Raw genomic sequence first — 57671 nt, forward strand, 5'->3', positions numbered from 1 at the left:
GACCGCGGCCCCCCGCCGTATCCCGCCCCACCGTTGACCTTGGGGGCGGGGCGTCCGCTCGCCGCGCCTGCGCGGGGCGCCCGCGCCGAAGTTGGCCTCGTTGTCCACGGCCAGCGGGATGCCGGTGGACAGCAGGGCGCCGAGGTCCAGGTCGTTCCAGTCGAGGTTCGGGGCGCGTACGACCGTCCGCGCGTCGCGCGCCACCAGGCCGGGTACGGCGACCGCCAGCCCGGCCGGCCACAGGCCCTCCCGTTCCGCCTCGGCGACGACCCGGCGGACCAGGGCGGTGAGTTCCCGGATCACCGGTCCGGGAGCACGGCCGCGGTTCGCGCCGTGCCGCACGGCCCGCGCGCGGACCGCGCCGCGCAGATCCACCGCGCACACCGCGAGATGGTCGACGCCGACCTCCGCCCCGATGCCGGCCGGACCGTGCCCGCTGACGGTGAGCGCCGATCCCGGTCGGCCCACCCTGCCGGGCCGTTCGGGGCCCAGCTCCTCCAGCAGCCCGGTGCGGATCAGCTCGTCCACGAGGGTCGACACCGCGGCACGCGTCAGACCGATGCGTGAGGCGACGGCGGCACGCGAGAGCGAGCCCTCGGCGCTGACCGCGTGCATCACGCGGGCGAGATTGCGACGGCGGATGCCCTGCTGGGTGTCGGGCAGAGCGCGGCCGGTCCCGGCCGGCCGGGCCTCGTACAGCGGTGCGGTCATGCCTCCGTCAGTCCTCGGTCCGTGTCCCCGGCAGACGTCCTCTGCCGGCTCCGTCGATGGGCGTCATTCAGTGGGCGTCGGTCATTGGGCGTCCGTCCCCCGCTCCAGCAGCGGGGCCGCGTCGGAGAGTACCCCGGAGATCCGGGCCAGTGTCTCCTCGTCCCGCTCCACGGCATCCAGCACCGGTCCGGCGGCGGTGTTCCAGCGGCGGGCGACGGAGGTCGGGTCCTCGCCGGTCAGCAGTCCGGCCGCCTGTGCCGCGGCACCGAGCGCGACCAGTTCCTTGGCCTCGGGCACCTGTACCGGCCGGCCCGACAGCCGCCGTACGGTCTGCTGCCAGGCCGTGCCGCGGGCTCCGCCGCCGATCAGCAGCAGCGGTGCGCTGCGGTCCGCGTCCTCGTCGAGCACCAGGTCGAGGGCGCCGAGCAGCGAGTGGACGGCGCCGTCGTACGCCGCCTGCAGGAGTTGCCCGCCCGTCGTGTCGTGGCGCAGCCCGTGCAGCAGACCGGCGGCGTTCGGCAGGTTCGGGGTGCGCTCGCCGTCCAGGTACGGCAGGAGGGTGACCGAGCCGCCGGTCTCCACGGCCTCGCGGTCCAGGCCCAGCAGCGCCGCGATGCGATCGACGGCGAGGGTGCAGTTCAGGGTGCAGGCCAGCGGCAGCCAGTCGCCGTGCGCGTCGGCGAAACCCGCGACGGTGCCGGTCGGGTCGGTGGGGCGGTGCTTCGACACGGCGTACACGGTGCCCGACGTGCCGAGGCTCAGTACCGGGGTGCCGGGGCGCAGCCCGAGGCCCAGCGCGGCCGCCGCGTTGTCGCCGGTGCCCGGCGCGACCAGGGTGCCCTTGGAGAACGGCAGGTCATGGCTGTCGCGCACCGTTCCTGCCACCTCGCCCGGCCGCACGACCCGGGGCAGCAGCGCCGGGTCGAGTCCCACGTGCCGCAGGGTCTCCTCGTCGTACGACTCGGTCCCGGACGCCCACCAGCCGGTGCCGGAGGCATCGCCCCGGTCCGTCGTGCCCTGGCCGGTGAGGCGCTCGGTGAGGTAGTCGTGCGGGAGGCGCACCGCCTTGGTGGCGCGGACGGCGTCCGGCTCGTTCTCGGCGAGCCAGGCCCACTTCGTGACCGTGAAGGAGGCGCCGGGCACACTCCCGGTGCGCTCCGCCCAGCCCTTGGGGCCGCCCAGCTCCTCGACCAGACGGTGCGCCTGGGGAGCCGAGCGCACGTCGTTCCAGAGCAGGGCGGGGCGTACCGGCTCACCCCGGGCGTCCAGGGTGACCAGACCGTGCTGCTGGCCGCCGATCGACACCGCGGCCGCCTCGTGGGCCGCGTCACCGCACTGGCGCAGTGCCTCGCACAGCGCGTCCCACCACTGGCGCGGGTCGCTCTCCCGGCCGGCGCCGGAGGAGACGGTGTGGGGAGCCTGGCCGCTCGCCACGACCTCCCCGGTGGACGCGTCGACGACCAGCGCCTTGGTGGACTGGGTGGACGTGTCCACGCCGACGACGAGCGGACCCTCGGCTGCTGACATCGGGCTCTCCCTTTTCCCCGGCTCGCGGGATCTGGCCTGGTGTTTTCCGATGTGTCCAGGGAGTGGCGAGTGGTACGTCACCCCTTTGAGGACATCTTGTCTCTTCCCAGAGACGCGAGCGCATACTAATTTGTAAACGGCCATGACGAAATAGTCGGAGCAAGCAAGGAGTCGCGGCATGAGCTACCAGCCCACCCCCGAGGACAGGTTCACCTTCGGCCTGTGGACCGTCGGCTGGCAGGGACGGGACCCGTTCGGCGACGCCACCCGCCGCGCCCTCGACCCGGTCGAGACGGTGCAGCGCCTGGCAGAGCTGGGCGCCTACGGTGTGACCTTCCACGACGACGACCTGATCCCCTTCGGGTCCTCGGACGCCGAGCGCGAGTCGCACATCAAGCGCTTCCGCCAGGCCCTGGACGCGACCGGCCTGACCGTGCCGATGGCCACGACCAACCTCTTCACCCACCCGGTCTTCAAGGACGGCGCGTTCACCGCCAACGACCGCGACGTGCGCCGCTACGCGCTGCGCAAGACCGTCCGCAACATCGACCTGGCGGTCGAGCTGGGCGCGAAGACGTACGTCGCCTGGGGCGGCCGGGAGGGGGCCGAGTCCGGTGCCGCCAAGGACGTGCGCGTCGCCCTCGACCGCATGAAGGAGGCCTTCGACCTCCTGGGCGAGTACGTCACCTCCCAGGGCTACGACCTGCGCTTCGCCATCGAACCCAAGCCGAACGAGCCGCGCGGCGACATCCTGCTGCCCACCGTCGGCCACGCGCTCGCGTTCATCGAGCGCCTGGAGCGCCCGGAGCTCTACGGCGTCAACCCCGAGGTCGGCCACGAGCAGATGGCCGGGCTGAACTTCCCGCACGGCATCGCGCAGGCCCTGTGGGCGGGCAAGCTCTTCCACATCGACCTCAACGGCCAGTCCGGCATCAAGTACGACCAGGACCTGCGCTTCGGCGCCGGTGACCTGCGGTCCGCCTTCTGGCTGGTCGACCTCCTGGAGACCGCCGGCTACGACGGTCCCCGGCACTTCGACTTCAAGCCGCCGCGGACGGAGGACTTCGACGGCGTGTGGGCGTCGGCGGCCGGCTGTATGCGCAACTACCTCATCCTCAAGGAGCGCTCGGCGGCCTTCCGCGCCGACCCGGAGGTCCAGGAGGCCCTGCGTGCCTCGCGGCTCGACCAGCTGGCGCAGCCCACCGCGGCAGACGGTCTGCAGGCGCTGCTCGCCGACCGCACGGCGTTCGAGGACTTCGACGCGGAGGCGGCCGCCGCGCGCGGGATGGCCTTCGAGCAGCTCGACCAGCTGGCCATGGACCACCTGCTGGGCGCACGGGGCTGAACCGCACGCGCGTGGGGCGGCCGTTTCATGGCTGCCCCACGCGCGCGTGCCGTTGTCCGTCCCTGCCGAGCGGCCCCTGGACGGAATGCTCCGAAACCGCGCGGTCCCTGCACGAGTGCGTATCAACTTCCGTGCGGGGGTCGCGCGTTGCCCGATGCGAGGCGACCCTTGACGGTATGGCCATGCCGCCCGTGCCACCCCGGCCGCCCGGACCCCCGAGCGACACCCCGCCTCCGGGCGGCGGCTTCGGACCGCCGCCCGGAGGCTACGACCCGCCGACGACCCCCTTCGGCGCTCCTGAGGCCCCGAGCAGGCGCCGGACCCCGCTGTTCGCCGTGCTGGCCGTCCTCGTGACCGCGGCGGCCGTCGCGGCCGTGGTCCTGATGGCCTCGGGCGGCGACGGCTCACCGGAGAAGAAGCCACCCGCGCAGAACAGCGCGAGCACGGGCGGCTCTCCCAGGCCTTCCTTCAGCATCCCCACCGCACTGCCCAGCAGACTTCCGTCGAAGCTGCCGAGCGGGCTGCCGTCGGGGTTCCCCACCGAGGTGCCGAGTAGCCTCGAATCGATCCTGCCGTCCCTCGTGGGGGAACTTCCCTGACGGGGCGTTCTAGATGCCCTTGGGCAGCCGGACGTAGGTCACCGTCGTCTCGATGCCGCTGTCGACCAGACGGCCCTGCGCGTCGAAGGCGCCGGGGCCGTCCGTCATCCCGAGGTCGTTGTCGTTGATGAGGGCGAGCGTGTCGCGGTCCACGCGCGCGATGCCCTCGATCTTCCCGGGCACACCGCTCACCGTGCCCAGGTCCACGACGAGCCGCTTGGCGAGCACCGGGACGCCCGCGGCCGCCGGGTCCTCCAGCTGCTCCAGCGACGGGGACGTCGTGTCGTCGTCCCAGGGGCCGCCGAGGACGTCCGCCTTGTGCCCCAGCCTCACCAGCTGCAGCCGGGCCGTCTTGTCGGTGCGCTCCTCGACCAGCAGCCGGTCACCGCCCACGGCGACCACCGAGGAGATCTTGAGCTCGGAAGGGTCGTCCTCGCTCGGGTCGACCACGTTCACCGGGTCGAAACGGTAGGCGTACTCGGCGGTGACCGCCTTCTTCTTCGGCGAGAACCGCAGCAGACGCGTCGTGCGCGAGGCGTCACCGGCGTTCGCGTCCGGCAGGGAGAGCGGGCTCTGCACGGCCATCACCAGGTCTCCGCAAGGCAGTTGGGCCAGCCCCTCGAACCCGCGGTTGATCTTCCGGTGCAGCAGCACGGACGGCAGCGCCTCGACCACCGGGTAGTCGGTGCCCGTGAGGTTCAGCCCCTTGGGCACGTAGCGTGTGAGCACCGTGCCGCGCGCGGAGACATGGATCAGCGACGGGCCGTACTCGTCGACGAGCCAGAAGGTCCCGTCCTCGGCCCGCACGATGCCCTCGGTGTCCACACCGTTCGGGTTGTACGACAGGGGGGTCTTCGCGTCATAGCTGTACGGCGCCTCGTCCCGGCCCTGCTGGTTGGACAGCCCGGTGACGGCCTTGCCCGACCGGGTGGTGAGCGGAATCGCGTCGATCACCTCCACCTCGTCCCCGGTCACCCGGATCTTCACGATCGCCGGGTCGAAGCCCGGTACCGGGAACGTACGGCGCTTCTTGCCGTCCACCTTGATCTGGCCGTTGGGGCCGCGGTCGGTGACCGTCCAGTACTCGCCCTTGCGGCCCGCCGGGTAGATGTCGCTGCCGATGCCGCCGAGGTCCACACCCCGGTCGTCGTCCACGCTGCCGGGAAGCAGGGCGTTGCTGAACGCGCCGAGCGGGATGTCGCCGAGCGTCGCCGTACGGACGACGTGCGCGGCGTCCCCGGACGGCGCCGCCGCGGCCGTACCGGCGGCCACGAGCGCGGCCGCGAGGGCCAGGGGCAGACCCGTCGTGACGGAACGGTTGACGAAGCGGCGCCGGCCGGTGGCGTGCGGGGACATCGGGCCTCCTGGGAGCAAGTTCATTGACAGCGGCCAGATTTGGGTCCTCGACGGAACGTCGTACGACCGTCGGATGAACGGAAGGCGTCTTCCACTCGTCGGTCGTGATGGTCTCGTGAGGGGCTGGGGATCGCATGAGTGGCGGATCGTCAGGAACCCGAGAAGGCACCGGCCTTCCTCAGGACCCTCCGGACGGTTCGTCATCGAGCGACAGCCGGGCCGCCGCAAGTGCCGTCGCCGGATCCCGTTCCGGGCCTCCCGCGGGCAGCCAGAGGCCGCGCTCCTCGATGTACGGCCACCAGCGGCAGTCCCGGCCCAGGCGCAGCTGAATCCCGGCCCCCGGGACCGTCCACCGGTTGCCCGACGCCTGCAGCTGCGGCCGATCGTCGTCCTCGCCCCGAGCCGCTTCGAGCGCGGCACGCGTGCGTGCGAGCGCTTCGCCCGTCACCTGCCACTCCTCGTCCAGCACGGACAGCGCTGCCGCACCACCGTGGCGCCAGGCGCGCACGGCCGCCGAAAGCCCTTTCCGGTCACGCCCCGCTCCCTCGGCGAGCCGGTCCGCGACGGCCCCCTCAGGGGCGCCGACGGCCAGGCGCACGGCATCCTGCTCCACCGTCAACTCGGCTTGGAAGGGCCCTGGTTCCGGCACGGCGCCGAGTGCTTCCGCCAGCAACCGGTGTGCCTCCGCGGCGGTCCGCGCGGCCAGGTGGGCCAGCGCCGCTGGATCGACCCCGGGGGCGGGCGGCGCCTCGGCGTCCAGGGAGGCAGGCGCGCCGGGCACGTCCGGGAGGCCGGGCAACGCGGGCAGCGGAGGGAGGATGTCTCCGGCCGCCCAGGCCTCCGCGGCATCCACCCCCACAGGCTCGGCAGCCTGCTCCTCGGAAGAGGTGCCGCGCGACTGCAGAGCGTCGAAGAACGCGCCCTTTCCGATGCCGCGCATCAGCAACAGGACGAACGGATCCTCGTCCAGCAGCCGCGCCACCTGGTGGCAGAGCGCTGCCGTGTGCCCGCAGTGGTCCCAGGCGCCACAGCCGCACTCGGCTTCCAGATCGCCCAGGCCCGGCAGGAGTTCGATCCCCACGGCCGCAGAGTCCTCGACCAGGTGCGGGGGGAGCTCCCGGTCGAGCAGCGCCGCCACGTGCCCCGCACGCTCGACGGCCAGGTCCAGGAAACGGTCCCACTGCTCGTCGGCCAGCCGCGGCAGCAGGACGTCGGCCCGGTGTGCCGCGCGCCCCGGCTCGCGCACCATCGCCGTCACACGACCCGGGCGCACGGACACGGCACCCACCGCACCCGCGCGGGCGAGCCTGCGTCCCGCCTTGACCTGCGTCGCGTCCAGCGCCGTGTCCTCCAGGGACCGCAGCCAGGCCCGGCCCCACCACGTCCGAGCGAAGCCCCGTCCGCGCGCGGGCGCCGAGGCGGGGAACGTGCGCTCCGTGTCGTCGTCGTACCGGCTCATCGCGCCTCCCCGCGCAGTGCCACCAGATCGGCCAGTTCCGCGTCCGTCAGCTCGGTGAGAGCCGCCTCGCCGGATCCGAGCACCGCCTCGGCCAGCTCGCGTTTGCGGCTCAGCAGCTCCGCGATGCGGTCCTCGACCGTGCCCTCGGCGATCAGCCGGTGCACCTGTACCGGCCGGGTCTGGCCGATGCGGTACGCGCGGTCCGTGGCCTGCGCCTCCACAGCAGGGTTCCACCAGCGGTCGTAGTGCACCACGTGCTCGGCCCGGGTGAGGTTCAGGCCCGTGCCGGCGGCCTTCAACGACAGCAGGAAGACGGGCACCTCACCGTCCTGGAACCGTCGCACCATCGCCTCACGACCGGCGACGGGCGTGCCGCCGTGGAGAAGCTGCGACGCCACCCCACGGGCCGACAGATGGCGTTCCAGGAGGCGCGCCATGCGGACGTACTGGGTGAAGACCAGAACACCCGCCCCCTCGGAGAGGATCGTGTCGAGCAGTTCGTCCAGAAGCTCCAGCTTCCCCGAGCGCCCCGCGATCGTCGGGCGGTCCTCCTTGAGGAACTGCGCCGGGTGATTGCAGATCTGCTTCAGGCCGGTGAGCAGCTTCACGATCAGGCCCCTCCGCTCCATGCCGCCGGCCGCCCGGATCCGATCCAGCGTCTCGCGCACCAAGGCCTCGTACAGGCCCGTCTGTTCCTCGGTCAGCGGCACCGGGTGATCGGTCTCGGTCTTGGGCGGCAGTTCGGGCGCGATGCCGGGGTCCGACTTGCGGCGCCGCAGCAGGAAAGGCCCCACGAGCCGGGAGAGCCGCTCCGCGGAGAGCGGGTCCCGGCCGCTCTCGACAGCCTGCGCGTACCGCGCGCGGAAAGTGCCGAGGCGGCCCAGCAGCCCAGGGGTCGTCCAGTCGAGGATCGCCCACAGCTCGGAGAGGGTGTTCTCCACCGGGGTTCCGGTGAGCGCCACGCGTGCGCGTGCGCCGATGGAGCGCAGCGCCTTGGCGGTCGCCGAGTAGGGGTTCTTCACGTGCTGGGCCTCGTCGGCGACGGCCATGCCCCAGGGCACCTCGCCGAGCCGGGCGGCGTCCATGCGCATCGTGCCGTACGTCGTGAGGACGAACTCCCCGTCGGCCACCGCGTCGAGACCGCGCCGGGCCCCGTGGAACCGGCGCACCGGTGTGCCGGGCGCGAACCGCTCGATCTCGCGCTGCCAGTTGCCGAGCAGGGACGCCGGGCAGACGACGAGCGTGGGACCGGCGGCCGACGCGTCGGTCTGCCGGTGCAGATGCAGGGCGATCAGCGTGATCGTCTTGCCGAGGCCCATGTCGTCCGCCAGGCAGCAGCCCAGGCCCAGAGAGGTCATGCGGGCCAGCCAGCCGAGGCCCCGCAGCTGGTAGTCGCGCAGGGTCGCGTCGAGGGCGGCCGGTGGGACAACCTCTTCCCGCGCCTCCGGGTCGGCGAGCCGGTCCCGCAGTTCCGCCAGCCGACCCGTCGCCCGTACGTCGACGTGGGTGCCGTCGATCTCCACCGAGCCGGTCAGTGCGGCGCCGAGTGCCTCGACCGCGCTGACTTTGCGGTTCTGCCGTGCGCGGGCGTGGCGCGCCTCCTCGGGGTCGATCAGGACCCAGCGGTCGCGCAGCCGCACCAGCGGACGCTTGGCCTCGGCAAGGCGGTCCAGCTCCTCGCGCGTGAGTTCCCGGCCGCCCAGCGCGAACCACCAGCTGAAGCTGAGCAGGGCGTCGGTGGAGGACAGGAGCGAGCGCATGTCCGCCGGATTCCCGTCCCGTCCCGGCTCGCCGTCCGGCGGACCGACGGCCGCATGGACGGACAGTTCGCGCGACAGCTCCCGCGGCCAGTGCACGTCGACACCCGCCGCGGCGAGGGCGCGGCCGCCCTCCCCGAGAAGCTCGGCGACCTCGTCGTCCGCGAGTTCGACGGCGTCGGGTACGCCCGCCGAGAGCAGGGGCGTCAGCGGCGGCCAGGCGCGCGCAGCGCGGCGCAGCGCCAGCAGGGCGTCCATCCGCGCGCGCGGGCCGAAGGCACCGCCTGAAGGGTCGGATCCCGCCCACACCTCGGCCGCGTCCGCGACGACGGCGGGTCCGCTCACCCGGTGCACCTGGAGCACGGCACGGAACCGCACGGGCGTGTCGTCGCCCACCTGGTCGTCGGCGTCGTCGTGCGCGGCGTCCTCGAGTCCGGGCACTTCGATGCGCAGCGAGAGCCGTACGCCCGCGTCGTGGCCCGCGGCGATGTCGTCGGCCCAGGCCCGTTGCGCGGGCAGGTGCTGCGGCTCGGGCGCCGCGTAGGCCGGGCCACCCGTCACCAGCCGCGCGGCGGGGGAGCGGGGGAGCGCGTCGGCCACCGCGTCCAGGAAGGCGCGCAGCAGCCGCTCGGGGTCCGGCATCAGGGGCGCCTCGGCGGAGCCGGCCGACGGCACCGCGTGGGCCTCGGGCGGCATGGCGGCGGCGAGTTCGCGGACGAGTGCCGTGTCCCGGGCGGACAGGGGCCCCATCCGCCAGGCGTCGTGATCGGCGGGGGACAGACCGGGCAGCAGCAGACGGCGCGCCAGGAAGTGCAGGGCGAGCACACCCGCCGTGCCCCAGAACGCGGTCGCCCGGTGCGCGTGCGGGAACACACGCGCGCGTGTGAGGAGCGGGAGCGCGGTGCGCACCGGCATCAGCACCGCGGGCACCCGTACCCGCTCGACGCTGCCCCCGCGGGGCAGCAGGACGGTCAGGTCCGCGACCGCTTCCGGCGCGCCGGCCGGGGGAGCCTCGCCGTCGGGTCGCCAGAAGGCGACGGTTCCGGTGCGAGCGGGATCCGCCGGTACGAACACGGTGCCGCATCCGGCCAGTTGGGACAGGTCGGAGAGTGGTGCCGGGGGGATTCTCTGCACAGCTCTGCCGTACTCCTCAAATTTGACTACTGAGCTCCGGGTCGCCGAGGGTACAGCACATGGACGGGCGACCTGGAATGGCTAGGCTGTGACCCGAGCCACTTCACCACGTGTTCGATTCGTAGTGCCGGCGCGGACGCTCAGGGACGCGTCGGGGTTGCGTCTCAGGGACGTCTCAGGGTTGCGGTCCGGAACCGCGGGAGGCGCGGGCCCGTTTTCAGATCAGAGAGCGGCAGTGGCCGCGAAGGAGGCGACGCACATGTCGAATAGCGCGAAGATCGCCGCAGGGGGTGTGGCGGTCGGGCTCATTCTGTTGATCTGGGTGCCCTGGTGGGTGTCGTTCCTGATCGTGCTGGGAGTCCCGGCGGCCGCATACCTCATGCTGGACCCCTCGCAGCGGCGCAGGCTGCGCCGTGTCGCGCGCAAGGAGATCGGCCGCTGAGGTGCCGTCGCCCCGGCGTGTCCCCGCCCCTGGCGCCCGGACATCGCCCCGGGCCTCCTCGGCGCCCCTGACGGACGCTGCTGACACGAGTCCCGGCCCGTTGGCCGGGACTCGTCCCGCGCCGGCTCAACTGGGCCGTACGGCCAGCTTGTCGAGTGCCTCCAGGAGGCCGGGGAGCTCCGGGCCGCGGCCCACCGGCAGGACCTCGCCCGGCTCGTCGTCCAGCAGCACGAACGCGATGTCGTCCGTACGGGCCACCATCGACCAGCCGGGGCCGTCGGCGCGCAGGGTCCGGGCATCGCCGGGCGCGAACGAGGAGCGGACCCGGCCGAGAGGCGGTGGCGAGTCCACGTACGCGCGTGCTTCCGCCAGGACCCGCCGGACCCCGCCGTGGCCCTTCGGCGCGTCCTCCGTGCCCTTCGGAGCGTCTTCTCCCGCCTCCTGCGGCGCGTTGCCCGGCGCCGGGAAGTCGGCGTCGTCGATCTGCTCCCGCCACACCGCCCACTGGAGCGCGATCTCGTCCGCACCCAGGCGCCGCTGGGCCGGGCCCCAGGAGCTTGTGTCCGGCGGGGTCAGCGGGCTGCCGTCCGCCATGTCGGGGCCGGGATCGTGCGGCGCCGGCACGCCCGGAGCCGCAACGGCGACCGCGAGGGGCCAGCCCGGCAGCGCGGCGACGACCGTGCGCTCGTCCGGCGACAGTTCGTACTCCATGCCGCAGTCCCAGGACGCGATCGCGACCGCGACCAGCGAGACGTCGTCGATGACGACCGTCCAGCGGGCCCCGTCGCCGTCCTGGCCCAGCACCAGCCCGTATCCGTCGGCACGCGGCGCGAGGCCCAGCGCCGTACAGGCCTCCGGATAGTCGTCACCCAGCACGCTCGGAAACTGCGCAGGCGTAAGCAGCACCGCCGTGAGCACGTACAGCGCATCGTCCGCGGCGGCGACGGCCTCGTCTTCTGTCTCGGCCATCCCAGCCTCCCCAGTGGTTCGTCCAACGGCGCGCACCCTAGTGCGAGCGGAAGGCGGTTGTCACGACTCCCCATCAGACCCGGAGCTGCAGTTTTCCACCTGGAGCGGGCGAAACGACCGGATCCGCGGCCGGTAGGTCAGGACACCGGCAGCCCGAGAAGGTCGCGAGCCACCGTCCGGGGCGACTCGTCGCGCTCCCGGGCCAGCACGATCACGGCCCGGCACGCCAGCTCGCTCACCCCGAACGACAGTGCCTCCGGGGACACCCAGCCCGCCGCTTCGTCGATCCGGTCCTCGTCGTCCTCCGCGCGGGCCGACACATAGGCGGCCGCGGCCTCGAACAAGTTGTGTGCGCGCTTCTCCCCGCCGACGGCCTCCTTCGTGCTCGCGGAGGACCGGAATCCGGTGACGTACTTACGGATCGTGTCGAACATGCGGACCGCCTTCCGTCTGTGTGGCTTCGACTCTGATCGCTCATCTGCTCCTGTTCAACGTAGAGTTGGAGCTTCGGCGACAGAAGAGGGTCGAATCGGTGAAGTGGTTCGAGCGGCCCGAACACGGACGTCTCAGCGGCCGGCCTCGTCGAGTGAGGCGATGGTGTCGCGCAGCCAGCTGAGTTCGGCCTGGCTCGTGGCACGCGCGATGGTGAGGATGCCGCTCCGGAAGGGGTCGTCCAGCTCTTCGGCGCGCAGCGGCCGGTCACCTTCGTAGAAGAAGCTCGCCGGCTCCTCCAGGAAGGCCAGCCTGCGCCGCAGGACCGTCGCCTGGGCGGCGGGGTCGTCGAGGCGTCCGAGGAAGGCGAGCACCGTGAACCAGCGGTTCTCGTCGGTGATGTCGCGCTGCGCCGGGTCGGCGAGCCGGCGACGCAGTTCGCTCCGGCCCTCCTCGGTGAGCGTGAGCACATGGCGCGGCGCGGCCACGGACCCCGGCTCGGTGGCCCGGGCCAGGAGGCCGGCCTTCTCCAGCCGCTTGATCGCGGGATAGAGCGTGCTCTCGGCCACGGGGCGGACATGTCCGGTCAGCGCGGCGATGTGCTTGCGCAGGACATAGCCGTGCAGCGGGGCGTCGTAGAGGAAACCGAGGATCGCGAGCTCCAGCATGCCCGCATTCTCTCGTAAGCGCGCTGTACATCGAAACCTCAATACTTCGACTTACGGATACCTCGGTTCCGATGTATCTTGGCGGCGTGCCGAACGCGGCATTCGAGCGACTCAGGGGGACCCCGTGAAGCAGACCGAGTTCGACGGCAAGGGCAGCTGCATCCGCTGGACGGAGACGCCCGGCGAGGAGCCCGCGCGGGTGTACGTGCACGGACTGGGGTCGGTCTCGTCCGTGTACCACGCGCACATCGCGGCCCGCCCGGAACTTGCCGGCAGGCGGAGCCTGTTCGTCGATCTGCCCGGACACGGCATCAGTGACCGGCCCGAACACTTCGGGTACACGCTGGAGGACAACGCCGACGCCCTGGCCGCGGCCCTGGACGCGGCCGGTCTCGCCGGGACCGAGCTGATCGCGCACAGCATGGGCGGGGCGGTCGCCATCGTGCTCGCCCGTCGGCGGCCCGATCTCGTCTCCCGACTGGTCCTCGCCGAGGCCAACCTCGACGCTTTCCCGCCGGCGACGGCGGGGAGCAGCGGCATCGCCTCTTACGAGGAGGACGAGTTCGTCGACGGGGGGCACGCGCGCGTGCTGCGGAAGGTCGGCCCCCTCTGGGCGGCGACCATGCGGCTCGCCGACCCGCGGGCCCTGCACCGCACCGCCGTCGGGCTCCGGCGCGGTTCGGAACCCGTCATGCGCACCATCCTGGAAGGACTGGAGATCGACCGTGTGTACCTTCAGGGCGAGCTGAGCGGTGAACTCCCCGGCAGGGAGGCCCTGGAAGCCGTCGGTGTTCGCGTGGTGACCGTGCCCGGCGCCGGGCACAACGTCATGTTCGACAACCCGGACGCCTTCGTGGCGGCGGTCGCGGGGCGGGTGTGAGGCGGGTGTGAGGAGCGGGTGCGAGGGCCGTTCCGGCACACGACCGGCGGCGCCCCGCGCGCCGCGCTCAGCGCTCCCGGACCGCCAGCGCGAGGAAGCGGGTGTCCTCGTCGACGTACGACGTCATACGCCACCCGGAGCCTGCCAGCAGGGGACCGAGGTTGGCCTCCGCGCGCAGGTCGTCCGGGGTGATCTGCCGCCCCTGGCGCGCGGCCAGGGCCGCCCGGCCGATCGGGTGGAACAGTGCCAGCGTGCCGCCGGGCCGTACCACACGCGCCAACTCCCGCAGATTCTCGGCCGGATGGGGCAGGTGCGCGATGAGGCCCGCCCCGAACACGGCGTCGAGGGACTTAGACCGAAGCGGCAGCGCGGCGACATCGGCGAGCACCAGCCGGCCGTCGCGGTCCCTCCCGGCCCGTACGGCCGCCTCCAGCATCTCCGGAGTCAGATCGACCCCCACGACCACGCCCGAGGCTCCCACGGCCGCGCGCAGCGGCGGCAGGGCGCGTCCCGTGCCGCAGCCCGCGTCGAGCACCCGGTCACCCGTGCGCAGCCCCAGGTCGGCCACGGCGGACGCGTAGGCGGGGCCGTCGTCGGGGAACTTGCTGTCCCAGTCGGCAGCACGGGCCCCGAAGAACTCCTGGACGTGTGTGTGGTCGTCGCTCATGCTCCGCATGATCCCTCACCGGCACGCTTTCGTACGTCCGCTGGTGCCTCTACGCCCATGACGCAGAGCGCCTTCTACGCGCATGTTCGAGCGGGACGCGATCGTTCCAGCGCGTCTCCATGTCATATTCCGGCACCTTTCGAAATGCGCCCCCTCGGTGCACCCGTGCACCCCTAGCGTCCCGGGGCCATGGGACACCTCGACCACGCCACCTTCGGCTGGCTGACCCCTGTGCTGTCGTATGCGATGGCCTGCGTCGGCGCCGCACTGGGACTGCGCTGCACCGTCCGCGCGCTCGGCACCGTGGGTCGCTCACGCCGCAACTGGCTCGTCACCGCGGCCTCCGCGATCGGTACCGGCATCTGGACCATGCACTTCGTGGCCATGCTCGGCTTCGGCGTCAGTGGCACGGGCATCCGCTACGACGTGCCGCTGACCATCCTCAGCCTGCTGGTCGCCATGGCCGTCGTCTGCGCCGGTGTCTTCGCCGTGGGCTACAGCCGGGACCGCACCCGGGCGCTGTTCCTCGGCGGCCTCACCACCGGGCTGGGCGTCGCGAGCATGCACTACCTGGGCATGGCGGCGGTACGGCTGCACGGCGACGTCACCTACGACCCGGTGCTCGTCGCGCTCTCCGTCGTGATCGCCGTGGTCGCGGCCACCGCGGCCCTGTGGGCGGGGCTGAACATCAAGTCACCCGTCGCGGTCACGGTCGCTTCCCTCGTCATGGGAGCAGCCGTCAGCAGCATGCACTACACGGCCATGTTCGCGGTGAGCGTGCGCGTCACGCCCTCCGCCTCGGTCCTGCCCGGGGCCACGGCGATGCAGTTCATCTTCCCCCTCGCCGTCGGCCTCGGGTCCTATCTGTTCCTCACCTCGGCGTTCGTCGCCCTCTCGCCTGCGGCGGGCGAGCGCGAAGCGTCCGCTGCCGCCCGGCGGACGGTCGAGAGCGCCGCCGCCCGCTAGTGGGCTCCGGCAGGGCGCGCCCCGCACCACTACCGAGCGAGGAGGCCATGCGTACACCCCGTAGGACCCCCACAGCAGGAGCGGAGACGCAGGCCGCGCCACCGTTGCGCGGCCGCCGTGCGCACGCTGGACCGCCCGCCGACGAAGGCACGGACGAGCCCGCGGGCGCGACGTCTGACCACTCGCCCACGCGCGCGGTGCGATGGCGGATACGGCCGCGGACCGTCCGGGCCAAGGTCGTCTGTCTGCTGATGGTGCCCGTCGTCTCGCTGCTCGCCCTGTGGGCGTACGCCACCGTCAGCACGGTCCAGGACGTGGCCCGGCTGCGGCAGTCCCAGCGCGTCGACTCCGAGTTGCGGTCCCCGGTCGCCGCCGCCGTCACCGCCCTGCAGGCCGAGCGCGCCGCGGCGGTGCTCTGCGCGAGCGACCCGGCCGCCGGACGGAGCGACAACCTCCGCACACTCGCCGCGCGCACCGACCGGGCCGTCGCCAGACTGCGGCTCGGGCGCGACACCACCGTCGCCGACAGCGAGGAACTGCCCCGCGGTGTCGCCCGGCGGCTGGCCGACTTCGTCACCGGAGCCGAGCACCTGCCCGCGTTGCGGACGGCGGTGCTCGACCGCCGGGCCGGCTGGGACGACGCGTACGCGCAGTACACGAAGACCATCGCAAAGGCCTTCACCGTGGACGGAGCCCTCACCGGCGTCCAGGCGGACGACCTCGGCTCCGACGCGCGCGTGCTGCTCGAATTCTCCCGCGCGAGGGAGGCGTTGGCCCAGGAGGACGCGGTGCTGGCGAGCGCCCGCCCCACCGGCGGTCTCCAGGGCGAGCGGCTGCGGCTGTTCACCGGCGCCGCCGCCGCACGCCGTACGCTCACCGAATCCGCCGCGGCGGACCTGCCCGAGGCCCAGCGCGCCGCCTGGCTGGACCTCGCCGACAGCAGTGCCTACACCGCGGTCGGCGCCCTTGAGGACAAGGTCCTCGCCGGTACTCCCGGTTCCCGGGCGCTCGCTGCGGCCCCCGTGGGAGCCTGGAGCGCGGCCCACGCGCGCGTGCGCGACGGGATGCGGTCCATCGAGACGGACGCCGCTCGCACCGTCGCGGGCCGGGCCGATCCGTTCGCACGCGGTCTGCTCACCCCGGCAGGCGCCGCGGTCCTCTTCGGCCTGGTCGCCGTTGCCGCCTCGCTCGTCATCTCCGTCCGCATCGGGCGCGCCCTCGTCGTGGAACTGGTGAGCCTGCGCAACAGCGCCCTGGATCTCGCCCGCCGCAAACTTCCCGAGGCGATGCGGAAGCTGCGCGCGGGCGAGGAGATCGACATCCGGGCCGAGGCGCCGTCCGGACCACCCGCGGAGGACGAGACCGGCCAGGTCGCCGAGGCACTCGGCACCGTGCACCGCGCCGCGCTGCGCGCCGCCGTGGAACGCGCCGAACTCGCCGACGGGATCTCGGGCGTGTTCGTCAACCTCGCTCGCCGCAGTCAGATCCTGGTCCATCGCCAGCTCAGCCTCCTGGACAGCATGGAGCGCCGCTCCGAGGACCCCGACGAGCTCAGCGACCTCTTCCGCCTCGATCACCTCACCACCCGTATGCGGCGCCACGCGGAGAGCCTGATCATCCTCTCCGGAGCGGCACCCGGACGGGCCTGGCGCATGCCGGTGTCCCTGACCGACGTGGTGCGCGCGGCCGTATCCGAAGTCGAGGACTACGCGCGTGTGGAGGTACGCCGGCTCTCCGAGGCCTCCGTCATCGGCGCGGCCGTCGCCGACCTCACCCATCTGCTCGCAGAGATCGTGGAGAACGCCGCCCAGTTCTCGCCGCCCCACACGCGCGTGCGCATCACCGGCGAACCCGTCGGCAACGGCTACGCCGTGGAGGTCGAGGACCGGGGCCTGGGCATGGGGCAGGAGACGCTCGCCGAGGCGAACCGGCGTATCGAGCAGTCCGAGGCACTCGACCTGTTCGACAGTGACCGCCTCGGGCTCTTCGTGGTCAGCAGACTCGCCGCGCGCCACGGCATCAAGGTCCATCTGAAGACCTCGCCCTACGGCGGCACGACCGCCGTGGTCCTGCTGCCCACCGCCCTGCTGCACAGCGGCGCGGCGGAACGTTCCCCCCACTCGACGGGGGACGCGGAACGGGCGGCGGAACGCGAGTACGCGCGCGTGCCCGGCGCGGCCTCGCTCCCGGAGGCCGTCGCCTCGTCGGTCGACCGACCCGCCCTGGCGGCCACCGTCCCGGCACCGACGGACACCCCGAGCGGCTCCCCGCCACCGCCTGGAGTCACCACCTTGCGACCGCACCGCCCACCCCACGACCCCGGGGGCTCCGACGACCTCCCGCGCCGGGTACGACAGGCGAACCTCGTCCCCCAACTGCGCGATCGGTGCACCGGGGAGCCGGCCCGGACACCGGCCTCGCGGGAGGACGACCGGCGCACCCCCGAACTCGTGCGGGACCGCATGGCGGCCTACCGCGACGGCTGGGCGCGCGGCGGCGGCAGGCACCCGGGCCGCGGTGCCGCCCCGGACCCCGAACCGGGCACAGACAGCAGCGAAGGAGACCCTGCATGATCCAGGACCCGAGCATGAGGGCCGCCCAGCGATCCGGTGAACTCGACTGGCTGCTGGACGACCTGGTGGTACGCGTGGGCGAGGTGCGGCACGCCGTGGTGCTCTCCAACGACGGCCTGGCCGTCGGCGCCTCGAACGGCCTCAAGCGCGAGGACGCCGAGCACCTGGCCGCCGTCGCCTCCGGCTTCCACAGCCTCGCCAAGGGCACGGGCCGGCACTTCGGAACGGGTGGGGTACGCCAGACCATGGTGGAGATGGACGACGCGTTCCTGTTCGTGGCCGCGGCAGGCGACGGCTCCTGCCTCGCCGTGCTCACCGCCGTGACCGCCGACATCGGACTGGTCGCGTACGAGATGGCCCGGCTGGTCAAACGTGTCGGCGAGCACCTGTGCGCGCCGCCGCGCGTCGCCGTGCGCCCGCCCGCCGGCCGCTGAGCCGAGAGGGCGGTCGGCACCGATGACCCAGGACATGAGGGGCAGCCCGCGGGAGCCGGACAGCCGGTGGTACGACGGCGAGGCCGGGCCCCTGGTCCGCCCGTACGCTTTGACCGGCGGACGTACCAGATCCGGGCCCACCGGAGTGCGGTTCGACCTGATCGCGCTCGTGACGCTCGACTCCGCCGCGCCCGCCGCCCACGACGACCCCGGGCTCGGGCCTGAGCACCGGGCGCTCCTCGACCTGTGCCGCACGGAATCCCAGTCCGTCGCCGAACTCGCCGCGGGCGCCGACCTTCCCGTGGGCGTGGTCAGAGTGCTCCTCGGTGACCTCCTGGAACTGGGCTGTGTCACCGTCAGCCGCCCGGTGCCGCCGGCGCAACTGCCCGATGAACGCATTCTCCGCGAGGTCATCGAGGGGCTGCGGGCGCTGTAGATGAAGGTTCAGAACCAGCCGCGGTACGGCACAGGGTTGCACTCCCTTCCGCCGACAACCGGCGCGATCCGGTCGGATGGTGACGATATCGGTGCAATCCCTCGGAAATAAACGTCAGTTGTCATGATGCTGACTTCGCACACAGACGTCGAACACAGCCGGCACTCCCGAGAGAAGTGATCATGGTCTCCGAGCATTCCGATGCCACGCATGGCGAGACGTCCGCCCTGGCGCTGAAGATACTGGTCGCCGGCGGTTTCGGCGTCGGCAAGACCACCCTGGTGGGAGCGGTCAGTGAGATCAAGCCGCTGCGCACCGAGGAACTGCTCAGCGAGGCAGGCCAGCTGGTGGACGACACGGACGGCGTGGACAAGAAGGTCACCACGACCGTCGCCATGGACTTCGGGCGCATCACCATCCGCGACGGTCTCTCCCTGTACCTCTTCGGCACACCCGGCCAGGACCGGTTCTGGTTCCTCTGGGACGAGTTGTCGCAGGGAGCTCTCGGTGCCGTGGTGCTCGCGGACACCCGGCGGCTGGAGGACTGTTTCCCGGCGGTGGACTATTTCGAGCACCGGCGCATTCCGTTCGTCGTGGCCGTCAACTGCTTCGCCGGCGCCCGCACCTACGGTCCCGACGACGTCTCCCACGCCCTCGATCTCGACCGGGGAACGCCCGTGGTCCTCTGCGACGCCCGTGACCGGGACTCGGGCAAGGAAGTACTGATCCGCCTCGTCGAATACGCCGGGCGGATGCACACCGCCCGGCTCCTCGACTCCGTGAGCTGAGCGGGCGCCTCAGGCCGACAGGTCCTTCACCGCCACGACGTTGTCGACGGCGACGCGGACCACGAGCTCACCCGGAACGCCGTTGCGGGCGCCGAACTCCTCGGCGCGCTCCTCACCCATGTACCGGGCCGCGATCCGGGTCGCCCAGGCCCGTACCTCGTCGAGATCCTCCGACACCCGGGCACGACCGTTCAGGACCACGAAGTGGAACGGCGGCCGGTCGTCGTCCACGCACAGGGCGATCCGTCCGTCACGGGCGAGATTGCGCCCTTTCACGGTCTCCTTGCCGGTGTTGAAGACCACGTCGTCCCCGTCCAGCAGGAACCAGATGGGGGCCACATGCGGGCTCCCGTCTGCCCGTACGGTCGCCAGCTTGCCGGTACGGGTGCCGTGCGAGACGAACGCCCGCCATTCCTCGTCGGTCATCTTCTGTGCCATGCCCCCATCCTCCTTGCCCGGACGGCGGTCGTGGGGAAGGCTGGCGGACAGACCCTCCGGCCAGGGGGAGACATCACACGGGGAGACGGAGCATGGCGCAGAACCAGGGACTCGGCTGGCTGCTCGACGACCTGACGGAGCGCGTGGAACACGTACGTCACGCGCTGGTCCTGTCGAACGACGGCCTGGTGACCGGGGCGAGCACCGGCCTTCGCCGCGAGGACGCCGAGCACCTCGCCGCCGTCGCTTCCGGACTGCACAGCCTGGCCAAGGGTTCGGGACGCCACTTCGGCGCGGGCACGGTGCGCCAGACCATGATCGAGTACGACGACGCCGTCCTGTTCGTGACCGCGGCCGGTACCGGCAGCTGTCTGTGCGTGCTCAGCGGCGCGGAGGCCGACATCGGTCAGATCGCCTACGAGATGACCCTGCTCGTCAACCGGGTCGGCGAACATCTCGGCGTGGACGCCCGACGCCCCGAGCGAACCTCCCCAGCAGACCTCTGACCTGCGCATTTTTGCTTCCCCTCGGAGTTATCCACAGGCTTGCCACGCGATTCGCCAAACCGGCTACGGTTTTTTCACGGCGAGCGCACACGGCGTGAGCCACCGACTCCACGGGGGAGTACGACCATGTCAGGCAACACCGTCGCTCAGCCGCGTTCCCTCACCTGCGCGCCGAGCCGCGCCGCACGCGAACTGAATCTGAAACGAGGTGAGTTCGACCTCGCCGTGCACCTCGGCCGGATCAGGACCGTGCCGGACGAGGGAGGAGGCGGAGGCCGCCGGGTCGAGCACGCCGAGATCGACCGGCTGCGCTCGGGGGAGGGGTTCCCCGAAGTGCTCCGCGACAGCGTCAAGGCCGTGGGCACCACGGAGGGCGCGGAGATCATGAACGTGTCGGCCACCAGGTTCACCCGCTTTGCGCGCCTGGGGCTGGTGGTTCCGGTGAAATTTTATTTGAACCGCTATCGAGCCGTGGTCTGGCTCTATCTGGCCGAGGAACTGCGGGAGTTCGCGGCCGACGAGAAGAACGCGTCCCTGCTGACCGGCCGTACGCCCGAGGTGCTGCGTTCGCAACTGGACACCGGCCTGGATCTGCGCGCCCGGAACTGGCGCGGACGTCACCTCGGCTTCCTGCTCCGCCAGGCCGGCGATCCCTGGGAGCGCGCCGGAGCCTTCGCCGCGTTCCTCGACCCCGCCCATATCGCGGACGTGGTCAAGGACCCGTACGAGCGCTCCCATCTGAACCGGTTCCGCCCGGCGCCACCTGCCCACGGGGCACCGGGATCGCCCTCGGCGCATCTCGCCGAGAAGATCATGACGGCGGACGACCTGGACGAGATCGGCTGGCTCAGGAGCGACCTGGCCCGAGGACTGGAGCAGGCCCGCGCCTACCGACCCGCTCCGCGTCCCGCACCGCGACACGACCCGACGGCACCCACACCCACATCCGCAGCCGTGCCCGAAGCGCCCGAGCGGCCGCGCGGGTTGCTGGGTCGGCTGCGCCGCAGAAGCCTCCGGCCCGCGGAACTGTGAAGCCCCGGCCTACAGGGTCCTGAACAGACCCTCCTGGACGACCGAAACGAGCAGGCGCCCCTCCAGGTCGTAGATGCGCCCGCGAGCCAGACCGCGGCCGCCCGTCGCGATCGGCGACTCCTGGTCGTACAGGAACCACTCGTCCGCGCGGAACGGCCGGTGGAACCACATGGCGTGGTCCAGTGAGGCCATGTCGAAGTTCCGCGCGCCCCACAGGGGTTCGACGGGTATGCGGACCGCGTCCAGGAGAGTCATGTCGCTGGCGTAGGTGAGCGCGCAGGTGTGCACCAGCGGGTCGTCGCCCAGAGGTCCGACCGCTCGCATCCACACCGCGCTGCGCGGCTCCGCGCCCTTGACCTCGTCGGGATTCCACCGCAGCCGGTCGACGTAACGGATGTCGAAGGGCTGACGGCGTGCCATCCGCTCCAACTGCTCAGGCAGAGCGCCCAGATGCTTGCGGATCTCCTCCGTGACCGTCGGCAGGGACTCCGGGTCCGGCACGTCACGGCTCGGCAGCTGGTGCTCGAAAGGTCCTTCCTCAGGCTTGTGAAAGGAGGCGGTGAGATTGAAGATCGTGCGGCCCTGCTGTACGGCGGTGACCCGCCGCGTCGTGAACGACCGCCCGTCGCGGACCCGCTCCACCTGGTACACGATGGGCACGCCCGGCCGGCCCGGGCGCAGGAAGTACGCGTGCAGCGAGTGCACCGGACGCTCGCCGTCCGTGGTGCGACCAGCGGCGACCAGCGCCTGGCCCGCCACCTGGCCGCCGAAGACCCGCTGGAGCGATTCCTGGGGGCTGCGGCCACGGAAGATGTTGACCTCGATCTGCTCCAGGTCGAGCAGGTCGACGAGCCTCTCGGCCGGATTCGTCATGGGTGGCATTCTCCTGTGTTCACAGCTGGCCGACGTCGGTCACACGGACGACCGCACGGCCCTCCGCGTCGGAGGCCGCGAGGTCGACCTCCGCGCTGATGCCCCAGTCGTGGTCGTCGTTCGGGTCGTCGAAGATCTGGCGGACGCGCCACAGCCCGTTCTGCGGCTCTTCCTGGATCACGAGCAGCTTGGGGCCGCGGGCGTCGGGGCCGGTGCCCAGGTCCTCGTACTCGTCCCAGTACTTGTCCATCGCCTCGCCCCAGGCCTGCGCGTCCCAGCCGGACTCGGCGTCCATCTCGCCCAGTTCGTCGACCTGGTCGAGGGCGGCGAGCTCCACGCGGCGGAACATCGCGTTGCGGACCAGCACGCGGAAGGCGCGCGCGTTGGTGGTCACCGGCTTCACCTCGTCGGCCTTCTCCTGGGCCTCCTCGGCGGTCATCTCCTCCGGGTTGGCCAGCTGCTCCCACTCGTCCAGCAGGCTGGAGTCGACCTGGCGCACCATCTCGCCCAGCCACTCGACCAGATCCTGCAGGTCCTCCGACTTGATGTCGTCCGGGACGGTGTGGTCCAGGGTCTTGTAGGCGCCGGCCAGGTAGCGCAGCACAATGCCCTCGATGCGGGCCAGCTCGTAGAAGGACACCAACTCCGTGAAAGAAAGGGCCCGTTCGTACATGTCACGGATGACGGACTTCGGCGACAGCGGATGGTCGCCGACCCAGGGGTGGCTCTTGCGGTAGGTGTTGTACGCGTGGAAGAGAAGCTCCTCCAGCGGCTTCGGCCAGGTGACGTCCTGGAGGCGCTCCATGCGCTCCTCGTACTCGACGCCGTCCGCCTTCATCGCGGCCACCGCCTCGCCACGCGCCTTGTTCTGCTGGGCGACCAGGATCTGGCGCGGGTCGTCCAGCGTGGACTCCACGACGGACACCATGTCCAGGGCGTAGGACGGCGACTCCGGGTCCAGCAGTTCGAACGCGGCGAGCGCGAACGTGGACAGCGGCTGGTTGAGCGCGAAGTCCTGCTGGAGGTCGACCGTGAGGCGGACGATGCGGCCCTCGGCGTCGGGCTCGTCGAGCTTCTCGACGATGCCGCCGTCGAGCAGCGAGCGGTAGATGGCGATGGCCCGCCGGATGTGCCTGAGCTGCTGCTTGCGCGGCTCGTGGTTGTCCTCCAGCAGCCGCCGCATCGCGTCGAAGGCGTTGCCGGGCCGGGCGATCACCGACAGCAGCATCGTGTGCGTCACGCGGAAGCGGGACGTCAGCGGCTCCGGCTCGGAGGCGATCAGCTTCTCGAAGGTGTTCTCCGTCCAGGCGACGAATCCCTCGGGCGCCTTCTTGCGGACGACCTTGCGGCGCTTCTTCGGGTCGTCGCCCGCCTTCGCGAGCGCCTTCTCGTTCTCGATGACGTGCTCGGGCGCTTGCGCGACCACGAGTCCGGCCGTGTCGAACCCGGCCCGGCCGGCCCGGCCCGCGATCTGGTGGAACTCACGGGCGCGCAGGGTGCGCACGCGGTTGCCGTCGTACTTGGTCAGAGCCGTGAACAGCACCGTCCGGATGGGGACGTTGACGCCCACGCCGAGGGTGTCGGTGCCGCAGATGACCTTCAGCAGGCCGGCCTGCGCGAGCTTCTCCACCAGGCGCCGGTACTTGGGCAGCATGCCGGCGTGATGGACGCCGATGCCATGGCGGACGTAACGGGACAGGTTGCGGCCGAACTTGGTGGTGAAGCGGAAGTTGCCGATCAGTTCGGCGATCTGGTCCTTCTCCTCGCGCGAGCACATGTTGATGCTCATGAGCGCCTGTGCCCGCTCCACGGCCTGCGCCTGGGTGAAGTGGACGATGTAGACCGGCGCCTGCTTGGTCTCCAGCAGGTCCGTGAGCGTCTCCGTGAGCGGGGTGAACTTGTACTCGTAGGAGAGGGGCACCGGGCGGGTGGCCGAGCGCACCACCGAGGTCGGGCGGCCGGTGCGGCGGGTGAGGTCCTTCTCGAAGAAGGAGACGTCGCCGAGCGTGGCCGACATCAGGATGAACTGCGCCTGCGGGAGTTCGAGCAGGGGGATCTGCCAGGCCCAGCCGCGGTCGCCCTCCGCGTAGAAGTGGAACTCGTCCATGACGACCTGGCCGACGTCCGCGTCCTTGCCGTCGCGCAGCGCGATGGACGCGAGCACCTCGGCGGTGCAGCAGATGACGGGCGCGTCGGCGTTGACGGACGCGTCGCCGGTCAGCATGCCGACGTTCTCGGTGCCGAAGAGCTTGCACAGCTCGAAGAACTTCTCCGACACCAGCGCCTTGATCGGGGCCGTGTAGAAGGTGACCTCGTCCCGGGCCAGGGCGGCGAAGTGGGCGCCCGCGGCGATCATGCTCTTGCCGGAGCCGGTGGGCGTCGACACGATCACGTTCGCGCCGGAGACCACCTCGATCAGCGCCTCCTCCTGGTGGGGGTAGAGCGTGAGACCGCGCTCCTGCGCCCACGACTCGAAGGCTTCGTAGAGGGCGTCGGGGTCGGCGGTCGGCGGCAGCTGATCGATGAGGGTCACGCACCCATCTTGCCTGGCCTCCCGGCCGATGGGGGAATCGGCTGCGGGTGCGAAGATCACGGCAGCTACGCTGTGGCGCCGACGGAGCGTCAATGCACCCGGTCAACTGGACAGCGGCACACGAGGAATGGGGCGGGGAACGGCCATGATGGGACCAGCACACTCACTGTCGGGAGCCGCCGCCTGGCTCGGCGTCGGAGCGGCGGCCGCCGCGGCCGGGCACCCCATGCCCTGGCCGGTCGTGCTGGTCGGGGCCCTGATCTGTGCCGGTGCGGCACTCGCCCCCGACCTCGACCACAAGGCGGCCACCATCTCGCGCGCCTTCGGGCCGCTGTCGCGCTGGCTCTGCGAGATCGTCGACAAGCTGTCGTACGCCGTCTACAAGGCCACCAGGAAGCAGGGCGACCCGCGCCGCTCCGGTGGACACCGGACGCTGACGCACACCTGGCTGTGGGCGGCCCTGATCGGCGCGGGCTGTTCGGCGGCGGCGATCACCGGCGGCCGCTGGGCGGTGCTGGCGATCCTGTTCGCGCACATGGTGCTGGCGATCGAGGGCCTGCTGTGGCGGGCGACCCGTGGCTCCAGCGCCGACGTCCTGGTCTGGCTGCTGGCGGCGACCAGCGCATGGATCCTCGCGGGCGTCCTGGACAAGCCGGGCAACGGCTCGGACTGGCTGTTCAGCGCGCCGGGCCAGGAGTACCTGTGGCTGGGGCTGCCGGTCGTGCTCGGGGCGCTGGTGCACGACATCGGGGACGCGCTGACCGTCTCCGGCTGCCCGATCCTGTGGCCCATCCCGGTGGGCCGCAAGCGCTGGTACCCGGTGGGTCCGCCGAAGGGCATGCGGTTCCGGGCGGGCAGCTGGGTCGAGCTCAAGGTGCTGATGCCGGCCTTCATGCTGCTCGGGGGAGTGGGCTGCGCGGCCGCCCTCAATGTGATCTGACGGCCCGGCCGGGGTCAGTCAGCTCCTCGGCTCCCGCCGGGGTCCTGCCCGGCCCCGCCGTAGCGCCGCTCGAAGCGTGCGACGCGGCCCTCCGAGTCGACCGTGCGGGCCTTGCCCGTGTAGAAGGGGTGGCTCTCCGAGGAGATCTCGACGTCGACCACGGGGTACGTCTCGCCGTCGTCCCACTCGATGGTCTGGTCGCTGGTCGCGGTGGACCGGGTCAGGAAGGCGTATCCGGCGGAGCGGTCGCGGAAGACCACGGGACGGTAGTCGGGGTGCTTGTCCTGCTGCATGGATGCTCCTCGCACGGGGCGGCAGGAGGGCCATGGACGTCGGGGTCAGCCGTAGTAGGTTTCCTCGTCCACGATGTGCATCGCGGCCTCCTCGGCGGAGGCACCGGCGCCGTCGATCCCGACGTCGGTGGCGACCAGGGCGCTTTCCTCGTCCTCGTGCGCGCCCTCGTCGGGTGCCACGAGGCGGCCGGAGCGGAGCCCGCCGACCTCGTTGTCCAGGAGTTCGCCGTCGGTGCCCTGGCAGTCGCCGATGCCGTCGTCGTCCGGTGCGGCGAGATCGGGCAGCTCCTCGGCAAGGCGCTGGTCCAGGGTCTCGCCCTGGTGGCGCTCCGCCGCCGTCACGCCGGTGTGCTCCACGGCCCACGGCCGCTCGGGAGGGGACCAGCCCCGGTCGAGGGGATCGTCGACACCGTCGGCGACCAGCGTGTCCTCCGCGTCGAGCAGCCCCGAGTCCTCCTGGATCTCGGATCCATCGGGCTGGTAGACGTCGTCTCCCCATCCGTCGGCGCTGTCCACGGGTACCTCCAGGTGCTGGGGACGGCTCCTTGTCACCACGGTCGGCGTAGGGCCGTCGGCGCGCGCGGCACGAGTTTCACCCGGCTCGAACGGGACGGCTCCCGGGCGTCCCCCGAACCGGTGCTGCTCTCCAGCCTTCCACCCCGGTTCGGCACCGCGCAACGGCACGGGCCCTGGCCTGGGGGTGCATGTCCGCGCCACGGTCCGAGTCGGCCGGCGGGGCGGCCCGGCGCGGGGCGGGCATGCCGCTGTCCGGGCCGGCCGCTTCCGGACCGGCGGCGCCGCCCGGGTGGCTCCCGACCCACCCCGGCCGGCTGGCGTGCGCCCGGTTGCCTACCTGTTCGCTCACCCGTGCCAGGACCGCCAAAGCGCCGCGTAGGCTCCGTCCGCCGCTACGAGCTGGGCGTGGCTGCCGAGCTCGCTGATGCGGCCGTTCTCGACGACGGCGATGACGTCGGCGTCGTGGGCGGTGTGCAGGCGGTGGGCGATGGCGACCACGGTGCGGCCGTCGAGGACGCGGGCGAGGGACCGCTCCAGATGGCGGGCCGCGCGCGGGTCGAGGAGCGAGGTCGCCTCGTCCAGGACGAGCGTGTGCGGGTCGGCCAGGACCAGCCGGGCCAGCGCGATCTGCTGGGCCTGGGCCGGGGTGAGCGCCACACCGCCCGATCCGACCTCGGTGTCCAGGCCGTCGTCCAGTGCCCGCGCCCAGGCGTCCGCGTCCACCGCGCCCAGGGCCGCCCACAGCTCGGCGTCGACGGCGTCGGTGCGGGCGAGCAGGAGGTTGTCGCGCAGGGAGCCCACGAACACATGGTGTTCCTGGTTGACGAGGGCGACGTGGGAGCGGACCCGTTCCGCCGGCATCCGGGACAGCTCGGCGCCGCCCAGGGTGATCCGGCCGTCCCGGGGCGCGTAGATGCCGGCGAGCAGCCTGCCCAGCGTGGACTTGCCCGCGCCGGACGGGCCGACCAGGGCCAGCCGGGTGCCGGGCGCGACCTCCAGCGACACCTTGCGCAGGACGTCGACGCCCTCGCGGTAGCCGAAGTGCACCCGGTCCGCGTGCACGTCGCGTCCGTCGGGCGCCAGCGAGGCGTCCCCGGCCTCCGGCTCGATGTCGCGGACACCGACCAGGCGGGCCAGCGACACCTGGGCGACCTGTACCTCGTCGTACCAGCGCAGGATCAGGTTCACCGGGTCGACGAGCATCTGGGCGATGAGCGCGCCGGTCGTCAGCCGGCCCACGTCGATCCAGCCGTTCAGGACGAAGACCCCGCCGGCCATCAGCACCGAGCCGAGCACCAGCACGTGCACGGTGCTGATCACCGGGAAGAGCACGGACCTCAGCCACAGGGTGTACCGCTCCCAGGCCGTCCACTCCTTGATCCGCCGATCCGACAGGGCGACGCGTCGGTCGCCGAGGCGGTGGGCCTCGACGGTGCGGCCGGCGTCCACGGTCTCGGCGAGCGAGGCGGCCACGGCGGCGTATCCGGCGGACTCCGAGCGGTAGCCGGACGGTGCCCGCCTGAAGTACCAGCGGCACCCCACGACCAGCACCGGCACGGCGAGCAGCACCGCGGCCGCGAGCGGCGGCGCGGTGACGACCAGTCCGCCGAGCAGCAGCACGACCCACACGGAGCCGATGGCCAGCTGCGGCACCGCCTCGCGCATGGCGTTGCCGAGCCGGTCGATGTCCGTGGTGATCCGGGACAGCAGGTCGCCCGTGCCCGCCCGCTCCAGGACGCCCGGTGGCAGGCCGACCGAGCGCACGAGGAAGTCCTCGCGCAGGTCGGCCAGCATCCGCTCGCCGAGCATCGCGCCGCGCAGCCGTACTTCGCGTACGAACACGGCCTGCACGACCAGCGCGAGTACGAACAGCCCGGTGGTCAGGCCGAGATGGAGCTCCCGCGCCCCGTCGGACACCCTCTCGACGAGCCCGCCCAGCAGATAAGGGCCCGCCATGGAGGCCACCACGGCCACGGTATTGACGCTGATGAGGAGCAGGAAGGCACGGCGGTGCCGACGGAACAGTTCGGCCACATAGGCGCGGACGGTCGCGGCGGCGCCGACGGGCAGGGTGGTGGCCGTCGTCGGGGCTGCCGGGTCGTACGCCGGTGGCGCGACGCCGATCATGCGCTCTCCTCGATCTCTTCGAACGCGCCCCGCCGGGCGGCCTCGTGTTGGTCCGGCACACCCCGCAGAGCGGCTGTCCCGTCCTCTGTCTCGCGGGTCACGACCGACCGGTACCGGGGCTCCGTGTGCACCAGTTCGCGGTGCGCACCGACCGCCGCGACCTCGCCCTCGTGCACCAGGACCACCCGGTCCGCCCGGTCCAGCAGGAGGGGCGACGAGGTGAACACCACGGTCGTGCGCCCCGTCCGCAGCTGCCGCACCCCCTCCGCGATACGGGCCTCGGTGTGCGAGTCGACGGCGGAGGTCGGTTCGTCCAGGACGAGCGCCTCGGGGTCGGTGATCAGGGACCGGGCCAGCGCGAGCCGCTGGCGCTGCCCGCCCGACAGCGAGCGTCCCCGCTCGGTGATCCGGGTGTCCATCGGGTCGGCCGCGTCCAGCGACCCCTGTGCGAGCGCCTCCAGGACGTCCCCGCACTGCGCGGCCGCCAGCGCGTCCTCGGCGCTTACGGCACCGGACGCCGGGACGTCGAGCAGCTCGCGCAGCGAACCGGACAGCAGCACCGGGTCCTTGTCCTGGACGAGGACGGCGGTGCGGGCGGATTCCAGGGGCAGTTCGTCGAGCGGCACACCCCCGAGCAGGACCGGCACACCGGCCTCGGCGGGATGCCCGCCGAGCCGTTCCGCGAGCCGCCCCGCCGCGTCCGGGTCGCCGCACACCACGGCGGTGAACCGGCCGCTCGGCGCGAGCAGTCCGGTGGCCGGGTCGTACAGGTCGCCGCCCGGCAGCTGGGCCTCGCGCGCCCCCGCGGCGTCTGTGGCCCGTTCCAGGGACAGCACCCGCGCGGCCCGTTTGGCCGACGGGCGCGAGAAGGAGTACGCCATGGCGATCTCCTCGAAGTGACGCAGAGGGTAGGTGAGGATCATGACCGCGCTGTAGACGGTGACGAGTTCGCCGACGGTGATCCGGCCCTGGTGGGCCAGGTCGATGCCGTGCCGGACGACCGCGATCAGCAGCAGCCCCGGCAGCAGTACCTGGATCGCGGAGATCAAGGCCCACATCCGGGCGCTGCGTACGGCCGCGTGCCGCACTTCCTGGGAGGCGCGGCGGTAGCGGTCGAGGAACAGGTCCTCGCCGCCGATGCCGCGCAGGACGCGCAGTCCGGCGACGGTGTCCGAGGCCAGCTCGGTGGCCCGGCCGGCCTTCTCGCGCTGGAGGTCGGCGCGCCGGGTCGCCCGGGGCAGCAGCGGCAGCACGGCGAGCGCCACCACGGGCAGCCCGACCGCGACGATCACGCCGAGCGCCGGCTGGTAGACGACCAGGCCGACGCAGACCACGACGACCGTCAGCGCGGCCGCCGTGAAACGCGACACGGCCTCGACGAACCAGCCGATCTTCTCCACGTCGCCGGTCGAGACGGCCACCACTTCGCCGGCCGCCACCCGCCGGGTCAGCGCCGAGCCCAACTGGGCGGCCTTGCGGGCGAGCAGTTGCTGAACGCGGGCGGCTGCCGTGATCCAGTTGGTGACGGCGGTCCGGTGCAGGAAGGTGTCGCCCACGGCAATGCCCGCCCCGCACACCACCATCAGCAGGCCGGTCAGGGCCAGCCGGGTGCCCGAGCGGTCGACGACCGCCTGCACGGCGAGGCCGACGCAGAACGGCAGCGCGGAGACGGACACGAAGTGCAGCAGGCCCCAGGCCAGCGCCTTCAACTGTCCGCCCAGTTGGTTCCGCCCCAGCCACCACAGGAATCGGGGACCCGAACGAGCGTCCGGTACGCCCGGGTCGGGATACGGAAGGTCTTGAATCTGCATGACGTCCCAGTGGCTCGTGTCAGGCGGGAGGGGGAGCGGCAACAAGCCGTGAAAGGTTCGCGTCGGAGCGTGGTCGAAATCAAACGGTTTTCCACGGACCTTGGCGGCGAGCCGGGTCAGGGGTGCGCCCCGGCGCCGGGAGACAAGCGTGCAGGGGCAGACCCGTCACGGAAGGCGAACGGGCCTGCCCCTGCATGTCGGCGCCCACTCGCCTCCCCCCGGAGTGGCAGGCGCCTGTGACCCCGCCCGGGGTCATTTCTCTCAGCGGCCCGTGAGTCAGGAGTGTCACTGGGGATTGCTGATGGTTTCCAGGTCAACACCGGTGTGATGGGACGCGCTTGCCGGCGCCACGAATCAGCCACGAAGCATCCACACGGGCCTCGCCGTCGTCCCGATGCGAAGCCCCCTGGCGTGTCAGTGGTGGTGCCCGTGTCGGCCGAGGGTCTCCACGGGGGTCGCGCCGGGGCGGGTCCACTGCGGCACAGGGCGGCTGGTCGGGCCCCAGGTGGCGTTCCCGTCCGCGTCCGAGCGCCAGGACCAGCACGGGCTGAGGCCCTCGGGCCAGCCCTTGGGGTTGTCCTCCCACGCCTCGCCCCGGCCGTAGGGCGTCATGTCGAGCAGGCCGAGGGACCCGTTGACCCGCTCGTTGCCACGGCCCGTCGTGGAGTAGGTGAGGAACACGCGGTCGCCGTCGCGGAGGAAGCAGGTGATGTACCCCATGTCGCCGCCGACCGGCGCCTCCACGTCGCGCACCGAGTACCAGGGCTGGGTGTAGCCCATGAACTCGACATAGGCGGCCACCTCGTCCCACCGGCCCGTGGTCAGGACGGCGTACGAGACGCCGCGGGCGTTGAGGTAGACCGCGTCCTTCAGGTGCCAGACCGTGGTGGTGCAGCCCTCGCACTGCCCCTGGTGCGGGGCGCCGTCATACCACATGTGCTTGTAGACCACGAGCTCGTCGCGGGCCTGGAACAGGTCCAGGAACGGGACCGGGCCGTCGGGTCCCACGACCTCGACCGTCCCGTCGAACTCCACCATCGGCAGCCGGCGGCGGGCCGCGGCGAGGGCGTCGCCCTCACGGGTGTGGGCCTTCTCGCGGACCAGCAGCTCGTCACGAGCGGTCTGCCAGGTGGCCAGGTCCACCACGGGCGGGCGGCCGGGCGGCGCCGGGGTCGGGTCGTTCGGCGTGGTCGTCATCGTGTCCTCCGTGGTGTCTCGTGTCGGGCAGCGTCGTACGCCGTCTTCCTACGGTCACCAGAACAGACTCGCGACCCGGCCGGAACTCATCGCGGCGCGGGCACCCTCGGCCGCACACCAAGGGGGTACCCGTGGACCCCCGTTCCGGTGCGCAGTGCCAGGATGGGGCGGTGCGGATCGACGGTGTGCGGCGTGTGGTGGTCGTGGTGGCGGCTCTCGGGACCCTTGTGACGGCTCTGTCCGCGTGCGGTACGGCGGCGCGCGACGAGGGGGAACCGGAGGGTGTCGGACACGCCGGGCCGCCGTCCCGCGCCGAAAGTCACGACCCCACCCGCATTCCGGACGTGGGTGACCGTCTGCAGCGGCGGATTCCGGCCGAGTCCGGGCAGGTGGTGGCGGTCTACGGGGAGGGCAAGGACTCGGCGCGGTCCACGGTCGTGCTGTACACCCGGCACGGCACGGCCTGGCAGCGGACCCGCAGTTGGGCGGGGCACAACGGCAAGAGAGGCTGGACCACCGATCACCACTCCGGTGACCGGCGCAGCCCCGTCGGCGTGTTCACGCTGACCGACGCGGGGGGTGTGCTCGACGATCCCGGTGCCGGGCTGCCGTACACACAGGACCCGTCCTTCGCCGCCCCGCGCTGGTGGGCCGAGTCGCACTGGCACGACTTCGACTACGTCATCGCCATCGACTACAACCGGGTCAAGGGAACACCGCCGAACGACCCGCGGCGCCCCGAGGGCGAGGAGCGGGGTGGGAGCATCTGGCTGCACATGGACCACGGCAGCGGTACATCGGGGTGCGTCAGCATGTCCAAGTCCGACATGGAGTACCTGCTGCGCACGCTCGATCCGGACCGGCACCCCGTGGTGGTGATGGGGGACAGGGGCGAGTTGGCGGCCTGATCGCGCGGGGCCTCATTGCGGCGGGCGCCTCGATCCCCGTAGAACACCGGCCATGAGAAGCCGGATAGTCATGTCCATGCTCGCCGGAGCGACCCTCCTGGCGGGCACTCTCGTCGGAGCGAGACCCGCCCCCGCGCAGGCCGCCACCGTCCAGGCAGCCATCGCGCAGGCCGCCTCCACGCAGGCCGCCCCCGCCGCTTCGGTCACCGCCCGGTCCTCCGACGTCCCCGCCGAGTTCGGCACCGACTGGCACGACCCGGTCACCGCCGCCCCGCCCGTCGCCGAGCCGGGCGGCACGTCCTGTCGGGTGACCCTCGCCGAGGCGCAGTTCCGTGACTTCACCCCGTACAAGGGCGGGTACACACCACCCAAGGGCTGCGGCGACCGCTGGAGCAAGGTTGTCCTGCGTCTCGACGGCAAGGTGAAGGGCCGTCAGTACGACCGGCTCGGCTATCTGCACGTCGGGGGCGTGGAGGTGCTGCGTACATCGACACCCGAGCCGTCCCCGGACGGCATCGGGTGGTCCGTCGAGAAGGACGTCACGCGCTACAGCGACACCTTCCGCAGCCCGCAGGACGTCGAGATGCTCATCGGCAACGTCGTCGACGACACCTACACCGGCGTCATCGACGTCAAGGTCACGCTGACCTTCTACCAGGGCAACGGCGCTGCCGGGTCCGCCGCCCCCGATCGTGTCCTCACCCTCACCGACACGGCCGGCGGCACGACCGTCACCACCCCGCGCAACAGCGAGCGCATCGTCGCCGAGGTGTACGCCACCGGATCCGGCGGCGGCTGCGAGGAGTTCTGGTATCTGACGGTGGCCGACCCGGCGCCGTACTCCTGCAAGGCCGACCACGGCCCCTACCGCGAGGTGCAGATCAAGGTCGACGGCCAACTGGCCGGAATCGCCGCGCCGTTCCCCCACGTATGGACCGGCGGCTGGTCCAACCCCTTCCTCTGGTACGTCATTCCAGGCCCGCGCGCCTTCGACGTCAAGCCGATCGAATACGACCTGACCCCCTTCGCCGGGCTGCTCAACGACGGCCGCCCGCACCGCGTCGAGGTCTCCGTCGTCGGTGTTCCCGAGGGGCAGAGCGGCTGGAGCGCCCCCGTGAACGTGCTGGTGTGGCAGGACCCGCACCGCGCGCACGTCACCGGCAGGCTCACCGTGGACAAGGCAGGCGACCTCGCCGACTCCTCGACGTACACGCCCGGTCCCACGGAGCACCGCGTGGACACCGAGGCCGGTCACCGGCTGACCGTCGCCGGATACGTCGACACCTCGCACGGCCGTGTCACGACCACCGTCCGCCGTACGCTGGCGAACACATCCGCCCATCGCTGGACCGACGGTGAGACGACCGACGGACTGGTCGCCACCTGGACGGACGACGAGACCGTCACGGTCGACGGACGCGGACCGGCGCGGACGTCACACACGCACCGGACCTACACGATGGACGGCACCACAACCCTCGGCACGGACGACCGGCTGCGCACCGTCCTGACGCTCGGCGACCGCGCGGCGGTCGTGGAGACGCGGGAGGGCCGGCGCCTGGCGTGGTCGCGGTTCGACGACACCTACACCGGCGATGCCTCGTACACCGTGAACGTGCCCCGCGACCAGCGCCATGCGGTCGGTACGACGAGCGAGCGCTACCGGCTGTACGGCTCGGACGGCTGCTACGACCGCTCCCTGACCACCGTCCAGGGGGTGCTCACGCGGGACGACAGCGGCTGCTGAGGCCGGCCGACGGTGTCCGGACGCGCCACGGCTCCCACTCCACCGGTACGGAGCGGGAGCCGCGGCCTTCTGTACGTCCGTACGTCCGCCGCTCAGCAGCGCGTCACGGCCTCCCCGTCGATCAGCGTGTCCAGCAGCCCGCCGAGCAGCACGCGCTGCTCGTCCGACAACGGGGCCAGGATCTCCTCCGCCGCCGACCGGCGCGCACGGCGCAGCTCACCCAGCGCCCTGTGTCCGTCGTCGGTCAGCTCGATCCGGGTGACCCGGCGGTTCGTCGGATCGGGCACCCGGCGCACCCTGCCGCTCGCCTCAAGCCCGTCGACCAGTGTCGTCACCGCCCTTGGTACCACCTCCAGGCGCTCGGCGAGGTCGGCCATGCGCGGTGGCGAGCCGTAGTGCGCGAGGGTGCGCAGCAGGCGGGACTGCGCCGGGGTGATGCCCAGCTCGCGCTGCTGCAGATGGCGCTTCTGGATCCGGTGCACCCGTCGGGTGAGCCGCAACAACTGCTCGGCGAGCTGGCCCTCGGGATCGGGGGTGGTCATGCGGGAACAATATCAGGACACAGTTCATTGTGAGTATAGGTAACAATGAGCTATGCTCCGTCAGTCATCGTCGGCCGACGTCCGCGCCGACGCCCGCACACCTCCGTAGGAGCCCATGCATCCCGACCGTTCACCCTCCTGGACACCGTCCGACCCCGCCGGGGACCAGCCCCGGCAGGTGCGCCGCATCCTGAAGCTCTTCCGCCCCTACCGCGGCCGGCTCGCGGTCGTCGGCCTGCTGGTCGGCGCCTCGTCGCTGGTCTCGGTGGCCACACCGTTCCTCCTCAAGGCGACCCTGGACATCGCGATCCCGCAGGGCCGCACCGGTCTGCTGAGCCTGCTCGCCCTGGGCATGATCCTCAGCGCCGTCCTGACCAGCGTCTTCGGTGTGCTCCAGACGCTGATCTCCACGACCGTCGGCCAGCGCGTCATGCACGACCTGCGCACCGCCGTCTACGGCCGCCTGCAGCGCATGTCGCTCGCCTTCTTCACTCGCACCCGCACCGGCGAGGTGCAGTCGCGGATAGCCAACGACATCGGCGGCATGCAGGCCACCGTCACCTCGACCGCCACCTCCCTGGTCTCCAACCTCACCAGCGTGGTCGCCACGATCGTCGCGATGATCGCCCTCGACTGGCGGCTGACCGTCGTCTCGCTGCTCCTGCTGCCGGTGTTCGTCTGGATCAGCAGCCGCGTCGGCAACGAGCGCAAGAAGATCACCACCCAGCGCCAGAAGCAGATGGCCGCGATGGCCGCCACCGTCACGGAGTCGCTGTCGGTCAGTGGCATCCTGCTCGGCCGCACCATGGGCCGCTCCGACTCGCTCACCGCGTCCTTCGCGGAGGAGTCCGAGCAACTGGTCGATCTCGAAGTGAGGTCGAACATGGCCGGCCGCTGGCGGATGGCCGTCATCACCATCGTCATGGCCGCCATGCCCGCCGTCATCTACTGGACCGCCGGCGTCGCCCTGCAGGCCGGCGGATCCCAGGTCTCGCTCGGCACGATCGTCGCCTTCGTCTCGCTCCAGCAGGGCCTGTTCCGCCCCGCCGTCAGCCTGCTGTCGACGGGCGTCCAGATCCAGACCTCGCTGGCGCTCTTCCAGCGCATCTTCGAGTACCTCGACCTGCCGATCGACATCACCGAGCGGGACGAGCCGGTCCACCTCGACCACATCAAGGGCGAGGTCCGCTTCGAGGGCGTCGAGTTCCGGTACGACAGCGGCAATGACGCGGTCGGCCCGGTCATCGACGGCATCGACATCACCGTCCCGGCGGGCAACAGCCTCGCGGTCGTCGGCCCGACCGGCGCGGGCAAGTCCACGCTCGGCTATCTCGTGCCCCGGCTCTACGACGTCACCGGCGGCCGCGTCACCCTGGACGGCGTCGACGTCCGCGACCTCGACTTCGACACCCTCGCCCGGGCGGTCGGCGTCGTCTCGCAGGAGACGTACCTCTTCCACGCCTCGGTCGCCGACAACCTCCGCTTCGCCAAGCCGGACGCCACCGACGAGGAACTGCACGCGGCCGCGAAGGCGGCCCAGATCCACGACCACATAGCCGGGCTGCCCGACGGCTACGACACGGTCGTGGGCGAACGCGGCCACCGCTTCTCGGGAGGCGAGAAGCAGCGCCTCGCCATCGCCCGCACCATCCTGCGCGACCCGCCGGTCCTCATCCTCGACGAGGCGACCAGCGCCCTGGACACCCGCACCGAGCATGCCGTTCAGGAGGCCATCGACGCCCTGTCGGCCAACCGGACGACACTCACCATCGCGCACCGGCTGTCCACCGTTCGCGGTGCCGACCAGATCGTGGTCCTCGACTCGGGGCGCGTCGCGGAACGCGGCACGCACGAGGAGCTGTTGGAGGCGGACGGCCGGTATGCGGCGCTGGTCCGACGGGACGCGCAACTGGAACCGACAAGCTGACGATATGCCGGGTTTGCGGAGATAAGCGGGTTAACGTGCCCGCATGCAGAAGAACACTCCGCCACGGAGCACGATTCGACTGACGCGCCGGGGCAAGCTCGTCCTCCTCGTGACCTGCGCCGTCGTGGCCGGCACCGCCGTGGCGGTGCCGCTGCTGCACTTGGCCGGCGGCGGGAACGCCACGTCCAAGACCCTGGTGATCCCGGAGGGCTGGCGCGCGAGCCAGGTCTACGACGCCGTCGACAAGGTCCTCGCCCTGCCCGCGGGCACCACCCACAAGTCCATCGGCAAGGCCGGCCTGAAGCTGCCGAGCGACGCCCAGGGCAACCCGGAGGGCTACCTCTTCCCGGCCACGTATCCGGTCGGGGAGGACGCCACGCCGCAGTCGCTGCTGCAGTACATGGTCGACACGGCGAACCAGCGCTTCAACCGGGCGCCGCTCGCGGCCGGTGCGCAGCGCAACGCCATGAACCTCTACCAGGCGGTCACCATCGCGAGCATCGTCCAGGCCGAGGCCGCCACCAAGGAGGACATGGGGAAGGTGGCCCGGGTCGTCTTCAACCGGATGGAGCGCGGCATGCCGCTGCAGATGGACTCCACCCTCAACTACGCGCTGAACCGCAGCACGCTCAGAACGAGTGCGGACGACACCCGGATCGAGAGTCCCTACAACTCCTACCAGCGCATGGGCCTGCCACCCACGCCGATCGACAACCCCGGCGAGCAGGCGATGCACGCCGCGCTCAACCCGCCGCAGGGCAACTGGCTGTACTTCGTCACGGTCAAGCCCGGCGACACCCGCTTCACCGCCGACTACGCGGAGCACCAGCGCAACGTGGCCGAGTTCAACGCACACCTGAAGAGCAGCGAGCCGCAGCAGAGCCAGAGCCGGAGCCGGAGTCAGAGCCCGGAGCGGAGCGGAAGTCCGCAGCGGAGTGGAAGTCCGCAGCAGCACCAGAGCCCGGCGCAGCAGTCCCCGACCCCGCAGCCCCCGAAGTGACCCGGCCGACGACCCGACGGGACATCACGCGGCGACAGGCTCCTCGGCCAGCAGCCGCCTGATGTCCCGTACGGCCGCGCGTCCCGCGCGGTTGGCGCCGATGGTGCTCGCCGAGGGGCCGTAGCCGACGAGATGGACCCGCGGGTCGGCGACCGTGCGGGTCCCCTCCATGCGGATCCCGCCGCCCGGCTCGCGCAGCCGCAGCGGGACCAGATGGTCCAGAGCGGCCCGGAAGCCGGTCGCCCACAGGATCACGTCGGCGTCCACATGCCGGCCGTCCGCCCATTCCACCCCGTCCGGTGTGATCCGGTCGAACATCGGCAGCCGGTCCAGGACCCCGTCCCGAAGCCCTTGCCGAATCGCGTCGTTGAGCGGCAGCCCGGTGACCGAGACCACACTCCGGGGCGGGAGGCCCTGCCGCACCCGATCCTCCACGAGCGCGACGGCGGCCCGCCCCACGTTCTCGTCGAACGGCCCCTCGCGGAAGACCGGCGGACGCCGGGTGACCCAGGTCGTGGCGGCCGCGTACGGGGCGATCTCCAGAAGATGCTGGGTGCCGGACGCACCCCCGCCGACCACGACCACCCGCTGCCCGGTGAACTCCTCGGGCCCCGCGTACTGAGCGGTGTGCAACTGCCGCCCGCGGAACGTCTCCTGGCCGAAATAGCGCGGCCAGAACGGCCGGTCCCAGGTGCCGGTCGCGTTGATCAGCGCCCGCGTCGACCAGGTGCCGTCCGAGGTCTCCACGAGCAGCCGGCCGTCCTGCCCCTCGCGCACGGCCCGTACGTCGACCGGGCGCCGTACCCGCAGATCGAAGGTGCGCTCGTAGGTGTCGAAGTACTCGGTGACGACCTCGGCCGACGGCCGCGACGGATCGGCGTCCGTCAGTTCCATGCCCGGCAGCGAGTGCATCCCGTGGACCTTGCCGTATGTCAGCGACGGCCAGCGGAACTGCCAGGCGCCGCCCGGACCGGGGGCGTGGTCCAGCACCACGAAGTCGCGGTCCGGCTCGAAGCCGGTGCGGCGCAGGTGATAGGCGCTGGACAGGCCGGCCTGTCCGGCGCCTATGACGACTACCTCGACCTCGCGCGTGTTGTTCACGCCTCTGCCAACAGGGCGCCGGCCGAGGATCTTCCCGACGCGACCGCGCGCGGCGACCCGGCGGTCAACGGGTTGGGCGGACGGGTCAGGATGGTGGCATGTCAGATGCCTTCACGACACGAGTGCTGAACGTCGCCACCGGTTCCCGGGAGCAGGTCGTCGACCTCACCGGCGACTGCGAGGTCTTCCTGCGCGAGACGGCCGGCGGCCGCGACGGCCTGCTGAACCTCTTCGTTCCGCACGCGACCGCCGGTATCGCCGTCATCGAGACCGGTGCCGGCAGCGACGACGATCTCCTCGCCGCCCTGCACACCCTGCTGCCCGCCGACGACCGCTGGCAGCACCGCCACGGCAGCCCCGGCCACGGCCGCGACCACGTCCTGCCGGCGATCGTCCCCCCGCATGCCACCCTGCCGGTGCTGGGCGGGCGCCTGGTCCTGGGGACGTGGCAGTCGGTGTGCCTGGTGGACACCAACCGGGACAACCCCAACCGCCAGGTCCGGTTGAGCTTCCTCGGCTAGGGATTCGCTTCGGGCGGCGCTAGTCTGGTCGTCGGTTGTGATCTCCGGTCACCTCGCGGCGGTGGGGCTCGCCGTACCCGAACCGCGGCATCGACGCCGCCGACAGTCCCTACTTGCGAGGGAGTGTGCCCACATGTCCGTGGGCACCGGCGAGTAGGAGACGTACGTACATGACTGCCCCCGACTCCAGGGTGACGGACGAGCCCACGGATCCCGACGTCGATCTGCATGTGCGCGCGCAGCGGCGGCAGTCGTGGCGGGCGCAGGGACCGATCGTGGCGGTGGTGGCGCTCGGCGGGGCGGTCGGCGCGTCGGCCCGGTACGGTGCTTCGCTGGTGTGGCCGGGTGCGGCGGGCTCCTTCCCGTGGACGACGCTGTGGGTCAATGCCGTGGGCTGCGCGGTGATCGGCGTGTTCATGGTGCTGATCACGGACGTGTGGGCGGCGCACCGGCTGGTCCGGCCGTTCTTCGGGACCGGGGTGCTCGGCGGGTTCACGACGTTTTCCACGTATGCCGTGGACATTCAGAAGCTGGTGGCCGGTGGCCGTCCCCGGGCCGGGCTCGCGTACCTGGCCGCGACGCCGTGCGCGGCGCTGGCGGCGGTATGGCTCGCGGCGGCGGTGACGCGCCGCCTGGTCTCGTGGAGGCAGCGGTGACGAGGCTGACGCGGCCGGTGTCCGGGGAGCCGCGTCCGGAGCGGACGTCGGCAGGGATGGGGCCGTGGCGGTTCGTCGTCTGGTTCGGCACGGTCAGCCTGCTCGCCGACGTCGTCTACGAGGGCGCCCGTTCCATCACCGGCCCGCTGCTGGCCTCGCTGGGCGCCTCCTCCCTGGTCGTGGGGACGGTCACCGGAGCCGGGGAGGCGGCGGCGCTGGGGCTGAGGCTGGTCTCCGGGCCGATGGCGGATCGGACCCGCCAGTTCTGGGGCCTGGCGATCGCCGGGTACGCGCTGACGGTCGTCACGGTGCCGCTGCTGGGCGTGGCGGGTGTGCTGTGGGCCGCGTGCGTGCTGGTGATCGCCGAACGCGTCGGCAAGGCGGTGCGCTCGCCCGCGAAGGACACCCTGCTGTCACACGCCACCGCCGCGACCGGCAGGGGCCGGGGCTTCGCCGTCCACGAGGCGCTGGACCAGATCGGCGCCATCGCCGGCCCGCTGCTGGTGGCGGGCGTGCTCGCGCTGACCGGGAACGACTCCGGCCCCGCGCTCGGCGTGCTCGCCGTCCCTGGCATCGCCGTACTCCTGCTGCTGTTCCGGCTACGGGCCCGGGTGCCCGACCCGGAAGCCTACGAACGCGGGGTGACCGCCGCGGCGCCCCCGCCCGCGCCGCCGGAGAGGCGGCACGGGCGGCTGCCGAGGGCGTTCTGGACCTACGCCGGGTTCACCGCGGCCACCACGACCGGGTTCGCCACCTTCGGCGTGCTCTCCTACCACCTGGTCCAGCGGCACCTGCTGACCGCGGCCTGGGTCCCGGTGCTGTACGCGGCGGCGATGGCGGTGGACGCGGTCGCGGCGCTGGCCACCGGCTGGGCCTACGACCGGATCGGCCCGCGTGTCCTGGTGGCTCTGCCGGTACTGACCGCGGGCGTCGTGGTGCTGGCGTTCTCCGACACGGTCGCGATCGCGGTGGCCGGGTCGCTGGTGTGGGGCGCCGCCATGGGCATCCAGGAGTCCACCCTGCGCGCGACGGTCGCGGACCTGGTGCCCAGCGGACGGCGGGCGACCGCGTACGGCCTGTTCGCGGGCGTGGTCGGTGCGGCGAGTCTGGCCGGCGGTGCCCTGACGGGCGGCCTGTACGGCTACTCGGTCCCCGTGCTCATCACGGTGGTCATCGCCATCCAGGTGGCCGCTGTGGTGCTGCTGGCCGTCACCCGGGTCGACCGGCGCTGAGCCCGCCGCCGCGATCTCGACGAGGCGGTCGCGGCGGCCGCGAAGGCCGGTCCAGCCGCCCTTTGGTTGCCGCCCCGGCCGTGCGGCAGGAGACTGCTGGTATCCGGCGATGAGGCCCGCCGACAACCGCGTCCCCGCGGTGCCGATGGCCTCCACCCGCTGACCGCGCTCATGTCTGAGGAGGTCACGGCCATGCCCCGGATCACCGTCGACATCGACGCCACCGCCTCGTCCACCATCCGCAAGTCGGACGACGGCGCCTCCGGCCGCGTCACCTCACAGGGCTGGCCGGTCGGACACGGATGTGTCCCGGACACCCTCGACGCCGATGGGCTGCCCCTGGACGCCCTGGTGGTCATGCCCGAACCGGCCCTGGCCGGCGCCACGGTGCCCGCTTGGCCGCTGGGCGTCCTGCACCGTGTCGGCGCCGAGTCCGAATGTGCCGCCCCGGTACTGCTGTGCGTGGCCGAGGACCCCTCCTTCATCGACCTCGTCGACACCCACGACCTGCCACGCTGGCACGCCGAGGGCGACGCCTGGGCCGCCGTGCTGGCACGACTGCGGCGCCGGGCCGTCGGCAAGGTCACGGACTGCGGTACCCGCGCCGAGGCCGAGCACCTGATCAGCGACGCTCATCACGCCTACGAGCGGCTCACGGGATGCCTCGAATGAGGGGCGGTGCCGCCGGCCCGGGGGAGCGGCCGCCCGCGTTCCACGCCGCGGCACACAGCGCCCGGTCCACTTCGTCGGTGTAGACGGCGGCGGCGAGCCAGGCGCGCGCGAAGCGTCCCGTGTCGGCCGGGAGGAGCCGGCCGAAGGGGTCACGCGCACGGGCCGGCGCGGCGGAGTGCAGCCCGTCCAGCAGATCGGCCGCGGTCGCCAGGCCGTGCCCGCGCAGACGTGCGGCGTCCGCGGCGCCGTTCCCGGGAAACGCGAGCACCTGCCGGCCGCCGGACGCGCCCTGCTGCACCCGGCGGCGCAGGAGGTGCAGCGGCGCTTCGTCGGGCGTGGGTACGGCGGCCCCGGCGGCCGGTGCCGTCGCGGCGGGCAGGTCCGCGTGCCGGAGCCGGTCCAGGCCCAGGTCGAGACGGGTGCCCGGCTCCTTCGGATGGTCGGCGGCCAGCAGCAGGGCCCGCGGGTGCGGGGCAGGGATGAGGCGGGCGACCACGCGCAGCCGGCTGCCTCGGGCGGCTGCCAGCAGGCGGAGGTTGTCCCGGTAGGGAAGCGCGGGGTCGTCGTGGGCGGCGACCAGACGGAGCGTCAGCCCGTCGCAGTCGGCCAGCAGACAGTCGCCCGCCGCCTCACGGACCGTCCCGGTGAGCGTGACCTCCAGGAACAGCAGGTCGTGGCCGCCGGCCAGGGCACGCGCGACCTGATCGGCGACCGGCACGGCCCAGAGCCGGCCGAGCGGTTCGTCCTGCCAGTCGGCACCGGACGCCCGAACCGCCCGTACCCCTGCCCCCGCACCCAGCCGCCCGGTCGGCGAGACGGTCGCACCGGACACCGCGAGGCCCGCGCGCGACAACTCACGGTGGGTCAGGGCCGTGTCCCCGATGCGCACGGTCCGGTCGGCCGCCCCCACGGCCCGGCCGGGACCGCCCGGGGCCACGTCGGAGACCGTGTGGAGACGGCCCTCGGCGTCGGCGGTCCAGGTGACCGCGCCCGCGTAGCCGCTCGCCGTGATCACGGGCTCGGAGAACAGGCCGTACAGCCGCAGCGAGCCGTCCGGGGTGTACGGCTGGCGTACGGTGCCGCGCAGGGCGGTCAGTTCCGGGCCGGTGGCGTACGGGACGCGGTGGGCGACGGCCAGGACCTCGCGCAGGGTGGAGACGAGGTCGGCGAGGCGGTACGCCGGGTCCGCCGAGCGGGCCGCGCGCACCGCGGTGACCACGGAGACCGCGGCGGTGGCCGCCCTGGGGAGTCCCGCCAGCCGCGCGGTGTGCGCGGCGCGCAGCAACTCGGCCTGGAGCACCGCCCCGGCGCCGTCGGTGCCGGCGTCGAGGACCGCGGCCGCTGCGTCGTACAGCGCCTGCCCGGCGGCGCGCTGGTCGGCGGTGGCCGCGTCGGGCTCCGCCGTGGACGGAGTCCTCGCCTCCGACAGGGGCCTCGCCTTCGACCCGTCCTCTGCCTCCTTGGTCGGCTCTGCGTCGGCGATCGGGGCCGCCGACGCCGCGGCGGCCCGGTGCAGGCAGTCCGGTGCCAGCAGACAGCCGCAGCGGATGCCGTCGACGTCGGTCACGGCGCCGCCGGGGGCGTGCAGTTCGAGGTCGGTGTCGTCGTCGACGGCGATGCGCACGATGTCGCCGTCGCGCACCACCGGCCGGTCCGTCAGCTTCGCGATGCCCGCGTCCAGTCGCTTGCGCAGCCGTGGCGACAGCGCCGCGACCAGTTCGGCGGTCACGGACGGGGCGACCGGAGGAAGGTCCTGGTTCATGCGATCTTCTCCCCTACCCAGCGGGCGAGTTCGAGCGGGCTGAGGGCGGCCACGGGCATCCCCGCGGCGACGAGCTGACCCGCGACACCCGTGGAGTACCGAGGACGGCCCGAGTCGTCGAGGCTCGCGCAGCCCAGGACATGGCAGCCGGCGCCGACGAGGGCGCGGACCTCGGCGAGCAGCCCGCCGAGCGGATGGCCCTCCTCGAAGTCGCTGACGACCACGACGAGTGTGCGGGACGGCACCGTCACCAGTTCGCGGGCGTGCCGGAGCCCGGCCGCGATGTGGGTGCCACCGCCCACGCTGACCTCCAGCAGCAGGGACAGGGGGTCCTCGACGTGGTCGGTGAGGTCGATGACCTTGGTGGAGAAGGCCAGGAAGTGCGTGGACAGGGTCGGCACCCCGGCCAGCACCGAGGCCGTGAGGGCCGCCCAGACCGTGGACGCCTCCATGGATCCCGACACGTCGGTGACCAGGACGAGCCGCCAGTCGGCGGCACGCCGGGCGCGGGTACGGAACACGGGACGCTCGGGGACGACCTGGACCGTGCCGTCCGGGCCGCGCCGGGCGGTCGCCAGGTTGGCCCGCAGCGTACGGGGCAGGTCGAGGCCGCCGCCCGGCTGCCGGCTGGGCCGTGGCAGGGCCGTGCCGTGCAGCGCGGGGCGCAGCCGGGTCGCCAGCTCCCGGGTCAGCGCCTCGACCAGGCGTCGTACGAGCGGACGCAGCGCGGCCAGCCGGGCCTCGGGCAGTCCTCCCGCGTGCCGGAGCACGCTGCGCAGCAGGTCGACGGAGGGCCGGACACTGTCCGGATCCAGCTCGGTGAGCACGTCCTGGCGGCCCGACGCGGCGGCCGCCGCCAGTACCTCCTCCCGGATGCCCGGCCCGAACAGGGCCGCCAGCTCCTCGGACCACTCACGCACCCCGGGGTACGGCGCCTCCCGGCCACCGCCCCGGCCCCGGCCGCCGAGATTCCCCCTGCTGCCCTCGCCGCGTCCGCTGCCGTACAGCTCGTCCAGTGCCGTGGCCAACGCCGACGCGGACCGGGGCAGTTGGTCGGTACGGCGGCCGAGGAGCAGCCGCCAGCGGTCGGCGGGGGCGAGCCGGTGTGCCTCGCCGGGGGCCTGGGCCTTCTCCTCGTGGGTGGCGGCCGGTTCTGTCGCGGGCTCCGGCTGTGCGCGGTCCCGCGGTGCGGGCAGGAGCCCGAGTCCGGCCAGGGCCTCACGTGCCGCGAGGTCCGCGCGCGTCCAGGTGGCGAGGGCGTCGGGGTCGATACCGGAGGTGTCGGCGAGATGACTGGTGCCGAGCCGTTCCTCGACGGCCGACAGGAGGCGGTCGCGGGCGGCCGGGCTGAGCGTGTCGAAGCCGCCCCGGAGCGCGGGGAGCCGGTCGAGGAACTCCCGGTCGGGCAGCTCGGAGACACGGCTGAGCAGGGGTTCCAGCGCGGGGGCCGCGGACTCCAGGAGCCGGCCCGCCGCGGTCAGCAGTCCCGTGAGCCGGGCGGTGAGCGCCGCCCGGGACCCGGCGTCGGTGGCCGCGTCCACCCAGGAGGCGACGCGGTCGCCCAGGACCCGGGGATCCTCGTGTCCGAGGAGCACGCGTACGGCCCCCGCGGCGCCGCGCATCAGCGGGGAACCCTCGGCCGCCAGCCGGGTGAGGGCGTCGGTGAGCCGTATGCCGCCCAGGAGGTCGGCGCGGTGGGCGAGTTCGAGCAGGGCGTGCGCGTCGGCGGGGTCCTCGGAGCCGGTGAGGCCGTCCACCTGGCGCACCGCGGCGACCGTGAGCAGTTCGGCCACTTCGGTCGCACGGGCCGAACGGTCCTCGTCGGCATCGAGCCCGGCGATGTGCCCGGCCCGCAGCCGGTCCAACAGGGCCATCCCGGCGAGGAGTTCGGGCAGGGTGGCGGAGTGCGGCAGCACGTCGGCCGTGTCCGCGAGCCGCTCGTCCGCAAGCCCCGGCAGACCGCACTCCGCCGCCCGCTCCAGACCGTCCAGGGTCTGCGCGGCCGTGGGCCCGCCCTCGTCGTGTTCCGCCCGCCGCCGCTCCCGCAGTACGCCCTCGGCGGCCTGGGCCGGGGTGACACCGCGGATCCCGGCCGTGGTCAGCATGGCCGCGGTGGCGGGGGTCCAGCGCACCTCCCAGCGCGAGGTGAGCGCCTCGGCCCCACCCGCGCCGACGACCTCCTTGGGCTCGGCGTACGGCACCCCGCACACCGTCAGCCGGCGCAGCAGGAGTTCACGGCGGCGGTCGAGGTCGGAACGGAGCGGATCCAGACGCAGGTCCCGGGCCGCACCGGGGCCGCCGTCCGCCGGGCCGGGCAGGCCCAGCGCCGCCAACTCGGCCTCGACGGCGGGGGCGAGACCGCTGCGGGGCGCGCCCGGGGTGGGGCGGCCGCCGCGCGACCCGACCAGCACCCGCTCCATCGCCCGTGCGACGGCCCGTCCCCGGCCGTACGGCTCGCCCTGCGCGAGCACCGTCTGCACCGCCTCGACCAGCTCGCCCCGGCCGGCCGCGGGCAGCCCGCGCAGCCGGGCGAGGTCTCCGGCCAGCCGGGTGATCTCGCGCGCGTCGGCGGGGCCCGACGGGTGGCCAAGAGCGCGGAGTTCCGCACACACCCGTACGGCCACCCGGGTCAGCGCCTCCTCCAGCGCGGCCGGATCACCCGCCGCGCCGAGCACCAGATGCTGCCACTCCGGATCGCGGATACCGGCCGGATAGCCGGAACGCTCGTCCAGGAGCGCGTAGGTGTACGGGATGAGCGAAGTCGTCCAGACGGGGCCGTCGTCGGGAGTGGGGGAGTCGGACCGCACGGAGGGCGAGACCGGGGCGGGCCCGCCGGATCCTGCCGGGGACAGCAACGCCGGGGCGTGGAAGGCGCCCACGAGCACCGCGGCGCGCTCGCCGTTCGCGGTGGCGGCCGCCAGGCAGGAGCGCATCCAGCTCTCGCGCCGCAGGTCCAGCTCCGGCACACCCCCCGACGCGGCCGCGTCCTCACGCAGCGCCCACCCCGTCAGCAGGGCGGCCCGGCGCAGCGCTTCCGGTGCCGAGCCCGGAGCCGTGGCCTCGACGAGCCGGTCCCACAGGTCGTCGCCGGGGCGACCGGTGAGACGCGAACGCAGGGCCGTGGTCAGGCGGGGGCCACCGGGAGCCTGTGCCCGCTCCGGGCGTTCCTCCCCCCACGCCCGGTCGGCCAGCGGCAGGTCGCAGGCGACGACCGGCACGCCCCGCCGCGCGGCCCAGCGCACCGCGGCTAGTTCGGGGGAGAAATCGGCGAAGGGGTAGAAGGCCGGGCCACCGCCCCCGCCCGCCGGAGCGGCCGCGAGGGCGACCGGGGCCCTGGTCTCCTCGTGAGCCAGCCAGGGCAGCCACTCCTGCATCTCGGCGGGGAGCTCGACGAGCAGCACGTCGGGCTCGGCCGCGTCGAGGAGCGCGGGTACCGCCGCGGCCAGCGAGGGCGCGTGGTGCCGTACACCGATGAGGTAGGGCGCCCCCGGGGCGGTGAGGGCCGCGACGGCCTCGTCGGGAGAGACGGGGGACAGGGGGGAGGCGGGGGAGGCGGTGGAGAGGGGCACGGTCGTCAGCCCTCCAGGACCGTGCGCAGGTCCCACAGGGTGCGCCAGGTGGCGGAACCCTGCTCGGCGCGGCGCCGTACCGGACCGTCCCAGTAGCCGCGCAGCCGGGCCGCGTCGGCCGGGTCGTCCTTGCGCACGACGCCGAGCAGATGCCCCGGCAGCAGCCCGAGCACATCCCGGTCCCCGGGGAAGTAGGCCGCGGCCAGCCCCAGCGCGCCGGCGACGGAGACGGCCTCCGCCGTGCTCATCACCGTGGAGGGCCGCTCCACCTCCCAGCCCTCCGTCGACCGGCCCTCCCGCAGGTCGCGGAAGGCGGTCACGAGGGCCTCCAGCACGGCGTCGTCGACCTGGAACGGCGCCCCTGCCCGCTCCACGGACGCCCGGGCCTGGCTGCGCACCAGCGCGGTCTCGGCGTCGAGGTCCGGGATGGGGCCCACGGTCTCGAAGTTGAACCGGCGCTTGAGCGCGGCCGACATCTCCGACACGCCCTTGTCCCGCAGGTTGGCCGTGGCGATGAGATTGAAGCCGGGCGCGGCATGCGCCAGGGCGTCGTCCGTGCCCGCCAGTTCGGGGACCGCGATGCGCCGCTCGGAGAGCAACGACACCAGGGAGTCCTGGACTTCGGGCAGACAGCGGGTGACCTCCTCGACGCGGGCGAGGGCACCCCGGGTCATGGCGGTGAGCACGGGAGAGGGCACGAGGGCTTCCCGGCTCGGCCCCTTGGCGAGCAACAGGGCGTAGTTCCAGCCGTACTTGAGCTGGTCCTCGGTCGTGCCCGCCGTACCCTGCACCACCAGCCCGCTGGTGCCGCACACGGCGGCGGACAGCAGCTCGGAGAGCATCGACTTGGCGGTGCCGGGCTCGCCGACGAGCAGCAGACCGCGCTCACCGGCGAGGGTGACGACACACCGCTCGACCAGTGCCCGGTCGCCGACGAACTTGCCCTCCACAACGAGCCTGCGCGGCACCCCGGCGGGCACCTCGGCGCCGTCCGGCAGCTTCAGCGCCTGTCCGCCGCTGCCCATGACGAACGTGACGACGGCACGCGGGGTGAGATGCCAGGCGGGCGGGCGCGGCCCGTCGTCGTACGCCGCGAGGAAGGCCAGTTCGACGGCGTGGCGGTCCTCGGGCGGGACGATCTGACGGGTCGCGTCGGGAGCGAGGGCGGTGGTCATGGGCGGTGGTCCTTCGGGGCGGTACGGGTGGTGGTCGTCGGCAGAGGAAGCGGCGCGGTCCTCGACAGCGGAAGATGCGCGGTCGTCGGCGGGTGAAGATGCGCGGTCGTCGGCGGGTGAAGAGGCGCGGCCATCGATAGGCGAAGGTGCGCGGCCGTCGGCGTATGAAGGAGCGCGGTCACCGGCGGCGTCCCTTCCGGCCGGTACGGGTGGTGAGTTCCTCGTACGCCGGAGCGTCTCCCGCGCGGACGCGGTCCCAGGCGCGGGCGAACAGCTCGGGCACCGCAAGGAGCGGCACAGCGCGGCCGGTGACCGGGTAGAGGCCCTCCTTCCAGGTCTCCACCGGCACCGCCGGGGCCTTGAGGTCGTACCAGCCGCAGGGCAGGAACAGGGTGCGCCCGGCGCGCGGCCGCTTGGCCTCGACGACCAGGTCGGTCGCGGCCAGTTCGGCGCGGGCCTTTTTCATACGGGCGGGCTTCCAGCCGGTCCAGCGGGCGCAGTTGCGGTCCGTCGGATCGGGCAGCGCCAGCAGCTGGAGGTAGAGCGCAGCCGCGTCCTCGCCCAGGCCGTGGGCCGCGGCGACCTCGGTGACGAGAGCGGGCACGCTCGCGCTCGCGTCCTGGGCGTGGCCCGTGGGCCCCTCGGCGTCCGTGCCCGCCGCGAGGGCCCGGGCGAGGTCGTCGCCGAGGATGGTCCGCAGCGCCCGCACACCGCCCCGGCGCGCCGGGGCCACCAGGCCCTCGACGAGCCCGAGGACCGCGTCGTCCGGGCCGGTGAGCCCGGCCGGGCGGACCAGGACCGTCTCGGTGTCGCCGTACCAGGGGCGCAGCACGAGTGCCTCGCCGAGCCGGGTGAAACCGTACGCGTCGGCGCCTCCGGTGGCGGGCAGGCCGTACGCCTTGCGGAGTTCGACGGCGGTCGGCCCGCCCTTCTCCGTCCACTCGATGTCGAGGTCGACGAGCAGTTCCGGGTCGGCGACGCGGCGGCGCAGGGCGGCCAGGCCGTCCGGCAGGGCGGCGCGCAGGGGATGCCCGTACGGCAGGGTGTAGGCGAGCTCGGCCAGGGCGTCGACGGCACGGGTGAGGTCGTACCGCCCGGGGAGCGCCGCGGGGTCCTCCGCGACGAGGTTGCCGTCCTTGTCGGGGCGTTGGACCGTGGTGCGGCTGAGCCAGGGAGTGCGCGCGGGGTTGAGCAGGGCCTCGGCGGAGCCGACGGACATTCCGGAGAGGCCGGCGGCGACCTCCTCGGGCAGCCGGACGAACGAACCGAGCCGCTCGGTCCACACCCGTCCCGCGGCCGCCGTGTCCGGTCCGGCCGTCCACAGGTCGGCGGGGTCCTCGGGCAGCAGGGCCCCGATCAGCGCCGCCCGGTCCCGTCGGTCCACCGAGCCCAGCATGCCGTTGCCGAAGTCCCTCTGCCGCGGCTTGAGTCCCATGGTGGCCAGGCCCTCGGCACCGGGCGCGTGCGGCTGCCCGGCGAGCAGCACGGTGGCCTGGACCGGGCCCAGCGCGCCGGCCGTGGCCGCGGCGAGCGCCTCGGGTGCCTCGGGCCGCCAGGGGGCCGCGCCCTTGTCCCGGAGCAGCCGGGTGACGTCGGCGAGCCGCTCGGCGGTGATCGCCGAGGTGTGCCTGGTCTCGGTCTCCAGCGTGAAGTGGGCGACCGCGCCGAACGCGCCGGACGGGTCGTGGTCCAGGGCCAGCCAGTTGACGCGTTCCCGCTGGCCGTCGATGCTCTGGCAGCCCAGGAGCACGACGGTACGGCCGGCACGGCGCAGCACCTGACCGGCACGCTGCTGCTTGTCGTGCGGTTCGCTGAGCACGATCTCGCGGAGCGTTCCCGCGGGGGTCGCCAGCGGCCCTTCGGCGATCGCCTCGAACAGCAGGAGCAGCGGCTCGCGTTGGTCGTCGGTCAGGGCGGGTGAGGCGGCCCGGTAGGCGAGCGGGCGCAGCGTGCTCAGCACGGACGGCCACACCGTGCCGATGCCGGGGACGGTGTGCTCGTCGCTGTGCCAGCCGTCGGTGAGGACGGCGAGTCGCTCTCCGGGCAGCGGCTTGCCGTCGGCGGGCTTGCCGGAGAGCACGTGGTTCACCGCGCGGATCTGCTGGAGCACGCTCCAGCGTTCGCCGCCCCACCAGCCGTTCAGCTCGGCGATGCCCGTGGCGGCGTCGTGCAGCGTCCGGTCCTCGCCGTGCCGGGGCTTGTAGTCGGCGAACATGCCGTGGGTCCGGTTGGTGGGCTGGAGCGGCCGCTGCTGGGGCGGGGTCACGAAGGCGGTGGCGGACTCGGCGATGCGCAGCGCCGAGCGGACCAGGGCGGCGACGCCCATGAGGAGCCGCTGGTCGGTGAGTTCCGGCAGGGCCTCGCGCACGGCGCGCAGGGCGAACTCGTCCGCGGTCGGTACGGTCGGCATGGCCGGCTCGGCGTCGGCGGCCTGTCCGGCCGTCCGTCCGTGGAGGTTTTGCCCGGCTGTCCGTCCGTGGAGGTTCTGTCCGGCCGCCGCCGCACCGGCCGCCGCCGCGCCGGAGCCGCCCGCCCGGGCTATCCGCTCCTGCCGTTCGGCCAGGGCCGCGGCGGTGACCCGCAGCACCTCGGCCGCCCGTTCGTCGGTGAGGGCGCGCAGCACCGCCGACCCCCGCTCGTCGCGGGGGCGCAGGGCGTGCCAGAAGGTGACCGGGGGCACGAACCGGGTGCCGGCGGCGAACTCCCCACCCCGCTCGTGCGGCGTCACACGGCCGAGCTCTCCGGCGGAGGAGGTGTCGTCCGCCGCGAACAGCGACACACGCGTGTTGACGCGCGCGACGACCGGCTCCGCCCCGCCGGGCAGCCGTAGCGCGCCCAGCGGAACACCGCGCATCCGGCCCCGCTCCACCGGCAGCGTGACGGTCCGGCCGTCCGGGGTACCGGCGACCAAGCGTGCCTCGGCGTCCTTCCCCTCCTGGCGCACCCAGCGGCCGAGGACCGCGCCGTCGGTGCCGAAGGGGCTGTGCTCCAGGCCGGGTTGCAGGGGCAGGACCTCGCAGCCGCCGAGCTGCAGGGACGCGTCCTCCCGGATACCGGACCGCAGGAAGGCGGGGAGCGAGGCACGTCCGTGCGTGCCCGTGCCGGGGTCGTACTCGAGCCACACCGTCTGCCGGCCCTGTCGGCCCTGGCGCCAGTACGTCGTGCCGTCGCCGATCACGGACCGGGTGGGCGGCAGGACGGTGTCACCGGCGTGCAGGGTCCGGCCGCCGGTGGCGCGGCCGCCGCCGGGCAGTGGGATCGACGGGGTGCCGGTGTCGTCGCCGGACCACCAGGTGGGGATCTGCTCGCCGCCGAGGGTGAACACCTCGGCCGGCCGGGCGGACCAGTACGCGGACTGCTTGCTGCCCTGCCGCCACATCACCAGCAGTTCGCCGTCGGTGTAGCGGAAGCGGGGGCGCTGCCAGCGGTCCAGGTCCGCGGGGAGGCGCAGGTCGTGGTCGAGCAGGATTTCGTCCGGGCCGACGACGACCGCCTTGTGCGGGCGCGCGAGGATCAGCGCGGGCCAGGCCTCGGTGACGGTCAGCGTGTTGTCCTCGCCGTTCCTCGGCTTGGTGTCGAGCAGCCGCAGGGCCTCCTCCAGCGCGGGCCAGCCCAGTTCGTCCAGGATGCCCGCGCGCAGGGTGCGGCCGAGCAGCGGCGCGACCCGGTGCTCCGCGACCGCGGCGACCGCGAGCGGACCGACCTCGGCGGCCACACCGCGGAACGGGCGCAGCCGCTCCAGTGCCGTGCGGGCGCCGGGCAGGCCCACCGAGCCGGCGAACTCCTTGGCCGAGGCCTCCAGCCACTCGCGCAGTACGTCCCGGAGCACGGGGTGCTCGGCGGCCTTCAGCCGGTCGGTGGCCGAACGGTGGTCGCCCAGGGTGCCCACCGCCTGGAACAGCAGGGCGCGCAGCCGCGGATCCGCCGCGGTGGCGACCAGGTCGCGCCGCTCGTCCCGGGAGCCGCGCAGCCAGCCGTCGAGGCCCAGGTGCACGTCCACGCCGGTGTCGGGAAGGATGAGCGGGACGCCCTCCGCCGCGCACAGGTCCAGCAGGTCCAGCTCGGCACCGTCGCGCCAGCGGCCGGTGAAGAGGTCGACCGCCCGGCCGTCGGCCCGCAGCCGGGGCGCCATCCGTGCGACCAGCGCGAGCGTGGCCGGGGAACGCTTGGAGACCGCCCCGCCGTGCTTGCGGTGCAGAGCCCAACGGCTCAGCCAGTCCGCCGCGTCGACCTCGTCCCCGTCCGTCAGCAGCCGCTCGGCCCCGCACTCCGCGAGCAGGGCCAGCCAGAACTCGTCGTCCGCGACCTCGCGGCCCAGCCCGGCCGGCATGATCTCCAGCAGCCGGGCCCGGACGGCAGGCCGGCGTTCCGCGAGGGCCGGCAGGACGGAGCGGTAGGCGGTCCAGAAGGAGGCGGGCGCCCGGACGGCGGCGGGGGAGGCGATCAGATCGGCGACGAGGCCGCACTCCTCGGTGACCCGGTCCAGACCGGCCGCCTTGATCAGGCCGCGGGCGTCCTGCGGCAGCGAGGCGTACGGCGGCATGCCCGCCGCGCAGCGCTCCACCGTCAGCTGCCGGAACTGCGCCCATGCGGTCGCGGGGTCGAGACGGCGGGCGAGGTCCTTCACATACTCCTTGAGCGCCTTGACCGTCAGCGCGCCCGCGAACGCGAACTCCAGGAACACGGCACGCTGCCGCTCCTCGTCCACGGTGAGGGCGTGCACCCGCTCGGCCTCGCGCGCCTTGCCGAAGAAGGCGGCGGCGTACGTGGTGTTCTCGTGCTGGAGGAAGACCCGGGCCGCCTGCTCGTAGAAGGTGGGCAGGAAGTGCGGCACGGTGCGGCCGAGCCGGGTGCCGAGCTCCTCGAAGCCGTCCTTGGCGGTGCCCGGACGGGACTTGGCCTGCCGGGCGAGCCGCTCGACGTCCTTGACCAGGGCCAGCGCATGGTGCCCGTTGGCCGGGTCGTTGACCAGTGCCCAGGCGGGAAAGCCCAGGGCCTCCCGGCGTACCTGGCCGACCTCGGGGGTCTTCGGTTCCCGGGTGAGCCCGAGGAACTCCAGGGCCAGGTCCTCGGCCTCGCCGAGGGTGCCGGGCACCAGCCGGACCACACTGCGCTCCGCGAGGGCCGGGTGGGTGTAGGTGCGCACGGTGAGGACGTCCGCGTCCTCCCGGGAGGTGCTGCCCGGCGGCAGGACGGCGCCGGCGTCGAGCAGCGCGGCCACGGTGGTCCCGTCGTGTGTCGTCGTGGTTGTCATGCCGCCCGCTCCTCGTCCTCGATGTCCCGCCCCGCGTACAGCGCCGCCGCCATGCGCATGCCCTCCGACCAGGCCACCGGCCCGACCTGACCGAGCTTCAGCGCCCGGCCCGCGGAGTCCGTCCACATGAGGGGACCGGTCTCCGTGTCCGCGTAGCCGTCGTAGTCGCCGATCCACACGCGGGCCTCGGTGCCGCGGCCGTCCTCCAGCACGGAGCAGACGGCGTGTCCCCCGCGCACGCGGTAGCCCAGCTGCGCCGCCCTGCCGTGCAGGAACCGCAGCTCCTTGAACGCCCCGCCCGCGTACTCCTCGACCTGTGTGCCCTCGGTGTCGAGCGCGGCCGGGCGGTGCCACACCTCGCGGAAGAGTGCTGGGCGCGCTGCTCGACGCCGAGTTCGACGGCGAACTCCCGCAGCTCCTCCAGGTCGTCGAGGAGCACCGGGTGCGGGATGCGGACGAGGTCGGGGGTGATGCGCACGGTGTCGCCGTCGAGGTCGACCAGACCGAGCCCGCGCTCGGGGTCGGCGTCCCTCAGGAACCCGGCGACCTCTCCGTCGGCGCCCGTGACGACGACGTCGCGCAGGGCGGACCGCCAGGCGGGGTCGGGCCAGACCCCGGCGAGTACGGCGAGCGGCACCGGGAGCGAGCGCACCATCCACCGCTCGACGTCGGTCAGGCACTGGCGGTCGTGCCGCTCCAGCCACTCGGCGAGCTGCCGCAGCCCGGTCACCGTGGGATCGTCCGCGAGTTTGGCCGGAACGGACTTCAGCCGTCGTCCGGCGGCGTTGCGGCACACCACCTTTCCGCCGTCGAGGGCGACCTCGTAGTCGCCCGCCGGAACCCACCCCATACGTGCCTCCCCGCACCGCAGTGATCAAGTGACGGGAACTGTAGGGGAGGCCACTGACAGCGCCCCGGGCCGATGGAGACGACGGTCCGTGGAGGTGATCCCGGCGGATTCGGCCACCGTGGATTGTGTACGACTGGAGAAGGACTGGAGACGGTGTGCGGGCCCGCGTGCCACCGTCGGCGCGGTGTCCTCCGGGGTTCCCGGGAGAGCCGGGATCCGACCGCCTTCCTGCGCGGACGGCCTCTGTGCAGAAGCTGTGGACCGGCTGTCGAGGGCGCGCGGGTGTGGCGTGTGAATACCGGGAGTCGACCTTCACGAAACCTTCTCCCGGGGTGGCCTGAAGGTGCCTTGTTCCGTCAATTCCCCGCGCATCAAGGTGGATTGAGCACTTGAGCATCAGGAGTCACAAGCGCGCTGCTTGACCCGGACCACCCACTGGCCCGGGTGCTGACGGGGGAAACTGATGCGTGCGTTCGGCCGCCGCCGCCCTGCGTGCGGGGCCGTTTGCCGCGCCGAATCCGGAACACACTCCTCCACCGACTGCCTCTTGGTGTCATCGTCCGGTGCCCGAGACAGGGACAGGAGGGGGAAAGCCGATGAGCGCGGTGAGCGCCGCCAAGCCGACGTATCCCGGCGTCTACGTCGAAGAGCTTCCCAGCAGCACCCGCACGATCTCGACCCTGACCACGTCGGTGACGGCCTTTGTGGGCCACACCCGGCGAGGTCCGCTGAACGAGCCGGTACGCGTCACCAGCTTCGCGGAGTTCGAGCGCCGCTTCGGCGGACTGAGCGCCCGCAGCGCCGTCGGCTACGCGGTGCACCAGTTCTTCGGCAACGGCGGCACCGTCGCCGTCATCGTCCGGGTCACCAAGGCCGGCAGCGGCAAGGCCGCCGGCGTCACCCTGGAGTCCACCGAGGGCCACAGCGAGAGCAGGGTCCTGGAGGTGCACGCCAAGGAGCCCGGTGTCTGGGGCAACGGGCTGCGCGTCGCCGTCGACCACGACACACCGTGCCCCGACGACACGTTCGACCTGCGGGTGTACGACGCCAGGGGAGACGCCCGGGAGAGCTTCACCGGCCTGTCCATGGACCCGTCCGACGGCCGTTACGCGCAGACCGTGATCAACGCCGGCTCCCGGCTGATCCGCGTCGAGGTCGTCGGCGAGGGCCGCCCCGACCCGTCCGGCACGGTCTCCAAGCCGTTCGGGCACGAACTGCCCGACCTCACCGTCGACCTGACCGTCAAGATCGGCGACGTGGAGCGCGAGTTCACGCTCTACGACCCCGACCGCGACGGCGAAGCCCCGTCCACCGTGGTCGATTTGGCCCTGCTCCTGGAGCGCAAGCTGCGCGCGCTGCCGGACGCCCCGGGCAAGCACGCCTTCGCCGGTGCCGAGGTCACCGCCTTCGGCCGGCGCATCCAGGTCGTCGCGGGCTCCACCGACCCCGAGGACGTCGTCCGCTTCCTCGGCGAGTGCGCCAACGACCTCGGCCTGGAGGCCTCCGTCAACCCGCCCGTCTTCCCGCTGGAGGGCGGCGAGGACGGCGAGGCACCCGGACCGCGCGACCTCATCGGCTCCGAGGCCGACAAGACCGGCATCCAGGCGCTGCGCGGGGTCGCCGACGTCAACCTCCTCGTCCTGCCCGAGCTGGCGGCGTACGAGAAGACCGAGGACGCGATCACGGTCGTGTCCGCCGCCCAGCGGCTGTGCCAGGAGCGGCGGATCTTCCTGCTCGTCGACGCCCCCGGCACCTGGGTCAGCGTGGACACGGCACGCGCCGGGCTCGCCGCCTTCGACGCCGTACGCGGCAACCACGCCGGCCTGTACTTCCCGCACCTCCAGCTCACCGACCCGCTCACCGGGCGGCTGCGCTCCTTCCCGCCCTCGGGAGCTGTCGCCGGCGTCATCGCGCGCACCGACTCCGAGCGCGGCGTGTGGAAGGCACCGGCCGGCACCGAGGCCCGGCTGGCCGGCGTCCACTCGCTCACGGTCGACCTGACCGACCGCGAGACCGGACTGCTCAACCCGCTCGGCGTCAACTGCCTGCGCACCTTCCCGCTGACCGGCCCGCTGGTGTGGGGCGCCCGCACCCTGGAGGGGTCCGACGCGCTCGACAGCGAGTGGAAGTACGTCCCCGTTCGCCGGCTCGCGCTGCACGTCGAGGAGAGCCTGCAACGCGGCCTGCAGTGGGTGGTGTTCGAGCCCAACGACGAGAACCTGTGGCAGCAGATCCGGCTCAGCGCCTCCTCGTTCCTGCACACGCTGTTCCGGCAGGGCGCCTTCAAGGGCGGCACCCCGCGCGAGGCCTACTTCGTCAAGTGCGACAGCGACACGACGACCGACGAGGACATCGCGAGCGGCGTCGTCAACGTCCTCGTCGGCATCGCACCGGTCCGCCCGGCGGAGTTCGTGATCGTCAAAATCCAGCAGACCTCCGCGCAGTTCGAGCTGTAGGCCCCGGGAATCTTGGAGAACTGAAGGAATCCGATGGCAGAGTTCACCGTCAACGCCCATCGTTTCGACCCCTACAAGAACTTCAAGTTCCTGGTCCTGTGGGACGGTCGTACGGTCGCCGGCATCAGCAAGATCAGTCCGCTGAAGAGGACCACCGAGGTCGTCAAGCACCGCCACGGCGGTGACCCGTCCTCCCCGCGCAAGTCGCCGGGACGCTCAGAGTTCGAGGGCATCACCCTGGAGCGCGGAGTCACCCACGACCCCGAGTTCGACCGCTGGGCCAACAAGGTGTGGCAGGTCGGCGCCGGACTCGGCTCCGAGGTGTCCCTCGCCGACTTCCGCAAGGACATCGTCATCCAGGTCCTCAACGAGGCGGGCCAGGTCGCCGTCTCGCACAAGCTGTACCGGACCTGGCCCAGCGAGTACCAGGTGCTCGGCGAACTGGACGCCAACGCCAACGCGGTGGCCATCCAGTCCCTGAAGCTGGAGTGCGAGGGCTGGGAGCGGGACTACGAGGTGCCCGAGCCCGAGGAGCCCTCTTTCCTCAACCCGGCCTGAGGCGGCGGTAGTCGAGGGAATCGGGGGGAGACATGGCGATCACCGGCGCGGCCGGGCTGCTGGCCACCTGGGAGGCGGGACTCGCCGAGGCGCCCGCCGGACGCGCGGTGCTGCTGCACGGCACGGCGCGTCCGGACCTCGACCCCGCCGCACTGCCGACGGTGCCGGTGGGCGAACGCGAGTCCGACCTGTTCGCACTGCGCCGGGCGCTGTTCGGCGAGCGCATGCAGGTGCGGATGGAGTGCCATGCGTGCGGTGCGGACATGGAGTTCGACCTGGACGCCGGTGAGTTCGCCAAGTCACTGGGCGCGGCCGGGGAGTCGGTCGTCCGG

General features: G+C 72.8%; 46 protein-coding genes and 1 pseudogene (1 of these 47 running past the window's edge). 23 read left to right on the forward strand and 24 right to left on the reverse strand.

All coding sequences use genetic code 11. From position 1 onward, the window contains the following. Both AB0I54_RS36575 and xylB read right to left on the reverse strand, forming a co-directional pair. A partial coding sequence (locus AB0I54_RS36575) for an ROK family transcriptional regulator (RefSeq protein WP_363300580.1) occupies window positions 1-711 on the reverse strand: 711 nt, incomplete at its 3' end. 81 nt (window positions 712-792) lie between these two features. Then, window positions 793-2238, reverse strand: a complete 1446-nt coding sequence (xylB, locus tag AB0I54_RS36580; protein ID WP_363300581.1) for a xylulokinase — start codon at window positions 2236-2238, stop codon at window positions 793-795. Window positions 2239-2416: 178 nt separating this feature from the next. Here xylB and xylA point away from each other — a divergent pair, with 178 nt between their 5' ends. Together xylA and AB0I54_RS36590 are read left to right on the forward strand one after the other, a co-directional pair. Continuing rightward, window positions 2417-3583, forward strand: coding sequence for a xylose isomerase (xylA, locus tag AB0I54_RS36585; protein ID WP_363300582.1), 1167 nt, complete (start codon window positions 2417-2419; stop codon window positions 3581-3583). A gap of 176 nt (window positions 3584-3759) precedes the next feature. Then, window positions 3760-4182: a hypothetical protein gene (locus AB0I54_RS36590; protein ID WP_363300583.1), complete on the forward strand. Its 423-nt coding sequence runs from the start codon at window positions 3760-3762 to the stop codon at window positions 4180-4182. A gap of 9 nt (window positions 4183-4191) precedes the next feature. On the opposite strand, the gene AB0I54_RS36595 is transcribed toward AB0I54_RS36590, so the two are convergent. The 3 genes from AB0I54_RS36595 to AB0I54_RS36605 all read right to left on the reverse strand — a co-directional run bounded on the left by AB0I54_RS36595 (window position 4192) and on the right by AB0I54_RS36605 (window position 9888). Continuing rightward, the gene (locus AB0I54_RS36595; protein WP_363300584.1) at window positions 4192-5538 is read right to left on the reverse strand and encodes an esterase-like activity of phytase family protein; all 1347 of its coding nucleotides are present in this window, start codon (window positions 5536-5538) and stop codon (window positions 4192-4194) included. A gap of 178 nt (window positions 5539-5716) precedes the next feature. Continuing rightward, a complete protein-coding gene (locus AB0I54_RS36600) occupies window positions 5717-6997 on the reverse strand; it encodes an SWF or SNF family helicase (RefSeq protein ID WP_363300585.1) in 1281 nt (426 codons plus the stop codon). Beyond that, entirely contained in the window at window positions 6994-9888 is a 2895-nt protein-coding gene (locus AB0I54_RS36605) for a DEAD/DEAH box helicase (protein ID WP_363300586.1), read from the reverse strand. The genes AB0I54_RS36600 and AB0I54_RS36605 overlap by 4 nt, the downstream gene beginning before the upstream one ends. Before the next feature lie 259 nt (window positions 9889-10147). Here AB0I54_RS36605 and AB0I54_RS36610 point away from each other — a divergent pair, with 259 nt between their 5' ends. Then, entirely contained in the window at window positions 10148-10330 is a 183-nt protein-coding gene (locus AB0I54_RS36610) for a hypothetical protein (protein ID WP_363300587.1), read from the forward strand. 126 nt (window positions 10331-10456) lie between these two features. Here AB0I54_RS36610 and AB0I54_RS36615 read toward each other — a convergent pair whose 3' ends face one another. The 3 genes from AB0I54_RS36615 to AB0I54_RS36625 form a co-directional block, all read right to left on the reverse strand. Beyond that, window positions 10457-11299 (reverse strand): hypothetical protein, encoded by an 843-nt coding sequence (locus tag AB0I54_RS36615; protein WP_363300588.1) that lies wholly within the window; start codon window positions 11297-11299, stop codon window positions 10457-10459. Window positions 11300-11436: 137 nt separating this feature from the next. Beyond that, entirely contained in the window at window positions 11437-11733 is a 297-nt protein-coding gene (locus AB0I54_RS36620) for a hypothetical protein (RefSeq protein ID WP_363300589.1), read from the reverse strand. Between the two features lie 132 nt (window positions 11734-11865). Continuing rightward, window positions 11866-12399 (reverse strand): PadR family transcriptional regulator, encoded by a 534-nt coding sequence (locus AB0I54_RS36625; RefSeq protein ID WP_363300590.1) that lies wholly within the window; start codon window positions 12397-12399, stop codon window positions 11866-11868. Between the two features lie 124 nt (window positions 12400-12523). Between AB0I54_RS36625 and AB0I54_RS36630 the strand changes: the two genes are divergently transcribed. Further along, the gene (locus tag AB0I54_RS36630) at window positions 12524-13279 is read left to right on the forward strand and encodes an alpha/beta hydrolase (protein WP_363300591.1); all 756 of its coding nucleotides are present in this window, start codon (window positions 12524-12526) and stop codon (window positions 13277-13279) included. Window positions 13280-13346: 67 nt separating this feature from the next. Here the strand turns inward: AB0I54_RS36630 and AB0I54_RS36635 are convergent, their stop codons facing one another. Further along, window positions 13347-13946, reverse strand: coding sequence for a class I SAM-dependent methyltransferase (locus AB0I54_RS36635; RefSeq protein WP_363300593.1), 600 nt, complete (start codon window positions 13944-13946; stop codon window positions 13347-13349). A gap of 189 nt (window positions 13947-14135) precedes the next feature. Between AB0I54_RS36635 and AB0I54_RS36640 the strand changes: the two genes are divergently transcribed. The 5 genes from AB0I54_RS36640 (at window position 14136) to AB0I54_RS36660 (ending at window position 19143) form a co-directional block, all read left to right on the forward strand. Further along, the gene (locus tag AB0I54_RS36640; RefSeq protein WP_363300594.1) at window positions 14136-14912 is read left to right on the forward strand and encodes an MHYT domain-containing protein; all 777 of its coding nucleotides are present in this window, start codon (window positions 14136-14138) and stop codon (window positions 14910-14912) included. A 47-nt stretch (window positions 14913-14959) separates the two neighbouring features. Continuing rightward, window positions 14960-17485, forward strand: a complete 2526-nt coding sequence (locus tag AB0I54_RS36645; protein ID WP_363300595.1) for a nitrate- and nitrite sensing domain-containing protein — start codon at window positions 14960-14962, stop codon at window positions 17483-17485. Further along, window positions 17482-17919 (forward strand): roadblock/LC7 domain-containing protein, encoded by a 438-nt coding sequence (locus AB0I54_RS36650; protein ID WP_363300596.1) that lies wholly within the window; start codon window positions 17482-17484, stop codon window positions 17917-17919. Before AB0I54_RS36645 ends, AB0I54_RS36650 begins: the two co-directional genes overlap by 4 nt. Before the next feature lie 22 nt (window positions 17920-17941). Then, window positions 17942-18355, forward strand: coding sequence for a DUF742 domain-containing protein (locus AB0I54_RS36655; RefSeq protein ID WP_363300597.1), 414 nt, complete (start codon window positions 17942-17944; stop codon window positions 18353-18355). A gap of 182 nt (window positions 18356-18537) precedes the next feature. Continuing rightward, entirely contained in the window at window positions 18538-19143 is a 606-nt protein-coding gene (locus tag AB0I54_RS36660) for an ATP/GTP-binding protein (protein ID WP_363300598.1), read from the forward strand. A gap of 9 nt (window positions 19144-19152) precedes the next feature. On the opposite strand, the gene AB0I54_RS36665 is transcribed toward AB0I54_RS36660, so the two are convergent. Beyond that, window positions 19153-19581 carry a PPOX class F420-dependent oxidoreductase gene (locus AB0I54_RS36665; RefSeq protein WP_363300599.1) on the reverse strand — a complete coding sequence of 143 codons (429 nt, stop codon included), beginning with the start codon at window positions 19579-19581 and terminating at the stop codon, window positions 19153-19155. A gap of 92 nt (window positions 19582-19673) precedes the next feature. Between AB0I54_RS36665 and AB0I54_RS36670 the strand changes: the two genes are divergently transcribed. Then, entirely contained in the window at window positions 19674-20087 is a 414-nt protein-coding gene (locus AB0I54_RS36670; protein WP_263206034.1) for a roadblock/LC7 domain-containing protein, read from the forward strand. Window positions 20088-20213: 126 nt separating this feature from the next. Next, complete coding sequence (locus AB0I54_RS36675; protein WP_363300600.1) at window positions 20214-21119, forward strand: DUF6397 family protein; 906 nt, start codon at window positions 20214-20216, stop codon at window positions 21117-21119. 9 nt (window positions 21120-21128) lie between these two features. Here the strand turns inward: AB0I54_RS36675 and AB0I54_RS36680 are convergent, their stop codons facing one another. Further along, window positions 21129-21992: an acyl-CoA thioesterase II gene (locus AB0I54_RS36680; RefSeq protein ID WP_363300601.1), complete on the reverse strand. Its 864-nt coding sequence runs from the start codon at window positions 21990-21992 to the stop codon at window positions 21129-21131. 19 nt (window positions 21993-22011) lie between these two features. Then, a complete protein-coding gene (locus tag AB0I54_RS36685; RefSeq protein ID WP_363300602.1) occupies window positions 22012-24525 on the reverse strand; it encodes a DUF3516 domain-containing protein in 2514 nt (837 codons plus the stop codon). A 145-nt stretch (window positions 24526-24670) separates the two neighbouring features. Between AB0I54_RS36685 and AB0I54_RS36690 the strand changes: the two genes are divergently transcribed. Beyond that, window positions 24671-25465 (forward strand): metal-dependent hydrolase, encoded by a 795-nt coding sequence (locus tag AB0I54_RS36690; protein WP_363300603.1) that lies wholly within the window; start codon window positions 24671-24673, stop codon window positions 25463-25465. Between the two features lie 14 nt (window positions 25466-25479). On the opposite strand, the gene AB0I54_RS36695 is transcribed toward AB0I54_RS36690, so the two are convergent. The 5 genes from AB0I54_RS36695 to AB0I54_RS36715 all read right to left on the reverse strand — a co-directional run bounded on the left by AB0I54_RS36695 (window position 25480) and on the right by AB0I54_RS36715 (window position 31409). Beyond that, window positions 25480-25758: a type B 50S ribosomal protein L31 gene (locus AB0I54_RS36695; RefSeq protein ID WP_363300604.1), complete on the reverse strand. Its 279-nt coding sequence runs from the start codon at window positions 25756-25758 to the stop codon at window positions 25480-25482. A 45-nt stretch (window positions 25759-25803) separates the two neighbouring features. Next, a complete protein-coding gene (locus AB0I54_RS36700; protein ID WP_363300605.1) occupies window positions 25804-26274 on the reverse strand; it encodes a DUF5709 domain-containing protein in 471 nt (156 codons plus the stop codon). Window positions 26275-26619: 345 nt separating this feature from the next. Continuing rightward, window positions 26620-28401, reverse strand: coding sequence for an ABC transporter ATP-binding protein (locus AB0I54_RS36705; RefSeq protein WP_363300606.1), 1782 nt, complete (start codon window positions 28399-28401; stop codon window positions 26620-26622). After that, window positions 28398-30212 carry an ABC transporter ATP-binding protein gene (locus AB0I54_RS36710; RefSeq protein WP_363300607.1) on the reverse strand — a complete coding sequence of 605 codons (1815 nt, stop codon included), beginning with the start codon at window positions 30210-30212 and terminating at the stop codon, window positions 28398-28400. The genes AB0I54_RS36705 and AB0I54_RS36710 overlap by 4 nt, the downstream gene beginning before the upstream one ends. A 414-nt stretch (window positions 30213-30626) precedes the next feature. Further along, window positions 30627-31409, reverse strand: a complete 783-nt coding sequence (locus tag AB0I54_RS36715; RefSeq protein ID WP_363300608.1) for a DUF899 family protein — start codon at window positions 31407-31409, stop codon at window positions 30627-30629. Between the two features lie 170 nt (window positions 31410-31579). On the opposite strand from AB0I54_RS36715, the gene AB0I54_RS36720 reads away from it, so the two are divergent. Both AB0I54_RS36720 and AB0I54_RS36725 read left to right on the forward strand, forming a co-directional pair. Then, window positions 31580-32317, forward strand: coding sequence for a L,D-transpeptidase family protein (locus AB0I54_RS36720; protein WP_363300609.1), 738 nt, complete (start codon window positions 31580-31582; stop codon window positions 32315-32317). Between the two features lie 52 nt (window positions 32318-32369). Next, entirely contained in the window at window positions 32370-34064 is a 1695-nt protein-coding gene (locus AB0I54_RS36725; protein ID WP_363300610.1) for a peptide-N4-asparagine amidase, read from the forward strand. Window positions 34065-34156: 92 nt separating this feature from the next. Here the strand turns inward: AB0I54_RS36725 and AB0I54_RS36730 are convergent, their stop codons facing one another. Continuing rightward, a complete protein-coding gene (locus AB0I54_RS36730) occupies window positions 34157-34606 on the reverse strand; it encodes a MarR family transcriptional regulator (RefSeq protein ID WP_363300611.1) in 450 nt (149 codons plus the stop codon). A gap of 115 nt (window positions 34607-34721) precedes the next feature. On the opposite strand from AB0I54_RS36730, the gene AB0I54_RS36735 reads away from it, so the two are divergent. Both AB0I54_RS36735 and mltG read left to right on the forward strand, forming a co-directional pair. After that, window positions 34722-36533 (forward strand): ABC transporter ATP-binding protein, encoded by a 1812-nt coding sequence (locus tag AB0I54_RS36735; RefSeq protein WP_363300612.1) that lies wholly within the window; start codon window positions 34722-34724, stop codon window positions 36531-36533. Window positions 36534-36576: 43 nt separating this feature from the next. Beyond that, window positions 36577-37533: an endolytic transglycosylase MltG gene (gene mltG / locus AB0I54_RS36740; RefSeq protein WP_363300613.1), complete on the forward strand. Its 957-nt coding sequence runs from the start codon at window positions 36577-36579 to the stop codon at window positions 37531-37533. A gap of 24 nt (window positions 37534-37557) precedes the next feature. Here the strand turns inward: mltG and AB0I54_RS36745 are convergent, their stop codons facing one another. Further along, a complete protein-coding gene (locus tag AB0I54_RS36745; RefSeq protein ID WP_363300614.1) occupies window positions 37558-38634 on the reverse strand; it encodes an NAD(P)-binding domain-containing protein in 1077 nt (358 codons plus the stop codon). A 98-nt stretch (window positions 38635-38732) separates the two neighbouring features. Between AB0I54_RS36745 and AB0I54_RS36750 the strand changes: the two genes are divergently transcribed. The 4 genes from AB0I54_RS36750 to AB0I54_RS36765 all read left to right on the forward strand — a co-directional run bounded on the left by AB0I54_RS36750 (window position 38733) and on the right by AB0I54_RS36765 (window position 41715). Further along, entirely contained in the window at window positions 38733-39155 is a 423-nt protein-coding gene (locus tag AB0I54_RS36750) for a YjbQ family protein (RefSeq protein ID WP_363300615.1), read from the forward strand. 170 nt (window positions 39156-39325) lie between these two features. After that, a complete protein-coding gene (gene crcB, locus AB0I54_RS36755) occupies window positions 39326-39811 on the forward strand; it encodes a fluoride efflux transporter CrcB (RefSeq protein WP_363300616.1) in 486 nt (161 codons plus the stop codon). Further along, the gene (locus AB0I54_RS36760) at window positions 39808-41043 is read left to right on the forward strand and encodes an MFS transporter (protein WP_363300617.1); all 1236 of its coding nucleotides are present in this window, start codon (window positions 39808-39810) and stop codon (window positions 41041-41043) included. The genes crcB and AB0I54_RS36760 overlap by 4 nt, the downstream gene beginning before the upstream one ends. 192 nt (window positions 41044-41235) lie before the next feature. Next, window positions 41236-41715, forward strand: a complete 480-nt coding sequence (locus tag AB0I54_RS36765; protein ID WP_363300618.1) for an inorganic diphosphatase — start codon at window positions 41236-41238, stop codon at window positions 41713-41715. Here AB0I54_RS36765 and AB0I54_RS36770 read toward each other — a convergent pair. From AB0I54_RS36770 to AB0I54_RS36790, 5 genes and pseudogenes are all read right to left on the reverse strand, one after another. Further along, window positions 41696-43477, reverse strand: a complete 1782-nt coding sequence (locus AB0I54_RS36770; protein ID WP_363300619.1) for a hypothetical protein — start codon at window positions 43475-43477, stop codon at window positions 41696-41698. The genes AB0I54_RS36765 and AB0I54_RS36770 overlap by 20 nt on opposite strands. After that, window positions 43474-47046 carry a DUF5682 family protein gene (locus tag AB0I54_RS36775; RefSeq protein ID WP_363300620.1) on the reverse strand — a complete coding sequence of 1191 codons (3573 nt, stop codon included), beginning with the start codon at window positions 47044-47046 and terminating at the stop codon, window positions 43474-43476. Before AB0I54_RS36775 ends, AB0I54_RS36770 begins: the two co-directional genes overlap by 4 nt. Window positions 47047-47051: 5 nt before the next feature. Further along, window positions 47052-48221 carry an AAA family ATPase gene (locus AB0I54_RS36780; protein ID WP_363300622.1) on the reverse strand — a complete coding sequence of 390 codons (1170 nt, stop codon included), beginning with the start codon at window positions 48219-48221 and terminating at the stop codon, window positions 47052-47054. A gap of 178 nt (window positions 48222-48399) precedes the next feature. Next, window positions 48400-53475: a hypothetical protein gene (locus tag AB0I54_RS36785; RefSeq protein WP_363300623.1), complete on the reverse strand. Its 5076-nt coding sequence runs from the start codon at window positions 53473-53475 to the stop codon at window positions 48400-48402. Next, a pseudogene (locus AB0I54_RS36790) lies at window positions 53472-54325 on the reverse strand (DUF4132 domain-containing protein). The gene AB0I54_RS36785 and the pseudogene AB0I54_RS36790 overlap by 4 nt, the downstream one beginning before the upstream one ends. A gap of 596 nt (window positions 54326-54921) precedes the next feature. Here AB0I54_RS36790 and AB0I54_RS36795 point away from each other — a divergent pair. The 3 genes in view from AB0I54_RS36795 to AB0I54_RS36805 are tightly spaced (at most 33 nt apart) and all read left to right on the forward strand, a layout consistent with a single transcriptional unit that may run on beyond the window. Next, window positions 54922-56781, forward strand: coding sequence for a phage tail sheath subtilisin-like domain-containing protein (locus tag AB0I54_RS36795; protein WP_363300624.1), 1860 nt, complete (start codon window positions 54922-54924; stop codon window positions 56779-56781). 33 nt (window positions 56782-56814) lie between these two features. Further along, window positions 56815-57339, forward strand: a complete 525-nt coding sequence (locus AB0I54_RS36800) for a phage tail protein (protein WP_004003113.1) — start codon at window positions 56815-56817, stop codon at window positions 57337-57339. A 32-nt stretch (window positions 57340-57371) separates the two neighbouring features. Further along, window positions 57372-57671, forward strand: the 5' end (the start) of a protein-coding gene (locus tag AB0I54_RS36805) for a hypothetical protein (protein ID WP_363300625.1). It continues 429 nt past the right edge of the window; the window shows 300 of its 729 coding nt (coding positions 1-300); it begins with the start codon at window positions 57372-57374; its stop codon lies off the right edge, out of view.

Source organism: Streptomyces sp. NPDC050625, from assembly GCF_040654755.1.
In the GTDB taxonomy this organism is placed as follows: domain Bacteria; phylum Actinomycetota; class Actinomycetes; order Streptomycetales; family Streptomycetaceae; genus Streptomyces.

Coding starts and splice junctions, on each gene's coding strand:
- AB0I54_RS36610 (WP_363300587.1), top strand. CDS start 10,148: ATGTCGAATAGCGCGAAGATCGCCGCAGGGGGTGTGGCGGTCGGGCTC.
- AB0I54_RS36785 (WP_363300623.1), bottom strand. CDS start 53,475: ATGACAACCACGACGACACACGACGGGACCACCGTGGCCGCGCTGCTC.
- AB0I54_RS36590 (WP_363300583.1), top strand. CDS start 3,760: ATGGCCATGCCGCCCGTGCCACCCCGGCCGCCCGGACCCCCGAGCGAC.
- AB0I54_RS36640 (WP_363300594.1), top strand. CDS start 14,136: ATGGGACACCTCGACCACGCCACCTTCGGCTGGCTGACCCCTGTGCTG.
- AB0I54_RS36670 (WP_263206034.1), top strand. CDS start 19,674: ATGGCGCAGAACCAGGGACTCGGCTGGCTGCTCGACGACCTGACGGAG.
- xylA (WP_363300582.1), top strand. CDS start 2,417: ATGAGCTACCAGCCCACCCCCGAGGACAGGTTCACCTTCGGCCTGTGG.
- AB0I54_RS36620 (WP_363300589.1), bottom strand. CDS start 11,733: ATGTTCGACACGATCCGTAAGTACGTCACCGGATTCCGGTCCTCCGCG.
- AB0I54_RS36780 (WP_363300622.1), bottom strand. CDS start 48,221: ATGACCACCGCCCTCGCTCCCGACGCGACCCGTCAGATCGTCCCGCCC.
- AB0I54_RS36665 (WP_363300599.1), bottom strand. CDS start 19,581: ATGGCACAGAAGATGACCGACGAGGAATGGCGGGCGTTCGTCTCGCAC.
- AB0I54_RS36690 (WP_363300603.1), top strand. CDS start 24,671: ATGATGGGACCAGCACACTCACTGTCGGGAGCCGCCGCCTGGCTCGGC.
- AB0I54_RS36650 (WP_363300596.1), top strand. CDS start 17,482: ATGATCCAGGACCCGAGCATGAGGGCCGCCCAGCGATCCGGTGAACTC.
- AB0I54_RS36635 (WP_363300593.1), bottom strand. CDS start 13,946: ATGAGCGACGACCACACACACGTCCAGGAGTTCTTCGGGGCCCGTGCT.
- AB0I54_RS36750 (WP_363300615.1), top strand. CDS start 38,733: ATGTCAGATGCCTTCACGACACGAGTGCTGAACGTCGCCACCGGTTCC.
- AB0I54_RS36595 (WP_363300584.1), bottom strand. CDS start 5,538: ATGTCCCCGCACGCCACCGGCCGGCGCCGCTTCGTCAACCGTTCCGTC.
- AB0I54_RS36625 (WP_363300590.1), bottom strand. CDS start 12,399: ATGCTGGAGCTCGCGATCCTCGGTTTCCTCTACGACGCCCCGCTGCAC.
- AB0I54_RS36795 (WP_363300624.1), top strand. CDS start 54,922: ATGAGCGCGGTGAGCGCCGCCAAGCCGACGTATCCCGGCGTCTACGTC.
- AB0I54_RS36725 (WP_363300610.1), top strand. CDS start 32,370: ATGAGAAGCCGGATAGTCATGTCCATGCTCGCCGGAGCGACCCTCCTG.
- AB0I54_RS36800 (WP_004003113.1), top strand. CDS start 56,815: ATGGCAGAGTTCACCGTCAACGCCCATCGTTTCGACCCCTACAAGAAC.
- xylB (WP_363300581.1), bottom strand. CDS start 2,238: ATGTCAGCAGCCGAGGGTCCGCTCGTCGTCGGCGTGGACACGTCCACC.
- AB0I54_RS36660 (WP_363300598.1), top strand. CDS start 18,538: ATGGTCTCCGAGCATTCCGATGCCACGCATGGCGAGACGTCCGCCCTG.
- AB0I54_RS36695 (WP_363300604.1), bottom strand. CDS start 25,758: ATGCAGCAGGACAAGCACCCCGACTACCGTCCCGTGGTCTTCCGCGAC.
- AB0I54_RS36655 (WP_363300597.1), top strand. CDS start 17,942: ATGACCCAGGACATGAGGGGCAGCCCGCGGGAGCCGGACAGCCGGTGG.
- mltG (WP_363300613.1), top strand. CDS start 36,577: ATGCAGAAGAACACTCCGCCACGGAGCACGATTCGACTGACGCGCCGG.
- AB0I54_RS36730 (WP_363300611.1), bottom strand. CDS start 34,606: ATGACCACCCCCGATCCCGAGGGCCAGCTCGCCGAGCAGTTGTTGCGG.
- AB0I54_RS36770 (WP_363300619.1), bottom strand. CDS start 43,477: ATGAACCAGGACCTTCCTCCGGTCGCCCCGTCCGTGACCGCCGAACTG.
- AB0I54_RS36615 (WP_363300588.1), bottom strand. CDS start 11,299: ATGGCCGAGACAGAAGACGAGGCCGTCGCCGCCGCGGACGATGCGCTG.
- AB0I54_RS36675 (WP_363300600.1), top strand. CDS start 20,214: ATGTCAGGCAACACCGTCGCTCAGCCGCGTTCCCTCACCTGCGCGCCG.
- AB0I54_RS36765 (WP_363300618.1), top strand. CDS start 41,236: ATGCCCCGGATCACCGTCGACATCGACGCCACCGCCTCGTCCACCATC.
- AB0I54_RS36715 (WP_363300608.1), bottom strand. CDS start 31,409: ATGACGACCACGCCGAACGACCCGACCCCGGCGCCGCCCGGCCGCCCG.
- AB0I54_RS36645 (WP_363300595.1), top strand. CDS start 14,960: ATGCGTACACCCCGTAGGACCCCCACAGCAGGAGCGGAGACGCAGGCC.
- AB0I54_RS36600 (WP_363300585.1), bottom strand. CDS start 6,997: ATGAGCCGGTACGACGACGACACGGAGCGCACGTTCCCCGCCTCGGCG.
- AB0I54_RS36735 (WP_363300612.1), top strand. CDS start 34,722: ATGCATCCCGACCGTTCACCCTCCTGGACACCGTCCGACCCCGCCGGG.
- AB0I54_RS36680 (WP_363300601.1), bottom strand. CDS start 21,992: ATGACGAATCCGGCCGAGAGGCTCGTCGACCTGCTCGACCTGGAGCAG.
- crcB (WP_363300616.1), top strand. CDS start 39,326: ATGACTGCCCCCGACTCCAGGGTGACGGACGAGCCCACGGATCCCGAC.
- AB0I54_RS36710 (WP_363300607.1), bottom strand. CDS start 30,212: ATGCAGATTCAAGACCTTCCGTATCCCGACCCGGGCGTACCGGACGCT.
- AB0I54_RS36705 (WP_363300606.1), bottom strand. CDS start 28,401: ATGATCGGCGTCGCGCCACCGGCGTACGACCCGGCAGCCCCGACGACG.